Below are 54244 nucleotides of genomic sequence, written 5' to 3'. Positions count from 1 at the left end.
GCGTGGCCCCTTGTCCGGCGCAGGCTAGGAGCGACGCCGCCGTGGACTCGTGTCCACAAGAAGGAGCGACAACGCTTGCGCCGGATCCAGGGGCCACCCTTCGGGCCGAGCCGCGGGGGCGACAAGCGTCGTTGCCGGCTCCTGACGTAGCCCGCCACGCGGCGTCGCCAGCGCCTAGCCTGTCGCCCCCCGGGATCTCGGCGACGGCCTGGGCTTCTGCCGCGCAGACTCCTAGTCCTGCCGGGGGCGCGCCTTGCGCGACGGCTTGGCATTGGCCGCCACCAACGCGGCCTCCATGGCGCGACGCGCCCAGGGGCGCATGGCCTCGGCCGAGTCCAGCGCGTCTTCGGGCGCCGTCCAGTAGCCCATGGTCATCTCGCGTCCGTCCTTCATCGTGTAGCGGAACGGCTCGCAACCGGCGGCCTCGAACGCCGGCCGGTGCCGTGCATCGACCTTCAGGTACAGCCGGTCGTCGGCCAGCAGGGCGATGAACAGGTCGTCCAAGTACAGCCCCACGCCCCCAAACATGGCCTTGGCACGGGGGCGCCCGAGCGGGCTCAACAGCTCCAGGCAATGCCTGGTGAACGGGTCGGTGGCTTTGGTCATCACAATCCAGGGCTCATGAGCTCCGATTCTGCAAGCCCGGCCGACCCCCGACGCGCCCTGCGCGACGTGCTGATCGAGCTGCGCCAAGAACTGCCCAACCGACTGCAGCGCTCGGCGCAGTTGCAGGAGGTGCTGCGCGTCTGGTTGCTGCGCCGCCCCGAAAAGCGCATCGGCGCCTACTGGCCCATCAAGGGCGAGTTCGACCCGCTGCCGGCCCTCTATCGATGGGGCGAAGACCAGCCCCAGCGCCGCATCGGCTTGCCCGTCAAGCACAAAGACAGCGGCACGCTCAGCTACCACGTCTGGTACCCCGGCTGTCCCATGCAGGAGGACGCCTTCGGCATCCTGAAGCCCTTGGGCACCGAGGCCTTCGAACCCGAACTCATCCTCGTGCCCTGCCTGGGCTATGGCGACGGCGGCCTGCGCGTGGGCTACGGCGGCGGCTTCGTGGAGCGCACGCTGCGGCAGCGCGAGCCGCGCCCCATCACCGTGGGCTTGGCCTACAGCGTGAGCTGGGTGCCAGGCCTGCGCGCGCAGGTGGACGACAAGCCGCTGGACGCCATCCTGACCGACGCCGGCCCCGCCTGGGGTCAACTGGACTGAACCAATCGCCCCATGCACGACACCGCCATCCCCACCGCCTACTTGGCCCATGTCCAGGCCCTGCAGCAGCGCAGCGAAGTGCTGCTGGCGCAGCACGGCTTCGACGCGCTGGCCATCGCCAGCGGCATCGAGAAGTTTGCCTTCCTCGACGACCGGCCCTACGTCTTCCAGCCCAACCCGCACTTCGTGCATTGGGTGCCGCTGAACCAGCACCCCGGCAGTTGGCTGCTGGTGCGCCCCGGCGCCAAGCCCTTGCTCGTCTACCTGCAGCCCGAGGACTACTGGCACGCCGTGCCCGAGGCCCCGGCCGGCTACTGGGTGGACGCCTTCGAGATCGCCGTGGTGCGCACGCCCGAGGCGGCCGAGGCGCTGTTGACCCAGGCCACGCAGGGCCAGCGCTTGGCGGTGATCGGCGAGGCCGACGCGTCGCAAGGTGCCTTGGTGCCCAACAACCCGCAGGGCTTGATCGACGCGCTGCACTTCGCCCGCGCCTACAAATCGCCCTACGAGCTGGCGCAGATGCGCGGGGCCAGCCGCATCGCGGTGCGCGGCCACCGCGCGGCGCAGGCCGCCTTCGAGGCCGGCGCCTCGGAGGCCGGCATCCACGCCGCCTACCTGCAGGCCTGCGGCGTGGCCGAGCGCCAACTGCCCTACGGCAACATCGTGGGCCTGGGCGCGCACGCGGCCGTGCTGCACTGGCAGCACCAGGACCGCGAAGTGCCGGCCGAGCCCACGAGCTTTTTGATCGACGCCGGCGCCGGCTTCGGGGGCTACGCCGCCGACATCACCCGCACCTACCTCCACCCCCATGCCGCCGGTGCCGCGCGCGACGACTTCGCCGCCCTGCTGGCCGGCATGGAAGCCTTGGAACTGGCCCTGGTCGACCAGGTGCGCGACGGCACCGACTACGTGGCCATCCACCTGGACGCCCACCGCCGCATCGCTCAGTTGCTGCTGGACACCGGCCTGCTGCGCGGCCTGAGCGCCGAAGCCGCCGTGGCTGAAGGGCTGAGCCGCGTGTTCTTCCCCCACGGCATCGGGCACCTCTTGGGCTTGCAGGTGCACGACGTGGCCGGTTTGGCCATCGACGCCCAAGGCACCCGCCGCGAGCGCCCTGCAGGCCACCCCTACCTGCGCCTGACGCGCCCGCTGGCCGAGGGCATGGTGGTCACCATCGAGCCCGGCCTGTACTTCATCCCCCTGCTGCTCCAAGAGCTGGCCGCCGCGCCCGAAGCCGCGCACGTGGACTGGGCGCGCGTGGAGGCGCTGAAGCCTTACGGCGGCATCCGCATCGAAGACGACGTGGCCTGCCGCGCCGGTGGTGCCGCCCCTGAAAACCTCACCCGGGACGCCTTCGCGGGCGCGACTGCATGACCACGGTACTGCAAGCCGGCGACCGCGTCGCCTTCATCGGCCTGGGCGCCATGGGTGGCCCCATGGCCGGGCACTTGATCCGCACGGGCTTTGACGTGGCGGCCTACAACCGCGGGTCGGAGCGGGCGCAAGCCTGGTCGGCCGCCCACGGTCGCGCCACGGCCGCCAGCCCGGCCGAGGCGGCGCGAGGCGCGCGCTTGGTGGCCCTGTGCGTGGGCAAAGACGCCGACGTGCGCGAGGTCGTCACCGGTCCGCAGGGCGTGCTGCAAGCGCTGCAGCCGGGCGCCATCGTGGCCGACCACACCACCACCAGCGCCGAGCTGGCGCGCGAGCTGCACGCCGCCTGCGCGGCCCAGGGCGTGGCCTTCATCGACGCGCCGGTGTCGGGCGGCGAGGTGGGTGCGCAAAAGGGCCAGCTGACCGTCATGTGCGGCGGCGACGCCGAGGCCTTCGAGCGCGCCGCCCCGGCGCTGCGCGCCTACGCCAAGGCGGTGACCCTGCTGGGCGAGGCCGGAGCCGGGCAGCTGACCAAGATGGTCAACCAGATCTGCATCGCCGGCCTGGTGCAGGGCTTGAGCGAGGCCCTGGCCTTCGGCGAGAAGGCGGGCCTGGACATGCCCACGGTGCTCAAGGTGATCGGCGGCGGCGCGGCGCAAAGCTGGCAGCTCGACCAGCGCGGCCCCACCATGCTGGAAGACCGCTTCGACTTCGGCTTCGCCGTCGACTGGATGCGCAAGGACCTGGGCCTGGTGCTGGACGAGGCCCGCCGCAACGGCGCGCGCCTGCCCGTCACGGCCCTGGTGGACCAGTTTTACGCCGAGGTGCAGGCCCTGGGCGGCCGCCGCTGGGACACCAGCAGCTTGATCAAGCGCCTGCGTTGACCGCGGGCGCCCCGCTCACTTCGACTGCTCGGCGCTGGGGCGCGGCGGCACGCGGCGGGCCAGTTCTTCCTCGCTGATCACCTCCAGCACGCGCACCACCTTCTTCACGCCCGGGATGCCGCGGATGAGCTCGGTGGCGCGGTGCGCCTCGCGTTCGGTGACGAGGCCCATCAAATACACCTCGCCACGCTCGACGACCACGTCGAAGGCATTGCTTTGCAGGTCGCGGGCGTCAATCAAGGTGGCCTTGATCTTGCCAGCCAGCACCAGGTCGTTGGAGCGCGAGGTCAGCGAGCTGATGAAGCCCACCTCGATTTCGTTCACCACCCGGATCACGTTCTCGACACCTGCAGCGATGCGCTCGGCCTCGGCCTTGTCGGCATCGTTGCGCACCTCGCCCGTCAGCAGCAGCACCCGGTTGAAGGCTTGGGCGTTGATGTTCGTGCGGCTGCCCAGGGCCTGACGGATGCGGTAGGTGGCCTTGGTCTCGATGCCGGTGTCTTCCACCTGCGTGCCGGTGGTGCGGCGGTCGGTCGTCACCAGGGCCGTTCCCACCACGGCGCCGCCCACCACCAGGGGGGCGCAGGCGCTGAGGGAGGCGACGGCCAGGGCGGCCAGGGTCAGGGTGCGGATCGTGGTGAGCTTCATGGTGGGTGTCAGGCTTCCAAGCCGAGCAGTTGGGCGTCGATGGCGTCGCACAGCGCATGCAGCGCCACGCGTTGGGTTTCCAGGCGGCGCGGCAGGCGCGAGGCGCTCAGCCGCAGCAGCACGTCGGTGTCGGTCAGCGCCGCTTTCACGGCCGATGCTGCGTCGGTGCCCTCGGCGCACAGGGCGATGACCGCGATGTCCAGCTCACGGGCCGCACGCAGCAGCGGCGCGCCGGTGTTGCCGGCCACGGGGTCCAGCCACAGCAGCACATCGCCCGGGTGGCCCAGCACTTGCAGTTGCCGCACCAAGGCGTCTTGCCCCTGCAGGCTGCCCACCGAGCGCTGCAGCGGCAAGGCCGCCAAGCCCGGCCGCTCCTGCTCAAACTGGTGCTGCAGCAGCTCGCTCACGGCCAGCGCGTCGTTGTGGGCCACGCCCGCACCGGCGCACAGCAAGCGGCCCCCGCCGGTCACGCAGGCCACCGCCAACTGGGCGGCCACCGACAAGGGCCGGGTCAGCTGCTCGGCCGCTTGGTTCAGCAGGTCGGCGCTCTCGAAAAATTGGTGTTGAAGACGGGCTTCCAGCATGGCGAGCGGATTATCAAGCGGCCTCGAAGGCGCCCTGGATCCAATGCAAGGTTTCGCCGTCGATCGCCACCACGTCGAAGCGGCAGGCCGGCAGGCTGCTGAACTGCAGCAGGTAGTGCTGCGCCGCCCGCACCAAACGGCGTTGCTTGGCGGCATCCACCGTCGCGGCCGCCCCTCCATGGGCGCTGGAGCGGCGCGCGCGCACCTCGACGAACACCAGCGTGCCGTCGCGATCGCGCACGATGAGGTCGATCTCGCCCGCGGGCCGGCGGGGGCCGCCCCCGACTCGATAATTTCGCTCGACCAGCACCAGCCCTTGGCGCTGCAGATGGGCCAGCGCCCGCGCCTCGCCGGCGTCGCCCGTGTCCTTTTTGGAGCCCCACCCGAACATGTCTGCCGATCTCCTGGCCCAGGCCGCCGCGCAGGCGGCGGGCGCGCAGCAGTATCCCGCCGGGGCGCTGTATGTGGTGGCCACGCCCATCGGCAACCTGGCCGACTTGAGCCTGCGCGCCATCCATGTGCTGGGCCTGGTCGACGCCATCGCCTGCGAGGACACCCGCACCACCGCGCCCCTGCTGCGCCACCTGGGCCTGCACAAGCCCCTGCTGGCCGTGCACGAGCACAACGAGCGCGAGGCCGTGGACGGCATCGCCCAGCGCCTGCAGCGCGGCGAGCGCATCGCCTTGGTCAGCGACGCCGGCACCCCGGCCGTGAGCGACCCCGGCGCGCGCCTGGTGGCGGGCCTGCAGGCGGCGGGTTGCCGCTGCGTGCCCATCCCTGGCGCCAGCAGCAGCGTCACGGCCTTGAGCGTGGCCGGCGATGCATCAGCCCAGGGTTTTCGCTTCGTGGGCTTCGTGCCGCCCAAAGGCGAGGCCCGCCGCGCAGCGGTGCAGGCCCTGGTGGGCCAACCCGACAGCCAGGTGCTGTTCGAGGCCCCCCACCGCGTGGCCGACCTCCTCGGCCTCTTGGCCGAGGCCGCGCCGGCCCAGCGTCTGACCGTGGCACGCGAGCTCACCAAGCAGTTCGAGTCCATCCACACCGCCCCGTGCGCCGACTGGCCCGAACGCTTGAAGGCCGATGCGAATGCCGAGCGTGGCGAGTTCGTGCTGGTGCTGCACGCTGCGCCACCGGCGGGGGCCGAAGGCGAATTGCCAGCCGAGGCCTTGCGCGTGCTGAAGGCGTTGTTGGCCGAGTTGCCGCTCAAGCAGGCCGTCGGCCTGGCCGCGCAACTCAGCGGTGCACCGCGCAATGCGCTTTACCAGCAGGCCTTGGCCTGGCGCCAGGCGAAGGACAACGACGGCGAGGAATGACAAAGGCCCGCCAGGGCGGGCCGTGTCGGTGGGCGCGAAGGCTCAGCCGGCGTTGCGGCGGTTGTGCTTTTTGCGGCGGATGTCGCGCTTGGCTTCGTTCTGCGCGGCCGTGATCTTGGCGCGTTCCTTCTGGGTCACCTGGCCGTCGGCGGCGGCGCGGTCCTGCATCTTGTCGATGTGGGCTTGTTCCTTCTCCAAGCGCTGGGTTTCGCGCGCCGTCAACGTGCCGCTGGCCGCGCCCTGTTGAATGCGGTCTTCCTGGCGTTGCTCGCGCTTGTCGATGCGCGGCGTGGCGGTTTGGGCTTGGGCGGCAAAGGCGACCACCAGGGCGGCGAGGGTGAACAAGGCTTTCATGGAAGGGGTTCCTCGGGTTGAGCGACGCACGTTGCGCCGGTGGGTCTACAACGCCAGTGTCGATACGCTGCTGACGGTCCTGTGCAAAGCCCCGGTAAAGCTGTGTAAACCGGCCATGGTTTCGAGGCGCCCCACAATCGGGGGCATGAACGCTCCCGACCCGATGGTGCGCGCCCTCGCCGCGGCGCACGACAGCCTGCTCGCCCCCTTCGGCCTCGACGAGGCCGCCCTGGCCCGCGTGCTCAAGCTCATCACCGCCCACCGCGTGGACGACGCCGACCTCTACTTCCAAACCACCCGCGCCGAGGGCTGGAGTTTGGAAGAAGGCATCGTCAAAAGCGGCTCCTTCAGCATCGACCAAGGCGTGGGCGTGCGCGCCGTGGCGGGCGAAAAAACGGCCTTTGCTTACTCCGACGCCATCAGCGAGGCCGCGCTGGCCGACTGCGCCACTACCGTGCGCAGCATCGCCGCCGCCGGCCACAGCCGCCACGTGAAGGTGCAGCCGCGCCACGCCCATGGCTTGCAGTTGTACGGCGCCGACGACCCCATCGCCAGCCTGGACAGCGCCAGCAAGGTGGCCTTGCTGGAGCGTGTGGAAGGCATGGCCCGTGCCAAGGACCCCGCCGTCGTGCAGGTGATGGCTGGCTTGGCCGCCGAGCACGAAATCGTCCTCATCGCCCGCGCCGACGGCCTGCTGGCCGCCGACATCCGTCCGCTCGTGCGCCTGTCCATCACCGTGATTGCCGAGCGCAACGGTCGCCGTGAAGTGGGCAGCGGCGGCGGCGGCGGCCGTTTCGGGCTGGCCTACTTCAGCGACGAGGTGCTGCAAAGCTACGTCGACCAAGCCGTGCACGCCGCCCTCACCAACCTGGAAAGCCGCCCCGCGCCCGCCGGCGAAATGACCGTGGTGCTCGGCCCCGGCTGGCCCGGCGTGCTGCTGCACGAGGCCGTGGGCCACGGCCTGGAGGGCGATTTCAACCGCAAGGGCTCCAGCACCTTCGCCGGCCGTTTGGGCCAGCGCGTGGCCGCCAAGGGCGTCACCGTGCTCGACGACGGCACCCTGCCCGACCGCCGCGGCAGCCTCAACATCGACGACGAAGGCCACGCCACCCAGCGCAACGTGCTCATCGAAGACGGCATCTTGGTCAACTACATCCAAGACGCGATGAACGCCCGCCTGATGAAGCGAGCGCAAACCGGCAACGGCCGTCGCGAAAGCTACGCCCACGTGCCCATGCCGCGCATGACCAACACCTACATGCTGGGCGGCAAGCAAGACCCGAAAGAGATCGTGGCCAGCATCGAGCGCGGCCTGTACGCCACCAACTTCGGCGGCGGTCAGGTGGACATCACCAGCGGCAAGTTCGTCTTCAGCGCCAGCGAGGCCTACTGGGTCGAGAAAGGCAAGATCCTCTACCCCGTCAAAGGCGCCACGCTCATCGGCAACGGCCCCCAAGCCCTGACCCGCGTGAGCATGATCGGCAACGACATGGCGCTGGACAGCGGCGTGGGCGTGTGCGGCAAAGAGGGGCAGTCGGTGCCTGTTGGTGTGGGGCAACCGACGCTTCGCATCGAAGGGTTGACGGTGGGCGGGACGGCTTGATTGGTGCGGCGTTCTACGCTGCAGTAGCTGTTTGGCTGCTGCTGGATTGGCTGCTTGACGGGAGCCACTCGCGCAACTTGGCGGAAGCTGTTGGCACGTGGCTTCCGATTTCCGGCGTCAATCTTTTTGTTTTGACGTTGCTGAGCCTCTATGTGCTCAGGCTGACCTCGATACAACCGCTGTGCAGGTTGACCAAGCTGAGGTTTCCTTCGGTGACTGCCTCCAGTGCCATGCTTGGGGCCGGGGTGCTCTGGTTAATGCTCGCGGCAGGCCTTCTCCCAGTCCTGGCATCCGAGCCATTTCGCTCCGAGTTGCGCTGGGTTGCCTTGGTTCTGACGCCGGCTGTCTTTTCTCTCGCGCTTGCCGAGTTGTGTTCCAAGTCTCCTCAAGCACCGTCGCTTGCACACCAAGAAGCGCATGGTCCGTTCAAGAGTCGCTGGTGGGGTGGGTTCGGCAGACACACGGTATCGCAGGTCGCTGGGGCCATTGGCTCTCTGCCTTTGGTTGGCGTCTCTGCATTTGTGCTGCTGTCTCACTTGGCGCTAGATCAGTGGCACGCTTCTAGGGCAAGACTCAATTCAACGAGCGCGTCGGGTTTCCGCCTGGAGCTGCAGGGCTTTGACCGGCGCAGCGTTGAGCCCTTTTGGGAAGTCTGGTTCGGCTTGATCAACTATCGCTACGTGGACTTCGAGGGTGATCGCTACGAGGCGGGACCTTACATCTCTGTGATCGCGCGAAAGGGTGCAGCGCTTGCCAGCGAGCGTTGGGTCGTCCGCAAGACGCGGATCGGTGTGAGCCCACAAGGAGAGACCAGAGCGATTCGACTGACTCTGTTGGATCAGCAGTCGGGAGACGTTAGAGCCAGCCAGATCTTTGACGTCCGCGATCAGAAGCCGATGCTTAAGTTCCTGCCGGACCTATTCGGCACGCCTCGAGAAAAGACGCGTTGGAAGCGCATTGAAAAGAGTGAAGCGTTGCAGTTTGAGCGAGAGGTCTCTGCGGATTCGACGCTTGGCCGGTTGGCACTTGCGATTGATGGAAATGGCGATGGGTGTCGGTCCGTTCGTATGCGTCAGGCCCCCGCGCTGACTGTTTTGGAGATGGCGTCGTGGCAATTGAGGCCCAACGCCATCCTGTACCCTGACTTTGCTTGTGACGATCGGTTCGTGGTGTTCACCTCGTGGGCGCATGGCCTAGCGCTGGTCACGGTGTCGTCCCTGGACGGCAGCGAAGTCTTTGGCTTTGACCTGGAGACCTCGCGCAATTGGCGGAACCGGGGGGTGACACTCGGTCAAGTGAGCGTGGACTCGGAAGAGGTTCGGTTCGTTCTTCAGGAGTGGGACGCCGTCAAATCGGCCGACGGAAGTCAAGTTCGGGTGCCGACACGCCGACTGGCCTACCGAGTTCCGAGGGCGGCGATTCAGCCTCCCGTCGACTGAGTTCATGCAGCGCGATCGTTGGTGATTCACGTGGCCTGCGGAATGCCCCATCGCAACTGACGAAGTAACGTTCCCAGAGCTGGCTGCTACATTCAAACCCATGTCCCGCGCCGTCTACTTTCGCTTTTGGTTCTTTCCCCGCCCCGGCGGTGGAGAGTCTTGAGCGCACGCGCTGACCCAAGAACTCCGAAACCGCCGGGCCCCAAGCCCGGCGTTTTTTTTTCGCCTTCTGACTTCCTTTCGCAGAGTGCCCCGATGAGCCCGATCTACAGCCCCGACGACCGCACCAGCCGCACCGACGACGAGCGCATTGCCGACATCACGCCGCTGCCGCCCCCGGAGCACCTGATCCGCTTCTTCCCCATCAGTGGCACGCCCATGGAGAAGCTGGTGATGCAGACGCGCCAGTCCATCCGCCGCATCTTGGCCGGCGAGGACCCTCGGCCGCTGGTGATCGTGGGCCCGTGCTCCATCCACGACCCGGCCGCCGCGCTGGAGTACGCCCGCAAGCTCAAGCCGGTGCGCGACCAGTACGCCGACTCGCTGGAAATCGTGATGCGCGTGTACTTCGAGAAGCCGCGCACCACGGTGGGCTGGAAGGGCCTGATCAACGACCCCTACCTGGACGAGAGCTACCGCATCGACGAGGGCCTGCGCATCGCGCGCCAGCTGCTGCTGGAGATCAACAAGATCGGCGTGCCCGCGGGCAGCGAGTTCCTGGACGTGATCTCGCCGCAGTACATCGGCGACCTGATCGCCTGGGGTGCGATCGGTGCCCGCACGACGGAGAGCCAGGTGCACCGCGAGCTGTCCTCGGGCCTGTCGGCCCCCATCGGTTTCAAGAACGGCACCGACGGCAACATCAAGATCGCCACCGACGCGCTGATGGCCGCGGCCCGCCCGCACCACTTCCTGTCGGTGCACAAGAACGGCCAGGTGGCCATCGTGCAGACCAAGGGCAACCCGGACTGCCACGTCATCCTGCGCGGCGGCAAGGCGCCCAACTACGACGAGGCCAGCGTGGACGCCGCCTGCGCCGAGCTGGCCGCGGCCAAGCTGCCCACGCGCCTGATGGTCGACTGCAGCCACGCCAACAGCAGCAAACAGCACGAGCGCCAGCTGGTGGTGGCCGAAGAGATCGGCCGCCAGTGGCGCGCTGGCCGCCACCAGGTGTTCGGCGTGATGGTGGAAAGCCACCTGAACGGTGGCGCGCAAAAGTTCAGCCCCGGCAAGGACGACCCGGCGAACTTGGCCTACGGCCAAAGCATCACCGACGCCTGCTTGGACTGGCAGCAGACCCTGGACCTGCTGGCCGGCTTGGACGCGTCGGTGCGGGCGGGTTGATCCGCTGGGTTCGGCCCGGAGCGAAGCACCCATGAAAACGGCTCGCACAAGGCGAGCCGTTTTCACGAGCGGGCGACGCGCGTTGGTTCAGCGGCGGCTGGTGCGGCGGACGGCCGCCAAGCCCAACATCCCTAGGCCCAGAAAAGCCAGCCCGGCGGGTTCGGGCACTTGGTTGCTGGTGCGAACGAGGAAGGTTTCCGAATACGGCTGATTCCGGTGGCTTGGTTCGGCGAAGGGCGACTGCCAGATGGCGCCGACGGTGATATCGCCCGCATCGCAGTGGTTCCACACGGTGTTGAAGTAGGGCGAGGCGCACTTGCCCGAGAAGGCCGAAGCGATGTCAGCGATGGACACGAACGAGGTCGTCCATTGGCTGTCGGTGGCGAAGCCGAAGCCGTGGTGCAGGGCCACGACACCGCACGACGGGGCGAGGCCGGCACAGGGGCCGGCCCAAACCCACTCGAGGCCATTGCGGGTGACGATGAGGCTGTCAGGCGGCTCGGTGCCCAGCTCAACGCCGGCAGCGAATGCTTGGCTCGACAGGCTCAGGACGGCGACTGCGACGGCTTGCATGAAACGATGGGTCAAAGATGGCACGGAAGGCTCCTGCTGAGGGTGTGAGATCACTACTCCTGAGCATGAGACGTGCCATCGCCCGAATTCCTCTTGTTATCAGGGGTGGAAGCCCTGGGGATCGAGCCTGGGGTCGCGCAGCTTTGGGGGCGCTTCGACGGTGCTGTCAAGCGGGCCGACAGGGCGATGACCCAGATCGTGCCGCTCAGCCCGCCCTGGCGCTTTCAATCAGCGCCAAGATGCGCCGATTGGCGTTGACGGGCACCAGCTCCACCGCGCTGCCGCTTTGCGCGGGAAAGACCCGGAACAGCTCGTCGGCGAAGGCGTGGCCGATGTCGGACACGCCGTCGAAGTCGATCTCGGCGCGCTTGAAGCGCTCCAAGCGTGCGGCCACGCGGCGGGCTTGGGCGCGGCTGTCCAGCGCTTGGCCAGCGCCGGCCAGCATGCGCAGGGCGATGACGGTGCGGTCGAAGGCGATGCCGCTGCCGTCCACGCTCCAGGCGCCCAGCACCTGCTCGAGCGTGCGCGTGGTGTCCAGCGCGATGGCCAAGTAGATGCTGGTGCCCTGGCGCGGCAACGCCTTGCCCGGGCGCCAGCCGCTGGCATCCCAGGCGCGGCGCTGGAAGGCGGTGCCGTTGGCGTGCAGGTCGAACACGTCGGCCAATTGGCTGCTGAAGAACAGGCCCCGGCCGGTGTGGGCCTGGGGGGCCGTGGTCAGCCGGCCTTTGCTGAGCTCCAACATGGCCAAGGAGGCGTCCGGGATGTCGTAGGTGCCCTTGATCTTTTCGAACACGCCGCAGCCGTCGTCGCTGATCAGCATCTGCACGTGCGTGGGGGTTTGGCGCAGGCTGACGGTGACGCTCGTGCCCTCGCTGTGGTCGGCGGCGTTGTTCAGCAGCTCGGTGAAGGCGTGCTGGGTCATGCGCGCCACGTGGGGCGGCAGGGCGAAGTGGGGGGCGAAGTCCCGCTGCCAAGGAATATCTTCTTGCAGGCCGTGCAGCGGGTAGCTCTTGACCACTTGGCGCAGCGCGCCTGGGCTGTAGACCGGGCGGCTGAAACCGCCATCGCGCTGCAGCCATCCCGCCTGGACCAAGCGCTTGAGCATGCTCTGCACCGCTCGGCGGCTGGCGCCCGTCCGCTCCACGATGTGGTCGGTGAGCGCGTGCGAGTGCTCACGCGCGGCGGCGGTGATCCACTGGGTGAAGTGGTCGAAGTCGAGGCGGGCCATGGGTCAAGCGTAGGGCCAGGGGCTGCTGCCGTGCATCAAGGTTTACGGTAGTCCGGCGGCCTGGCGGCGGCGCTGCCGGGGCGGGCGGGTGGCGGCGGGCTGGGGCGCCAGAGCGCCCAAGTCGACGCAACGGCCCTGCGCCCACTCGGTGCGGCAGGCCTCGGCCAAGCGTTCCAACTCGGTCTCTTGGGCATCGAGGGCGTGGCGCAGCGCCTGAATCTCCGCCCGTCGCTGCGCCAGTGCGCGCAGCACGGCGTCGTGCGGCAGGCCCTCGGCATCGCGCGCCAGCAGCGGGCGCAAAGTGTCCAAGGAAAAACCCAAGCGTTGCGCCAGTTGGATCAAGCGAAGGCGCTCGACCGCCGCCTCGGTGTAGAGCCGATACCCGTTGGCACCGCGTGCCCCCGAGGGCAACAGCTCGCTGGCCTCGTAAAAGCGGATGGCCGACGGCTTGAGCCCCGCTCGTTGCGCCAAGTCACCGATCTTCATCATGGGCATCCCCTGGGGCTTGACCTTCTAGCTGACTTGAATCTTAAGGTTCGCGCCTTCGCCTTGAAACCCCGTCCGCCATGCCGCTGTTCGCTCCCCTCGTCCTGCCCAACGGCCAGGTTCTGAAAAACCGCCTCGCCAAAGCGGCCATGGAGGAATCGATGGCCGAACCCGGTCAGTTGCCGGGCGTTCCCCTTCAGCGCCTCTACCGCCGTTGGGCCGACGGCGGCGCGGGCTTGTTGATCACGGGCAACGTGATGGTCGCCCCCGATGCGATGACGGGCCCCGGCGGGCTGGTGCTGGAGGCCGGCACGCCCTTGGCCCCGTACCGAGCCTGGGCCGATGCGGCGCATGCCGGCGGCGCCCAGGTGTGGATGCAGATCAACCACCCCGGCCGCCAGGTGTTCGCCGCGCTGGGCAACCCCGGCTGGGCGCCCAGCGCGGTACCGCTGGCCCTGGGCAAGCACAGCAAGATGTTTGCGCCGGTGCAGGCGCTGAGCGCCGAGCAGATCGCCGCCATCGTGCAGCGCTTTGCCGACACCGCCCGCGCCGCCGAGGCCGCCGGCTTCGACGGCGTGCAGGTGCACGCCGCCCACGGCTACCTGATCAGCCAGTTCCTCAGCCCCTTGAGCAACCGCCGCACCGACGCCTGGGGCGGCTCGGTCGAAGGCCGCGCCAAGCTGCTCATCGACGTGCTGCGCGCCGTGCGCGCCGCCGTGCGGCCCGGTTTTGCGGTGGCCGTGAAGCTCAACAGCGCCGACTTCCAGCGCGGCGGCTTCAGCGAAGACGACGCCCGCGCCGTGGTGGGCCTGCTCAACGCCGAGGGCGTGGACCTGCTGGAGCTCAGCGGCGGCAGCTACGAGAGCCCCGCCATGCAGGGCCGCACCGCCGATGGCCGCACCCTGGCCCGCGAGGCCTACTTCCTGGATTTCGCCCGTGAACTGGCCAACGTCGCCACCCTGCCGGTGATGAAGACCGGCGGCATCGGCCGCCGCGCCGTGGCCGAGGCCGTGCTGGCCAGCGGCGTCGACGTGGTGGGCCTGGGCACCGCCCTGGCCATGCAGCCCGACCTGCCACGGCAGTGGGCCCAGGACGAGGCCGTGGCCCCGCGCCCCGTGGTGGCCTGGCGCGACAAAGCCATCGCCAGCCTGGCCACCATGGCCCTGGTCCGGCGGCAGTTGCACCGCCTGGGTGCCGGCAAGTCGCCCGCGCCGGGGACCTCGGCGCTGCTCACTCTGCTGATGGACCGGTGGACGATGAAGCGCTTGACTCAGCGTTACCGTGCATGGCGTGCGGCCACCGCCTGAAGGAGCATCTTGCCCATGATCGAACTCACCGTGAACGGCCGCGCGCAGCGGCTGGATGTGGAGCCCGAAACGCCCCTGCTGTGGGTGCTGCGGGACGAACTCGGCTTGACCGGCACCAAGTTCGGCTGCGGCGTGGCCGCCTGCGGGGCCTGCACCGTGGAGCTGGACGGCACGCCCACCCGCAGCTGTGTGCTGCCCGTGGCGGCCGTGGCCGGCCAGGCCGTGCGCACCATCGAGGGCCGCGACGACCGCGTGATGAAGGCCTTGCAGGCCGCCTGGCTGGCCGAGCAGGTGCCCCAGTGCGGCTACTGCCAAAGCGGCATGCTCATGGCCGCCGCCGGCCTGCTGGCCGCCCAGCCCCGCCCCACGGATGCCGACATCGACGCCGCCATGACCAACCTGTGTCGCTGCGGCACCTACCAGCGGGTTCGGGCCGCCATCCACAAGGCAGCGGGAGCATTGGCATGAAGCGCCGCGGCTTCCTCATCAGCGCCGGCGTGCTGGCCGGCGGCGGCCTGTTGGTCGGCGTGGGCTTGCGCCCGCCCACCGACCAAAGCCGCCTGGGCGCCCCCGACGCCTGGCCGCCCCAAGAAGGCGCCGTGGCCCTGAACGCCTGGGTGCAAATCGACGCCGAAGGCCATGTCAACGTGGCCCTGCCGCGCGCCGAGATGGGCCAGGGCGTGCACACCGCTCTGGCCATGCTGGTGGCCGACGAACTGGACGCCGACTGGGCCCAGGTGCGCGCCGTCAGCGCCCCGGTGCGCCCGGTGTACGCCAACGCCGCGCTGCTGCTCAACGTCGTGCCCGTGGGCATGGACGACGAGTCGGCCACCGCGCGCTTCGTGCGCGGCGCCGCGCAGCGCTTGGGGTACACGCTGGGCCTGCAGGTCACCGGCGGCAGCAGCAGCGTGCGCGACGCCTGGGGGCCCATGCGCCTGGCCGGCGTCACCGCCCGCCAGCTGCTGCTGCAAGCCGCCGCTGCGCGTTGGAAGGTGGCGGTGAGCGAGCTGCGCACCGAAGGCGGTGCCGTGCTGCGTGGCGACCAACGCCTCGCCTACCGCGAGCTGGTGGCCGAAGCTGCCCAGCTCACGCCGCCCCAGGACGTGCCGCTCAAGAAGCCCGAGCAATGGCGCTTCATCGGCAAGCCCATGCCCCGCGTGGACCTGCCCGCCAAGGTCAACGGCAGCGCCGTGTTCGGCATCGACATCCAGCAGCCCGGCATGGTCTACGCCGCGCTGCGCCAAGCCCCCGTGGTGGGCGGCAGCCTCACGCAGTGGGACACGGCGGCGGTCAAGGCCCAGCGTGGCGTGGTCGACGCCTTCGTGCTGAACGGCCACACTGCCGTGGTGGTGGCCGACCGCTGGTGGCGCGCCGAAGCCGCGTTGAAGGCCCACCCGCCCAGCTTCCATGGCGGCCCCAAGTCGAGCATGAACACCGCCGACATGCGCGCCACCCTGCACCGCGCGCTCGACCAGAAAGAAGGCTTTGCCTTCCGCGACCAAGGCGATGCCCGCGAGGCCTTGGCCCAGGCGCCCAACGTGCTTCGCGCCGAGTACGAAGTGCCCTTCCTGGCCCACGCCCCGCTGGAGCCCATGAACGCCACGGCACAGGTCAAAGACGGCAAGGTCACCATCTGGGCGCCCACCCAAGTGGCCAGCCTCGCGCGCTGGAAGGCCTCGCAAGTGGCCGACGTGGCCATGGACGCCGTCGAGGTGCACGTGCCCTACCTCGGCGGCGGCTTCGGCCGGCGCCTGGAAACCGACGTCGTCGAGCAGGCGGTGGCCATCGCCCTGCGCACCCAGGGCAAGCCCGTCAAGCTGCTGTGGACCCGCGAAGAAGACTTCACCCACGGCGTCTACCGCCCCATGGGCATCAGCCGCTTCGAAGCCGTCCTGGGCAGCGACGGCAAGCCGAGCGCCTGGCACCACCGCCTGGCCGGCCCCAGCTTGGGGCTAGACACCACCGACCGCCTGCTGCCCGGCATGGCGGCCGACACGCCCGACAAAAACCACCTGGAAGGCGCCTTCGAACTGCCCTACGCCATCCCCCACCTGCGCGCCGCGCAGCTTCGCGTGCCCCTGGGCTTGCCCGTGGGCAGCTGGCGCAGCGTGGGCCACAGCCTGAACGCCTACTTCACCGAGTGCTTCTTGGACGAGTTGGCCCAGGCCGCCAAGCAAGACCCCTTCCGCTACCGCGACGAGTTGCTGGCTCAGGCCCCCAAGCACCGCGCCGTGCTGCGCCTGGCCGCCGAAAAGGCCGGCTGGGGCACCACGCCCCTGCCCGCCGGCCGCGCCCGCGGCATCGCGTTGCACGAGAGCTTTGGCTCGGTGTGCGCGCAGGTGGCCGAGGTGTCGATCGTGGACGGTCAGCCCCAAGTGCACCGCGTGGTCTGCGCCATCGACTGCGGCACCGTGGTCAACCCCGACACCGTCGTGGCGCAGATGCAATCCGGCATCGTCTTCGGCCTGACGGCGGCGTTGTACGGCGAGATCACCGTGGAAGGCGGCGCCGTGCAGCAGCGCAACTTCCCCCAGCAGCCGCTGTTGTCGATGGCCGAGATGCCGGTCATCGAGGTGTACATCGTGCCCTCCGCCGCCCCGCCCGGCGGCGTGGGCGAGCCGGCCACGCCGCCCATCGCGCCGGCGGTGTGCAACGCTTTGCTGGCCTTGACGGGGCAGCCGGTGCGGCGACTGCCCATTCGCTTGGGAATCCAGCCGGGCTGAGTCGCTCGGCGCGTGTTCGAGGGGCCGAGCACCAGGGGCTGGACCCTCAATGCGCCGAGCTCGTGCGGTTCGGCTCATCACGTCGGATCGGCAGGCCATCCGTCGCGGACCCCCTTCCGTCGCTTGGAGGTCGGTTCACGCCTGGCCGGATTTCCATAATGGGGCATCCGTCCACCTTGGAGCCATCCTCATGCTCAGCATCCAGCAACTCAGCCACACCTATGGCAATGGCACCCGCGCGCTCAGCGGGATCACGCTCGACATTCCCAAAGGCATGTTCGGTTTGCTGGGGCCCAATGGGGCGGGCAAGTCCACGCTGATGCGTTCCATCGCCACGCTGCAGTCGCCCTCCGAGGGCCGCATCCAGTTTGGCGAGATCGACGTGCTGCGCGAGCCTGAGAAGCTGCGCGCCACCCTGGGCTACCTGCCGCAGGACTTCGGGGTGTACCCGCGCGTGTCGGCTTACGACCTGCTGGAGCACTTGGCGGTGCTCAAGGGCATTGCCGGCAAGGGGGAGCGCAAAGACACGGTGGAGACGCTGCTGACCCAAGTGAACCTGTGGGACGTGCGCAAGAAGGCGGTGGCCGGGTTTTCGGGCGGCATGCGCCAGCGCTTTGGCATTGCCCAGGCCCTCATCGGGCAACCGCAACTCATCATCGTGGACGAGCCCACCGCCGGGCTCGACCCCGAAGAGCGCAACCGCTTCAACAACCTGCTGGCCGCCATTGGTGAGAACGTGGTGGTGATTCTGTCCACGCACATCGTGGAGGACGTGAGTGACCTGTGCCCCCGCATGGCCATCATCAATCAGGGGCAGGTGGTGCTGGACGGCTCGCCGCAAGAGCTCACGCGCAGCCTGCAGGGCCGGGTGTGGCGGCGCAGCATCGAGACCCGCCAACTCAGCCGCTACCAGGCCGATCTGACCGTGATCGCCAACCGCCTGCGCGCGGGGCAGACCGTGATCCATGTGCTGAGCGATTCGGCCCCCGAGGCCGGTTTCGAGCCGATCGAGGGCAGCTTGGAAGACCTCTACTTCGCCACCCTGGTGCAGTCGCGCCAAGCCCACGCCGGCGCCCAGCGCGCCGCGGCCTGAGCCCGACGACCGCTCATCAGGAGCCCTGCCATGTCGATGTTTGCCAAGGTCGCCGCCTTCGAGGCGAAGTTTCAGCTGCGCTCACCCCTGTTCCTGGTGAGCTTCGCGCTCTTTTTCCTGCTCACTTTTGCCGCCGCCACGATCGACGAGATCCAGATTGGCAGCGCGGGGCAGGTGTTCAAGAACGCTCCCTTTGCCCTGCTGCAGACGGTGGGCATCATGAATCTGTTCGGCATTTTTGTGGTCACCGCGTTCGTGGCCAATGCCGTGATTCGCGATGACGAAACCGGCTTTGCGCCCATCTTGCGCGCCACCCGCATCACCAAGCCGGCCTACGTTCTGGGCCGCTTCAGCGGGGCCACGCTGGTGGCTTTTCTGGTGATGGTGTCGGTGCCGCTGGGGTTGTTGTTGGGCAGCGTCATGCCCTGGCAGGACCCCGAAAAGATCGGCCCCTTCGTGCTCAGCCACTACCTGTACGCGCTGTTCGTGGTGGGCCTGCCCACAGTGATGCTGATGGCGGGAGCCTTCTTTGCCTTGGCGACGGCCACCCGTTCGATGATGTGGAGCTACGTCGGGGTGATCGGCTTCTTGGTGCTCTACACCGTCTCGCGGGTGGTGTTGCGCGACCCGAGTCAAGAGCAGCTGGCCAGTTTGCTCGACCCCTTCGGTGTCGGGGCGTTGTTCCAGGTCACCAAGTACTGGACCGTGGCCGACCGCAACCAACTGCTGCCCCCGCTGGAGGGGGTGTGGCTCTACAACCGCCTGCTTTGGTTGGGCGTGAGCCTGGTGCTGCTGGGGCTGGCCTACCGCGTGTTCCGCATGGAAACCCGCTCCACGAGCGCCAAGCCCGAGAAGGCGACGGCAGCCAAACCCGCGCCGCAGCCCAAGGCGTTGGCCCAGCCGCGCAGCGGTGCGGGCTTGCAGGCCCTGTGGGCCTTGACGCGCTTTGACATGGCCTTTGTGTTCAAGAGCCCCGCCTTTGCCGTGCTGCTGGCGCTGGGCCTGTTCAACTCGTTCGGTGCGCTCAGCGGCGTCACCGAGATGCGGGGCATCCCCTACTTTCCGGTCACCCGCGCGGTGGTGGAGGCGCTGACGGGTGCTTTCTCGATCATTCCGATCATCATCGCCATTTACTACGGCGGCGAATTGGTCTGGCGCGACCGCGAGCGCCGCATCCACGAGATCGTGGATGCCAGCGCGGCCCCCAATTGGGCCTTCGTGGTGCCCAAGGTGCTGGCCATCGCGCTGGTGTTGCTGGCCACCTTGCTGGTGGCCGTCGTGGCGGGCGTGTTGTTCCAGCTCTACCACGGCTACACCCAGGTGCAATGGAGCAGCTACCTGTTGTGGTTCGTGCTGCCCACGCTGATCGGCACCCTGCAAGTGGGCATCCTGTCGGTGTTCGTGCAAGCCATCGTGCCCAGCAAACCCGCGGGCTGGGCGGCCATGTTGGTCTACCTGGTGGCCAGCGTCGCCTTGGCCACCACAGGGTTTGAGCACAAGCTTTACAACTTTGGCGATGCGCTGACGGTGCCCCTGTCCGACATGAACGGCCTCGGCCATTTCTGGATCGGCCGCGCCTGGCACCAGGTGTACTGGAGTGCCTTCGCCTTGATGCTGGTGGTCGGCGCGCACCTGCTGTGGCGCCGCGGCAGCGAGACCCGCCTGCGTCCGCGTCTGGCTTTGGCCCCGAAGCGCCTGCGCGGATCGGCCGGGGTTGTCCTGTCGGGCCTCATGGCCGTGTGGTTGGGCAGCGGCGCCTTCGTGTTCTACAACAGCAACGTGCTCAACCGCTACGTCACCGGCCCCGAGCTCGAGGAGAGGCGGGCCGAGGCCGAAAAAGCCCTGCTGCCGCTGGAAGCCACGCTGCAGCCCACCATCACCCATGTGAGCCTGGACGTGGCGCTGTACCCACGCGAGCGGCTGGCCGTGACCCAAGGCCACTACACCGTGGAAAACCGCCACGCGCAAGCCGTGAACGAGTTGCTGGTGCAAACCTCACCAGACCTGAAGCTCGAGCGGCTCGAGATGCCGGGCGCCACCCTCAAGAAGGAATACCGGGACTATGGCTTTCGCATCTATAGCCTGGCCAGTCCCATGCAGCCGGGCGAGAAGCGCGAGCTGCGCTTTGCCACCCGACTTCAGGAGGTGGGCTTTCCCAACAGCGGCGCACAAACCCGTTTGGTGGCCAATGGCAGCTTCGTGGACAACTTCGAGGTGGCCCCCACGCTCGGGGTCAGTCGTCAAGGCTTTCTGCAAGACCGCGCCAAGCGCCGCAAGCACGGCCTGCCGCCCGAGCTGCGCCCGGCCCCGTTGGAAGACGACGCCGCCCGCGCCCACCACTACCTGCGCCGCGACAGCGACTGGGTGACGGCCGACATTCGCTTGTCCACCGATGCCGACCAAACCCCGGTGGCCCCCGGCATGACCGTGAGCGACACGACAGCCAGCGGCCGCCGCACCTTGGTGACGCGCACGGAAGCGCCCATCCAGAACTTCTTCTCGCTGCAGTCGGCCCGCTACGCGGTGAAGACCGACACCTGGCAGAACCCCCAGGGTGAGCCCGTGCAACTGGCCCTCTACCACCACCCCGAGCACGCGCACAACGCGCAGCGCATGCTGGACGCGATGAAGGTGTCGCTGGAGGTGTTCAGCGAGCGCTTCTCGCCCTACCAGTTCAAGCAAGCGCGCATCTTGGAGTTCCCGGCCTACGCCACGTTTGCGCAGTCGTTTGCCAACACGGTGCCGTACTCCGAGGCCATCGGCTTCATCCAGAACTTCAACGACGAAGACCGCGAGGAAAAGATCGACCTGGTCACCTACGTCACCGCGCACGAAATCGCGCACCAGTGGTGGGCGCATCAGGTGATCGGCGCTGACAAGCAGGGCATGACGCTGTTGTCGGAAACCTTCTCGCAGTACTCGGCCCTGCTGGTGATGGAGAAGCTCTACGGCAAGGCGCAGATCCGCAAGTTCCTCAAGACGGAACTGGACAACTACCTGCGCTCGCGTGGCCGCGATGTGGTGGAGGAGCAGCCGCTGGCCCGCGTGGAAAACCAGGACTACATCCACTACAACAAAGGCGCCGTGGCCATGTACGGCCTCAAGGAGATCGTCGGCGAAGCGGCGGTCAATCGGGCCCTGCAGAAGTTGATCGCCGAGTTCGCCTTCAAGCCAGCGCCCTACCCCGACAGCCGCGATTTCCTGCGTCTGCTGCGGGCCGAACTGGGGCCGCAGCACGAGCAACTGGTGGTCGATCTGTTCGAGCGGATCACGCTCTACGACCTCAAGGCCCTCGAGCCCCGCACCAAGCCGCTTGCCGACGGCCGGTTCGAGACGCGGTTCACCGTGCAGGCCCGCAAGCTCTACGCCGACGGCAAGGGCCAGGAGACCGAGGCACCCTTGAATGAAGCCTTCGAGATCGGTGGATTCACCGCCGAGCCGGGCAAGAAAGGCTTCAAGTCGACCTCGATCCTGTCCTTGGAGCGTCGGCCCCTGCAGGGAGGCCGACAGGAGGTGGTGCTCGTCACGTCGCAGCGCCCGGCTTGGGTGGGCATCGACCCGTTCAACCTGCGCATCGACCGCAACAGCGACGACAACTTGGCGAAGGTGCCAGACTGACGGGATGGCCGGTGCGGCAACTGCCCATTCGATGGGGAGACCGCGCCGTGCCGCAGACTTCTAGGAAGCTCGGCCGATCGATCCGGCGTCGTCGCCATGGAAGATGACCCATCGGTTGCGACCGCTGCGCTTGGCGGCGTACATGGCCTGATCGGCTCGCAGCATCAGCGTGGCTGCATCTTGGCCGTGGTCTGGGTAGAGCGCGATGCCCAGGCTGCAACCCACTGCCAAGACCGGCGCCCCTGGCGCATCACCCAAGGTGCAGGGCTGGGCGACCTGCTCCAACACCTTGCGAGCCAGCAGCTCGACTTGCGCACGGTCCTCCAGCGCGGAAAGCAGCAGCACGAATTCGTCGCCGCCCAAGCGCGCAACCGTGTCGGAGGCTCGCAGCGTCTGAAGCAGACGCTCGGCCACTGCCTTCAAGAGGCGATCGCCCGCTTCATGGCCATGGGTGTCGTTGATGGCCTTGAAATGATCCAGGTCCAGGAAGGCCACGGCGAACTGTCCGCCCTGGCGGCTGTGGTTGGCGCACAGCCGCTCCAGCCGATCCTGGAGCAGCACTCTGTTGGGCAGGCCGGTCAGGGCATCGTGCTCGGCGAAGTGGCTGCGGGCGGTCAGCTTCTTTTTCTCCGTGACGTCTTCCACCACGGCCAGCAGCCGTCGCATGCGGCCTTCGTCATCGAGCTCCCAGATCGCGGACACCACGGCATCGATGACGCTCCCGTCGGCTTTCAGCATTTGGAGGTCCGCCAAGGTCGAACTGCCCGACCAGGGCTTGCCAGGGTCTGCCCAACGGGTGAAGGCGTGCCCGGACTCGGGCGTGAGGAAATCGGTGATCGGGCGGCCTTGCACTTGGCCCTCCGTGTACCCGAGGGTGCTCAGCCACAGCTCGCTGACATCGATGACACGCCCGCGTTCGTCCAGCGCCTGCAGCATGGCCGGCGTTTGTTGGTAGAGCGAGCGCAAGTGCGCCTCGCTGGTGCTCAGGCGAAGCATCGCGTCGCGTCGGCTGTCCACCGTGGCAGCCAGAAAGGTGCCGGGCAGCAGCGTCGACAGCACCGCACCGTAGTACAGGCTGTCGCTCCACCACCCCGACGCGGGGGGCAGCAGCAAGACGCCCGAGCCGATGAGCACGCCGATCAGCATGGCGACGAGCAAGGTGCCCACGGCGCACAGCAGCAGGCCGCTGACGGCCGCCAGCGCGCCCAGGGCCATGGCCATCACCACGAAGGGGTGGGGCAAGGTGGTGGCCGCCACCAGCGTGGCCGCTATCGTCAGCAGCAACAGCGCCTGGTTTTGGGGGGCGGCCAGGGTCCGCTGCAGCGGCCGGAGGCCCTGGAGCCACACCGAAAGGCTCAGCGGGAGCATCGCCACGCCGCCAATCAGACTGCCGGCCAGCCACGTGGCCCACACCCTGCCGAACTCGCCGGGTGCGGCGACCACGGCCGCACCGAACACGGCGCCGAACAGGGCCGGAATCACAGCACCCAAGACGAACAGCGTGAGCAGCCGGCTGGGGTTCTGAAGGTCCTGCACCCGCACGCCGGCGCCCGACAGGAGCATGGCCCCCAGCAGCATCTCCGCACAGTTGCCGGGGACGAAGGCTGCAGCGGCTTGCCAAACCGCCGCATCCAGGCCGTGGCTGGGCAGCTTGACCCCCGCATTGGCGAGCAGGTTGGCCAACCCCAGCGCGGCCAGCATCAAGGCCCAGCGCCGCCGCGGCAGGGCCAACAGGGCCACCACACCCATCGCGTTGGCGAACCAGAGCGTGGCGATTTGACCTGGACGGGCCGCGAGCAGGATCGAGATCACCGACAGCAAGCCGTAGACCAGGGCGAGGCCCGCGATCCAAGCCCCCGACCGCGAAGCGTTGGCCGAAGGCGTGGTGGTCATGGGGTGGCTTTGCGTCGTGCGCGCCAGGCCACGCCGCCGAGGACGCCGGCGGCCAGAAGGGCCAGCGCCAGACCCGACCAGCGCAGCACCCGCCGGCGTCGGTCTTCGTACTGCAGCGCCGAGGCATCGATCCAGCGGTTGATGATGCGCTGCCGGGTGCCGTCGTCCAGCTGCTGCAGTCCGACCTCCAACTGCCGGCCCAGTTGGGGCAGCGATTTGCGGTAAGCGAAGCCCAGCGGGTAGTCAAAGCCCACCGCTTCCGACACCTGCACGCCCTTGACCTGCTGCTGCCGCAGCAGGTGGCTCACGCTGGCGATGTCGGCCACCGCGGCCTGGTACTTGCCGGCCATCACGCCTTGCAGGGCGCTCAAGTCGTCGGGCACGGCCTGCCACTTCAACTCCGGGTAAGCCTGCCGCACGAAGGCTTCCACGGCGTACCCCTGGCCCACAGCCACAGGCTGACCTTTCAGGTCCTGGAGCTTGGCTGGGCTGATGCTTTGGCGCACCACCAACACGGCGGGTACCTGCACGTAGGGGGTGGTGAAGGCCAGGTAGACGGATCGCTCGGGTGTCGGCCGCAGGGAGGAAATCAGATCCACCTCACCACGCTGGGCCGCCGCCAGAATCTCCGCGAGCGGCTGGGCCGGCAGCGTGCGCACGGGCGAATCCAGCCCGGGCTTGAGCGCCTCCAGGATGTCGATCGACAAGCCCACCACTTGGCCTTGCGCGTCCTGGTAGACGAAGGGCCCGTAATCCTTCTCCGGGGCGAACCGGATTTCCGGTTGGGCCACCGCGGAGGCCATGCCGCCAAGCAAGGCAAGGGCGAGAAGGGTTTTCATGGGCTGGGCGAGGTGGTTGCGCTCGTCAGGAAGCAAGCCAGTCGGCCTGCTCATGCTAACGGGCGAGACCGTGCGTCCGCCAGCCCTGTGGCCGACGCCCTGGGGTCTGGGGCGTCGGCGCCCTGCTCAGCGCTGGGCGAGCAGCCGCTCCATCTCGTCCATGATGGCGTTCATGCGGCGGATCACCGCCTCGTACGGCGCGGGCGAGTCCATGTCCAGGCCAGCACGCTTCAGGGCGGCCACCGGAGCTTGGCTGCCACCGGCGCGCAGGACGTTCAGGTAAGTTTCGCGTGGTGTGGCGTCGCTGGCCGAGGCGATGCGGTCCGCAAAGAACTGCGCGGCGGCCATCGAGGTGGCGTACTGGTAGACGTAGAACCCGCGGTAGAAGTGCGGGATGAAGGCCCACTCTTGGCAGTACTGGGGGTCGATCTTCATCACGCCTTGGGCGTCACCGTGGTAGTCCTTCAGCAGGCCGCAGTAGATCTCGGTCAGGCGTTTGCCGCTCAAGGACTCGCCAGCCTGCACGGCGTCGTGGGTGCGCAGTTCGAACTCGGCAAACATGGTTTGGCGGAAGTAAGTGCCGCGCAGTCGCTCCAGCTCGTGTCCCAGCAGGTAGAGCTTCTCGTCGGGGCTCTTGGCCTGCGCCAACATGTGCTGAGACAGCAGCACTTCGTTGGTGATGGCTGCGATCTCCGCGATGAACAACGGGTAGCTGGCCTTCTCGAAAGGCTGCGACGCATTGGCCAGCGCCGTGTGCATGCCGTGACCCCACTCGTGGGCCAGGGTCGAGACGCTGTCGTAGTCGTTTTGGTGGTTGAGGAACACCAAGGGCGATTCCCCGTACACGCTGGTCTGGTAAGCCCCTCCACTCTTGCCCTCGGCAGGCAGCACGTGCATGGTGCGCTGACCCAACAGGCGCTGCAGCTGCTGCTGGTAGGGCGCGCCCAGCGGCTGCACGGCGGCCAGGGTCAGGCGCTTGGCTTCGTCCACGCCGTAGCTGACGTCGCGCTTCAACAGGGCGGGGTAGATGTCGTAGTAATGCAGGTCCGGCAGTTTCAGCATCTGCTGGCGCAGCCGGAAGTAGCGGTGCAGCGTGGGCAGGCCTTTGCGGGTCTCGGCCACCAGGGTGCGGTAGACGGACTCTGGCACTTCATCGGCCGCCAGCGACGCGGCCACGGCGCTGGGGTGCTTGCGCAGTTGGGCCATCACCACGTTGTCTTGCACCGCGGTGCCCAGGGTGATGCCAAAGGTGCTCTCGAACTGCCCGAGTTGGCCAAAGAAGGTGTCGAACACATGCTTGCGAACGGCCCGATCGGGGTGTTGGCGCCAGCGTCCGTAACTGGTGTCGTCGATCTTTTCCGGCTTGCCGTCGATGGTGATCGAGGGCCAGCGGATGTCCACGTCCACCAGCAACCCGCGCGCCTGGGCCGTGGCGCCACGGACGGGGGCCAGTGCGGCCACCACCGATTCGGCCTCGGCCCCCAGGGTGTGCGGCTGCAGGCGCAGCACGTGGTGCAGCCGGGTGGCGTGGCGTGCCAGGCCAGCGTCTTGCCGTTGGAACTGGGCCAGGCGCTGGGCACCGATCTGCTGGATTTCGGGCTCGACCCACGCCAAGGCCGCACCCAACTGGCCCGAGAGTTGGCCCATCAGGCCCACGCGCTCCTGATGGCGACGCTCTCGGTTGTCGGTGCTTTGGAGCGCGTAGGCGTAAACCCACAAGCGCTCCATTCGCTGATTGGCGGCCGAGATGCGGTCCAGCGCGGTGCGCAAACTGGCCGCGTCACGCCCCAGCGTCCCACGCAGGGCGCTCAGCGCGGGCAACTCGGCCAGGGCGGCTTGGCGCGCGGCGTCCCAGGCGTTGTCGCTGGCGTAGATGGGCGTCAAGTCCCACGTCAGGGCCGGATCGGCGGCTTGTGCGCCCGCGCTCAACGAGAGGCACAACCACAACGCCATCACGAGGGGGCGGCGGGGGGCGGTGGGCAGGGCAAAACGGGGCATGGTGGATCGTGCGGTGGAGTCCGCTGAAGCGTGGAAGTCCAGCATGCTGCCATCGCCCCGGACCGGATGCGAAGAGTCACGCCCTGGGTGCGCGCCGATGCGGGCCAGCGCTGCGACCGTTGCCGGCTGGCGCGGAGTGACGCAGCCCGGCTCGCGTGAAGCGTTTCGCGCCCTCGGCTCGAAAAAGCCCCCACGCGCTTTCCGTGCATCGCCGCGCCCCTGGGAGGGGCTCCCTAAACTCAAAAAGCCGGTCCAACTTCCCCTCATTCGGAGACATGCTCATGGTTCTCAGCAAGCCTCAGCATCCCATCGGACGCAAGCTGGCACTGATTCAGGGGCTCTTGTTGGCAGTGGTCGTCGGGATTTCCGCCTTGGCCTTCATCACCCTGGAGCGTTTGGCCGGCAGTGCCGAGCGCGTGGCGCAACGCTACGCGCCGCAGCTGGACTTGATCTCCGACGTGCAGATGCTGATGTTTCGTGTTTCTCTGGAAGCCCGGCACGCCATGCTGGTGGAGACCGACGCAGAGCGAGACGAAACCTTCCAACGGATCGGTGCCTTCCGGGAGGAGATGTTGGCGAAGCTGAAAACCTTCGAGGACAACATGTCCACGGCCCAGGGCAAGGCGAACTTCGAGAAGATCCGCGCGGCCGACACGGACTTCTGGCGCCTGGGGGGCGAGGTGCTCGGCAAGGTCAAGGCCGGGGATCGCAGCGCCGCCTTCGCGCAACTCAAGGCCGAACTGGTGCCGGCCCGCGATCGCATGGTGCAGCACATTGCCGATCAGCGCCAATGGCAGCAAGGCCTCGTCCTGTCGACGGTCCAGGAGGCCCAGCGACAAGCCAACCGGACCAAGCTCGTGGTGCTGGCCGTGGCAATGGCCGGCACGGGCATGGCGTGTTGGCTGGCCTGGTCGCTGACGCGCATGATGAGCGGCGCCTTCCGGCGCGCCCACCAGGTGACGCAGCGCATCGCGGGCGGGCATCTCAACGACGAGATCTATGTGCGGCAGGGTGACGAGTTCGGTCACCTGTTCGGCTCCATCGTGGAAATGCAGGACCGCTTGCTCGCCGTCGTGAGCCATGTGCGCGAGATCGCCGCCAAGATCGGCGCTTCCGCGGAACTGATCGACGCCGCCAACCGCGAATTGCTGCAGTTGACCGAGTCGCATGACGCCTTCGTGCGCGGAACGGCCGACTCCACGAGGCACATGACGGAAACGGTGCGCAGCAGCGCCGAGAACGTGGAAACCGCCAATCAACTGGCCAGCGAAGCCTCGAAGGTTGCCGTTCACGGAGGGCAGGTCGTGTCCGAAGTGGTGCAAACCATGCGCGGCATCGACGACGCGTCCAAACGCATCGGCGAAATCGTCAACGTCATCGACGGCATCGCCTTCCAGACCAACATCTTGGCCCTGAACGCGGCCGTGGAGGCGGCCCGCGCTGGCGAGCAGGGCCGGGGCTTTGCCGTGGTGGCCGGCGAGGTGCGCAACTTGGCGCAACGCTCGGCCGCTGCTGCCAAAGAGGTCAAGGCCTTGATCCAGGACTCGGTCGGACGGGTGGATTCGGGCTCGGCGATGGTGGATCAGGCGGGGCAGACCATGCAAAGCATCCTCGAGTCGGTGACGCGCGTGACGACGCTGATGCAGGACATCGCTGGGTCGACGCGCGAGCAGCGGCAGGGCTTCGAGGCAGTGGGGCAGGCCGTCGAGCAAATCGGCTCGTCGACGACCCACAGCGTTGCGGCGGTTCGTCGCTCCAACGAGGCGGCTGCGGCGCTGCGCGAGGACGCCCGCACCCTCGAGCGTGCGGTGGCGGCGTTCAACCTCAAAGCCACCGATTGAGCCCGTCGATCCACAGCGACCTGAGCCGGCGTCGTGCGGGACACTTCCCGCCATGGAACCGCACGACACCCTCACAGTGACCACCGACGCCCGCGGCGTCGCCACGGTCACCATGGCGCGCCCCGAGCGCCACAACGCCTTTGACGAGGCGCTGATCCAGCAGTTGCACGCCGCTTTCACGGCCCTGGCCGCCGACGACGCGGTGCGCGTGATCGCGCTGGCCGGCGCCGGCAAGTCCTTCAGCGCCGGGGCCGACATCGGCTGGATGCGCCGTGCCGCCGCGGCGTCGGAAGCCGACAACCTGCAGGACGCGCAGCGCTTCGCCGCCATGTTGGCGGCCATCGCGCAATGCCCCAAGCCCACCGTGGCCCGCGTGCAGGGCTTGGCCTTGGGCGGCGGCGTGGGCCTGGCCTGCGCCTGCGACATCGCCATCGCCGCCGAAGGCACGCAGTTCGCCGTGAGCGAGGCGCGCTTCGGCATCCTGCCCGCCGTCATCGGCCCCTACGTGATCCGTGCCGCCGGCGCTCGCCAAGCCCAGCGCCTGGCGCTGATGGCGCACCGTGTGAGTGCCACCGAAGCCCTGGCCCTGGGCCTGGTGCAGCAGGTGGTGCCGGCCGATGCACTGGACGCCGCCGTGGGCGCGACAGTGAACGAGTTGCTGGCCAGCGGCCCGCGCGCCCAGGCCGAGATCAAGGCCCTGTTCGCGCAGCTCACGCCGGGCGACCTGGGGCCCGACGCCCAGGCGCTGACCGCCGCCACCATCGCCCGCGTGCGCAGCACGCCCGAAGCGCGCGAGGGCTTTGCCGCCTTCGTCGACAAGCGCGCCCCCGCCTGGAGCCAGCCATGAGCCATCCGCTTCCCCCCATCGGCGTCGTGGGCGCTGGCGTCATGGGCATCGGCATCGCCCAAATTGCCGCCCTGGCCGGCCACCCCGTGCGCCTGCTCGACGCCCGCGAGGGCGCGGCCGAGACCGCCATCGCCAAGTTGGCCGACACCCTGGCCGGCCTGGTGGCCAAGGGCAAGCTCAGCAGCGACGCGCGCGAGCAGGCCCTGGCCCGCCTGGGCGTGGCGCGCAGCGTGGCCGACCTGGCCGATTGCGGCTGCGTGATCGAGGCCATCGTCGAGCTGCTGGAGCCCAAGCGCGCGCTGCTGCGCGAGCTGGACGCCGTGCTGGCGCCCGAGGCCATCTTGGCCAGCAACACCTCGTCCATCAGCATCACCGCACTGGCCAACGGCCTGGCCCGGCCCGAGCGCCTGGTGGGCATGCACTTCTTCAACCCCGTACCGCTGATGAAGCTGGTGGAGGTGGTGAGCGGCGCCGAAACGGCACCCGCCATCGCCCAGGCCACCGAGGCCCTGGCCCGCGCCTGGGGCAAAACGCCGGTGCACGCGGCCAGCACGCCGGGCTTCATCGTCAACCGCATCGCCCGCCCGTACTACGCCGAGACCCTGGCCCTGCTGCAAGAGCGCGCCGGCACGCCCGCCGAGCTGGATGCCTGCCTGCGCACGGTGGGCTTCCGCATGGGCCCGTGCGAGCTGATGGACCTGATCGGCCACGACACCAACAACCTGGTGACCCGCAGCGTGTGGGAGGCCAACTTCGGCGACCGCCGCTACCAGCCCAGCCTCGTGCAACAGGCGCTGGTGGACGGCGGCCGCCTGGGCCGCAAGGTGGGCAAAGGTTTTTACGAGGGCGAGCCCGCCAAGTTGCCCGCGCCGTCAGCACCGGCCCAAGTGCCCGCCCTGGTGCTGCGCGGCCGCGGGGCCACCGTGGACGCACTGGCCGCCCGCCTGCCCGGCGTGCGCCGCGACCCCGAGGCCGAGTGGGCTGGCCTGGCGGTGGGTGCGGGCGCCATCGATGTGGTCGTCACCGACGGCCGCACGGCCGCCGAGCTGGGCGCCAACCACGGCAACCCCTTGGCGGTGATCGACTGGCTGCTGCCCAGCCAAGCGCAGAGCTCGGCGCTGGCCATCGCCCACGGCCGCGGGGCTGGCGATCTGCAAGACGGCGCCCGCCGCGCCGCGGCCGACGCGCTGGCCGCTGCGGGCTTGCTGGCCGTGCCGCTGCGCGACACGCCCGGCCTGATCTTGGCCCGCACCCTGGCCATGCTGGTCAACGAGGCCAGCGACGCGGTGTGGCAGGGCGTCTGCGACGAAGCGGCGGCCGACACCGCCATGAAGCTGGGCGTGAACTACCCGGCCGGCCCCTTCGAGTGGCGCGCCGAGTTGGGCGAGGTGCCGATCGTGGCCCTGCTGGACCGACTGTGGGCCCACACCCGCAGCGAACGCTACCGCGTCAGCCCGCCGCTGCGCGCGGCGACCTACTGATCGACAGAAGCCGGCCAGCGCAAGAGCGCGCGGAAGTCGTTGACGTTGGTGCCGGTCGGGCCGGTGACCAGCGCCAAGCCCTGGCGAGCCCAGAAGCCGCCGGCATCGTGGCCAGTCAACGCCGCTTCGCGCGAGTCGCCCCGCTGGCGCGCCACGGCGAGGCTGTCGGGTCCGAAGGCCGCTCCCGCTGCCGGGCCGGTGCCATCGATGCCGTCGGTGTCGGCCATCAGCCCGCGCAGCCCGCGCCATTCAGCGGCCAGCGCCGCCGCAAGCAGGGTTTCGGCTGCCCGCCCGCCTTGACCGAGTTTGGCGTCACCCAAGGTGACGGTGGCCTCGCCGCCACTCAGGAACACGGTGGGTCGCCCCACCTCGCCGGCCAGGGCCTCGCGCGCCAACTGCGCGCCCAGGGCGCGGGCCTCGCCCTCCACCCGGTCGCTGCCCAAACGCACATCCCATCCCATGCGATGAGCCCGCTGCGCGGCCGCTGCCAGCGCTTGAGCCGGAGAGGCCACCACCACCGCGCGGTGCTGGGGCGGCAAGCGTTTGGGCGTCTCCCACGCGCCGCTTTGCAGCGCCACCCGCGCCGTATCAGGCAAGTCGATGCCCCAGCGCGCGGCCACCGCCATGGCGTCGGCGCAGCTGCTGGGGTCGGCCACCGAGGGGCCGGAGCCGATCAGGTCCAGCGCGTCGCCCGGCACGTCGGAAATCGCCAAGGTGATCACCGGCACGGCGGGTCCGCAAGCCAGCGCCAATCGCCCGCCTTTGATCCCGCACAGGTGCTTGCGCAAGGTGTTCATCGCGTCAATCGGCGCGCCGCTGGCCAGCAGGTGGCCGTTGAGGGCCGCCAAGTCCTCCAGCGTCAGACCGGGCAGGGGCAGGGTGGCCAGGCTGGAGGCGCCGCCGGACAGCAGCACCAGCACGAGGTCGTCGGCGCCCAAGCCGGCCGCAGCGCCCAACAGCGCTTGCGCGGCGGCCACGCTGTGCGCGTCCGGTCGCGGGTGCCGCGCGTGGCGCAGCGTCAGACGCCGCAGGCCAGGGTCGGGCGTGCCGTGGGGGGCCACCAGCACGCCGCGCAGCGGCGCCGCGGCGGGCCAGGCGGCTTCCACCGCCGCACCCATGCCGGCCGCCGCCTTGCCCAGGCCGAGCACCACGGTGGTGCCGCGCGGCGGCGGGGGCAGGTGGGCGGGCAGCGCGCGCGCCGGTTGCGCCGAGGCCACCGCGGCGTCGAACAGCGCGCGCAAGCCCTCGGCAGGGGTCATGCCATCACACCCGTTCGATCGCCAGGGCGATGCCTTGACCCACGCCCACGCACATCGTGCACAGCGCGCGCCGGCCGCCCGTGGCTTCGAGCTGCCGCAGCGCGGTCGTCACCAAGCGCGCGCCGCTCATGCCCAGCGGGTGGCCCAGCGCGATGGCGCCGCCGTTGGGGTTGACGCGGGCGTCGTCGTCGGCCACGCCCAGTTGGCGCAGCACGGCCAAGCCTTGGGCGGCGAAGGCCTCGTTGAGCTCGATCACGTCGAAGTCGGCCAGCGTCAGCCGCAGGCGCGCCAGCAGGCGTTGCACGGCGGGCACGGGGCCGATGCCCATCACCCGCGGCGGCACGCCGGCCGCGGCGAGGCCCAGCACGCGGGCGCGCGGCGTCAGGCCGTGGGCTTTGGTGGCGGATTCGCTGGCGAGCAACAGCGCGCAGGCGCCGTCGTTCACGCCCGAGGCATTGCCCGCCGTCACCGTGCCGCCCGGGCGCACGATGGGCTTGAGCTTGGCCAAGGCTTCCAGCGAGGTGGCGCGCGGGTGCTCGTCGTGCCGCACCACCAGGGCCTCGCCCTTCTTTTGCGGGATCGTCACGGGGTCGATCTCGCCGTCGAAGAAGCCGCGTTCGCGCGCCGCCAGGGTCTTGGTTTGGCTGGCCAGGGCGAAGCGGTCTTGGTCCTCGCGGGAAATGCCGAAGTCGCTCACCACGTTCTCGGCCGTTTCCGGCATCGAGTCGGTGCCGTAGGCGGCGTGCATGGCCGGGTTGACGAAGCGCCAGCCGATGGTGGTGTCGAACACCGCATTGCTGCGCGAGAAGGCCTCGGTGGCCTTGGGCATCACGAAAGGGGCGCGGCTCATGCTTTCCACGCCGCCGGCCAGCATCAACTCGGCGTCGCCCGCGGCGATGGCGCGCGCCGCCTGGCCAACGGCATCGAGCCCCGATCCGCAGAGACGATTCAAGGTGGTGCCGGGCACGTCCACGGGCAGGCCGGCGAGCAGCGCGGCCATCCGGGCCACGTTGCGGTTGTCTTCGCCCGCTTGGTTGGCGCAACCCAGCATCACGTCATCGATCGCTGCGGGGTCCAACGAGGCCTGGCGGGCCAGCAGCGCCCGCAGCACGCCGGCCGCCAGGTCGTCCGGACGGACGCTGGCCAACGAGCCGGCGTAACGGCCGATGGGGGTGCGCAGGACGTCACAAAGAAAGGCAGCGGGCATGGGGGCATTGGGGATGTTGTGGTGTTGGGCATTGTCCCGGCGGCGGGCATACTCACCCGACCGCCAACCCAACCTTGAGCGCATGGCCGCAGAAGAACGCATCGACGTTGCCGACCTCCGCGTGGGCATGTTCATCCACCTGGACCTGGGCTGGATGCGACATCCCTTCCCTCTGTCCAGCTTCCGCATCGGCTCCGAAGACCAACTCGTGGTGCTGCGCCAGCTGGGACTGAAGCAGGTCCGTTGGTCCCCCGAGTTGAGCGAACTGCAGCCAACCACGGGTCCGGCGGCCGATCCCCAAGGCATCGAGGCGGTGCCCCCAGGCGCCACCGACCCGGCTGAGCAGATCGCCCAGGCCCACCGCGAGGCCTTGCGACTGCAGCGTGAGGCCCTCAGCCTCTGCGAGGCGCAGTACAGAGAGGCCGCTCAGGCGGCGTGCGACATGCTGGAGGGCGCGGTGCGCCAACCCCTGTCCACCGGAGAACAAGCCAAGAGCTTGGCTTCGAGCTTGGTTGCCAAGATGCTGGGCATGGGCGACATGAACCTGCGCCTGCTGACCGAAGCCGCTGGCGACCGCGCTGGCGCGCATTCGCTCAACGTCACCTTGATCTCGCTGCTGCTGGGCAGCGCCATCGGACTGGGGCAGGACGAACTCACCGAGCTCGGCGCCGGGGCCCTGCTGCACGACGTCGGCAAGCTGGAGCTCGAAGCGCGCTTCCGGTCACGCCTGGACAGCCTGACGCCACCCGAGGTCGCGGTCTACCAGCTGCACGTGAACAAAGGCGCGGCCTTGGCCCAGCCCATGGGCCTGAGTGCGGCGTCATTGGCGGTCATCGCCCAGCACCATGAACATGCCGATGGCACGGGCTTTCCGAACCGCATCCTGGGCGAACAGATGCACCCGTTCGCCCGTATCGTGGCCCTGGTGAACCGATTCGACGGCCTGTGCAATCCACCGCTGGGTGGGCGCCTGCACACCCCGCATGAGGCCCTGTCGCTGATGTTTGCCCAGGGGCGCAGCCGCTACGACGCCACCTTGCTCAATGCCTTCATCCGCATGATGGGGGTGTACCCGCCGGGCTCCGCCGTTCAGCTCACCGACGATCGCTACGCATTGGTGGTTGCCGTCAACCCGGTCCGGCCGCTCAAGCCGCGCGTGCTCGTTCACGAGCCCCAAGTGCCGGCGTCCGAAGCCTTGCTGCTCAACTTGGAAGACGAGCCCACGTTGGGGATCCGGCGCAGCTTGAGGCCCGCCGACCTGCCCAGCGCTGCAGCCCACTACCTCAAACCCCGCACGCGCCTGGCCTACTTCATCCAGCCAGCCGCCCTGGGTGCCGAGCCCCCCGCGTGCTGATCGCCTTCAAGAGCAAGGCCGGGGCCGATGTGCTCATGCTCTGGCCCCATGCCGAACCGGTGCTGCGAGCCCTGGGTCGAGACCCAGCGCCGCAAGGCGTTTTTCGGGGTGCGCAACTCAACGACGCGCTGACCGCTTGGCAAGCGCACATGGCCGCTGCCGAAGGCTCCACCGATGCCCAGGAGACGATCGACGACGAAGCCCAGCCGACCGCTTTGCGCCAACGCGCCTGGCCCGTGCTGGACTTGCTGACCCAAGCGGCCCGGCTGGGGCACGACGTGACTTGGCAGCCTCTTTGACGGCAATGTTGCGAATTAGCATCGACCCGCCCAGCGCGCCAAGCCCCCTGCCTATACTCGTTCGACATTAACCCGGTGGTGCCCGCGTCAGCGGCCCGCCTCCCGTGTAACCAAACCAAGAAGGCCAACGATGAAGAAATTCACCCTGTCTGCCCTCGCCCTCGTGGCCGCTGCTGTCGCGGCCCCGGCGTTCGCCCAAAGTTCGGTCACCCTCTACGGTCGGTTGAACACCACCGTCGAGACCCAAAAGGAAAACGGCGGCGCCCGCAAGTGGGTTGTGGCCAACAACGCCTCGCGTCTGGGCTTCAAGGGCTTGGAAGACATCGGCGGCGGCCTGAAGGCCAGCTTCAACCTGGAGCACGGTTTCAATTCGGACACAGGCGTTTCCACCGCGGGCACGACCTTCTGGGGCCGTGAAGCGTGGGTGCAACTGGCGGGCTCGTTCGGCGCGGTGCGCTTGGGCAGCTTCACGCCCGAATCGTATTTCGCCACGGCGGACTACATCAGCATGCACAACCACGACACCGGTAGCTCCGAAGACGCTTTGTACGCTTTCGGCCCCTTGGTCAAGAACAATAAAGTCGGGTATTTCACTCCCACAGTGGGCGGCTTCAACGCCAGCATGTCAGTGTCCGTGAGCGAAGGTGCCCCGGGTGGCCGCGCCTACGATTTCGCAGGTAACTATGACTCCGGGCCTTTGCATCTCGGGTTTGGTATGGCCGATCAGGGTAGCAGTACTCAATGGGCCGTCCGTGGGCTGTATGAATTGGGTGCGTTTACCCTTGGCGCTTATTACAACCAAGGCAAGAACTACACCGCGGGCGTGGCGCCTGTGTCAGGGAAGTACAAGGCTGCACGTGTTGCGTTGATGTACTCGCTCGGCGCTTCAGAGTTCCACTTCAATTTGGGCCGCGCCAGCAACGGTGAGCAAATGACTTTGGGTTACAACTACAACTTGAGCAAACGCACCAAGGTTTACGGCTACTACACGGACCGTGACTTGAATCGCGACAACACCGGCGTGACCTCTAATCCAGCGACTTTCAACAAGCGCGGGGACTTCTCCGCGCTGGCTTTCGGCGTGCGCCACAACTTCTGATCGAACGTCGACCAGAACACACAAAGCGGCCCGCGGGCCGCTTTGTTTTTGGGGATTTCAAAAAGAACGAGCGCTCTGGGCGATGGGGCTCAAGCGTCGCCGAACAACGCTCCGTCGCGCTGCGGCGCGGCGAGCCCCAGGTGGCGGTAGCTGGCCAGGGTGGCTTGGCGACCGCGGGGCGTGCGGTGCAGGAAGCCCTGCTGGATCAAGTAGGGCTCGATGACATCTTCGATGGTGTCGCTGGCCTCGCCGATGGCGGCGGCCAGGTTGTCCAGGCCGACGGGGCCACCGTCGAAGCGGTGGATGAGCGCGTCCAGCAGCTTGCGGTCCATCAGATCGAAGCCCATGGGGTCGACGTCCAACAGCGTCAGGGCTTGGGCGGCTGCCTCGCGGTGGATGCGGCCGTCGCCTTTGAATTCGGCCCAGTCACGCTCCCGCCTCAGCAGGCGGTTGGCGATGCGCTGTGTGCCGCTAGCGCGACGGGCGATTTCCAGCGCGCCGTCGTGGTCGATGGGCACGCCCAGCAATTCGGCCGAGCGGTGCACGATGCGTTGCAGGTCTTCGGCGCTGTAGAACTCCAGCCGCGCGCTGATGCCGAAGCGGTCGCGCAGCGGGTTGGTGAGCATGCCCGCGCGGGTGGTGGCGCCGACGAGGGTGAACGGCTGCAGGTCCAGCTTGATGGAGCGTGCGGCCGGGCCTTCGCCAATCAGGATGTCGATCTGGAAGTCTTCCAGCGCCGGGTACAGGATTTCTTCGACGACGGGCGACAGCCGGTGGATTTCGTCGATGAAGAGGACGTCGTTCTTCTCCAAACTGGTCAAAATGGCCGCCAGGTCGCGCGGCTTTTCCAGCACGGGGCCCGAGGTCTGGTGCAGGCGCACCCCGAGTTCGGCCGCGATGATGTGCGACAGGGTGGTCTTGCCCAGACCTGGCGGGCCGAAGAGCAGCACGTGGTCCAGGGCCTCGGCGCGGCGGCGCGCGGCGTCAACGAAGATCGCCAGCTGTTCGCGCACCTTGGGTTGGCCCACGTAGTCGTCCAGGCGCTTGGGGCGCAGGGCGCGCTCCAGGGCTTCTTCTTTGGGCGAGGCGGGAGCGGCAGACACCAGGCGCTGCGGGGCGGTGAAGTCGTCGGTTTGGATGGGCATGTCGGGGGCGCTGGCGTCAGCGCGACAGGGCCTTGAGGGCCAGCTTGATGCCGTCGCTCACCGACACGTCGGCGGGCAGGGTTTTGAGGGCGGCATCGGCTTCGCGCTCGTTGTAGCCCAGGGCCAGCAGGGCTTGTTGGATGTCGCCGCGGGCGCTGGGTGTGGAGCTGGGCGCGGCCAGGGCTTCGCCCAGCTTGCCCTTGAGTTCCAACAACAGGCGTTCGGCGGTTTTCTTGCCAATGCCGGGCACCTTGACGAGGCGGGAGGCGTCTTGTTGCGCCACGGCCGCCTGCAGGTCGGCCACGCTCAAGCCCGACAGCAGAGACAGCGCCGTGCGCGGCCCCACGCCGGAGATCTTGATGAGTTGCCGGAACGCCTCGCGTTCGTCGCCGCCCAGAAAGCCGAACAACACCTGGGCGTCCTCGCGGACCACGAAATGCGTGAGCAGGCTCACGGGCTCGCCCAGGGCAGGCAGGGCGCAGAAGGTGCTCATGGGCACGTCCACCTCGTAGCCCACGCCTTGCACGTCGATCAGCACCTGCGGCGGGGCCTTGCCCGCCAAACGGCCTTGCAGTCGTCCGATCATCGGCGCGCCGCTCAGTTGCGGCCGAAGAGGCCCAGGCGCTGGGCCTCCAGCGCCGCTTCAGCGCGGGAGCTCACGTTGAGCTTTCGGTAAATCTGCTTGACGTAATCGGCGATGGTGTGCCGAGACAGCCCGAGTTGGACGCCGATCTCCGGCAGGGTGAAGCCTTTGGCCACGCGCAGCAGCACTTCGCTTTCGCGCTCGGTCAGTTGCACGTCGGGCATGGCGTTGGCCGATGGCGTGCGACGCGACTGCTGCGCGAAGTGCGCGATGACCTTGCGGGCGATGGAGGGGGACAGCGGGGGTTCCCCCTGGCTGATGCGCTGCAGTTGGTCGACGAACAACTCGCGGGCCTGCTCCTTCAGCACGTAGCCAAAGGCCCCTGCCTGCAGGGCGGGAAACAGGTGCTCGTCGTCGTCGTGGATGGTGACGATGACCGACTGGGCCTCGGGCTGCTGGTTGCGTAAGGCCTCCACCACGGTGACGCCCGAGCCGTCGGGCAAGCCGAGGTCCACCAGGGCGAGGTCGAAGCGCTGGCGCGGGATGGCGCTCAGCGCATCCTGCACACGGGCGCATTCGGTGATGTGCGCCTGGGCGAACACCTGGGTGACGAGTTGGCGCAGCCAAGCGCGAATCTCGGCCAGGTCTTCCAGCAGCAGGATGTGGTTCATGGCGGTGCTCCTCGCAGGGGGTCAGGGCATCACAAAGGAAGGGTCAGTCGGATCACGGTGCCCCAGCCCGGACTCGATTCGACCAGGCATTGGCCCAGCATTTGTTTGGCGCGGGATTTCATGCTGGCCATGCCATGACCGCGGTCCAGCCGCCCATCGGCGCTGGGAATGCCGCGACCATTGTCCTGGATGATGATCTGAAAGTGGCCCTCGCCCACCGCGCAGCGCACCACGCATCGGCTGGCTTCGCTGTGCTTGATGATGTTGGACACCGCTTCGCGCAGGATGCGGGTGGTTTGCACATAGGTGCGCGATGGCAAGGTGTGCTCGAGGTCGTCGTCCAGCGGCAGCCAGTCGGCTTCGATGTTGGCCTGCCCCAGCCGCAACACGGCTTCGGCGCGCCAGTCTCCGATGGCGTCCATCAGGTGCACGGGCTTGCCGGTGAGCCCCCGCACGGAGAGGCGCATTTCCTCCAGGGCCTCGCGCGCCAGCGTGGAGATGCGCTCGCTCTCGCTGGTGTGCACGATGGTCAGCAGCTTGGCACCCAGGTCGTCGTGCAGGTCACCGGCGATGCGCTTGCGTTCGCGCTCGGTCACTTGGTCCAGTCGCTGCTCCGCCAGTTGCTGGTGGTGCCGTTCGACGTCGGCGATCCGCTCCCGCAGATGGCGTTCTTGCCGCACCAGTTCTTGCTCCAATTGGTTGCGGGTTTGGGCATAGGTGAGCAGCAGCGATAGCCCCTGGACGAGCATCAAGAGACTGGTCAGGCCGGCGGCGTGGGCCCAGAACGGCGACGACTGCGGCCATGCCCCATGCAGCACGTCCAGGCCCAGGCTCAAGCACAACAGCGCGGGCAAGCCGACTTGACGGCCGTGCATCCACCAGGCCGCCCATCCGGCATCGACCGGGCGTGGGCGCAGCCAAAGCAAGCCGGCGGCCACCCCGCACAACTGCATCGCCAGCAGGCACCAAGGCGCCATCTGGACAACGGGACCGCTCCAGCCCAGCAAGGGCGGCAAGGGCAACAGGAGGGCCTGCCCCATGAGCAGGGCCTCCAACCCGGGTTGCCGCTGCCCGGCCTCGCGCAAACCCAACAGGGCCACGGCGCTGGCGGTGAGGCTCAGCATCAGCCCCTGCAGCGCCGAGGCTTGGCTCGGGCTCAGCCGGCCGAGGGGGAGCTCCAGGCTCAGCAGATGCCAGAGCACTATGGCCAGGGCGGACAAGAGCAAGCGCCGCTCCCAGCGATGCGCCAAAGCCAGCAGGGCCAGAGCCAAAGCCATGCCCGGCAAGACGTCGATGAGGGCCGCCGGCGCGCTGCTGGCCGAGCCCGCCGCCCACACCGGGCTCAGCCCCAGCCCCAGACCGCCCCCCCAAAGCCACGACGCTTGGCGCGGACAGGCGGGCGGGGGAGGGCGATCGGCCATGGCCGCTGATTGTGCAGGAGGGGGTGACAATGCCCAGGCCTTTTCCGCTGCTGCGCAGCGCCCTCGCCGCCCCTCGCGTGCGGCTCTCCGTGCCGTGATCCTGACCCACCGTTTTGACGACATCGACAACCGCGCGCTGGCCCACTTGTGTGGTGAGCTGGACGCCCATTTGCATGCCCTGGCCCGACGCCTGGGGGTGGTGGTGTCGCGCCGCGGCGCGCAGTTCCGCATCGACGGCCCGGCGGCCGCCGCGCGCCGGGCCGCTGCCGCCCTGGACCAGTTGCGCGCCCTGGCCGATCGCCCGCTGAGCCCTGAGGCGGTGGACCTCATCCTGACCCAGGCGGTGAGTGGCTTGGGGGTTGGTCCTGCGGTGGCCTCTCTGGCCGAGCCCAGCGCGCCGGCCGATGTCGAGCCCAAGCTGCACACCCGTCGCCACGACTTGGCTGCGCGCACCAGCAACCAACAGCGCTACCTGCGGCAGATCCTGGGCCACGACCTGACGTTCGGGGTGGGGCCGGCCGGCACGGGCAAGACCTACCTGGCCGTGGCGTGTGCCGTCGATGCCTTGGAGCGCCATCAGGTGCAGCGCATCGTGCTGACGCGCCCGGCGGTCGAGGCCGGCGAACGCTTGGGCTTCTTGCCGGGCGACTTGGCGCAGAAGGTGGACCCCTACCTGCGCCCTTTGTTCGACGCGCTGTTCGACCTGATGGGCTTCGACAAAGTGGCACGCGCTCAAGAGAAGGGCCTGCTGGAAGTGGCACCTTTGGCGTTCATGCGCGGTCGCACCCTCAACCATGCGTTTGTCATCCTCGACGAGGCCCAGAACACCACGCCCGAGCAGATGAAGATGTTCCTCACCCGCATCGGCTTTGGGTCGCGCGCGGTGGTGACGGGTGATACCAGCCAGATTGACCTGCCGCGCGGCACGTCCAGTGGGCTGATCGATGCTTTGCAGGTGCTCGATGGGGTGGAGGGCATTGCCACCACGCGCTTCACGCGCGCTGACGTGGTGCGCCACCCGCTGGTGGGCCGCATCGTGGAGGCCTACGACGAGCGCGATGCACGCACTGGGGGGCGCCGATGAGTCCTCGGCTCAGCCTGTCCTTGCAGTGGGCCGACCCTCGCCACCGCGCCTTGGTGCCCCGCCACAAGGTGGCGCGCTGGATTCGTCGCGCCCTGGATTGCGACGCTGAAATCACCGTGCGGGTGGTGGACGAAGAGGAGGGACGTGCGCTGAACCGAAGCTTTCGGGCCAAGGATTACGCCACCAACGTGCTGACCTTCGACTACAGCGATGCCCCCGTGGTGGTGGCTGATTTGGTGCTGTGCGCCGCGGTGGTGGAGCGGGAGGCTCAAGCCCAGGGCAAAGACCTCGTGGCGCACTACGCCCACCTGCTGGTGCATGGCACTTTGCATGCCCAGGGCTGGGACCATGAAGACACCACCGAAGCCGAAGCCATGGAGGCCCGTGAGACCGCCTTGCTGCGCGAACTGGGGTTCTCCGACCCTTACGGCGACGGCGGCCCGGACGCCCGTCCTAGCGTGAACTGATGTAGCGCTTGCGCCGCAGCCACCAGCCCAGCCCGAGGCCGATGGCGGTCATCAGGCCCAGGGTCACCCAAGCGCCGGTGGCGCTGTGGATCAGAGGCAGGTTGTCGAAATTCATGCCGAAGAAGCCGGTGATCAGGTTCAACGGCAGGAAGACGGCCGTGAGGGCCGTCAGCACGCGCATGATGTTGTTGGTGCGGTGGCCCAGGGCGGCGTAGTGCATTTGCACGGCACCCTCGGTGGCCAGCCCCAGCCGATGCGCGTGGCCGAGCACGCGCTCGATGTGCTCGATCACGTCCCGCGCACGCACGCGCAAGCTGTCGCGCTCGTCCCGAGCGTCGCGCCCCGGGTCTTGGGCGTCGGTCAGCGCATCGAGCCATTCCTGCACGGCCGCGCGTTGGTCTTCGCAAAGGTCTTCCAGTTTGTGCAGGTTGCCGCGCGCCGCCAGCAGACTGGACCAGTCTTGGTAGGGGTGGCGGGTGTCCAGCAGGGCCTGCTGCAAGTCGCCATGGTGCCGGGTGAGTTGGCGGCGAAGGTCCAGGTAGCCGTCCACCATGTGATTGAGCATGCGGAGCATCAACTCATCGGGGCTGGCCGGCAGGCGGCGGGGGCCGGCATCGGGCGATGCCCATTGCGCCAAGCGTTGCGCGAAGTGCTCTCGCACCGCGCAGTCCGCCGGGTGGACGCTGAGCAGCACCCGGCCCCACACGGCGAAACCGACGGCCTGCGTGTCCAGGCGCAGCACGTCCGCTGTGGGCGCCAAGCGGCGCAGCACCAGCAGGTCGTAGGCGCGCGTGTCGTCAAAGTGCGAGGGCAGTTCCTCGTTCAGCAGGTCGCTGACGTGCAGTTCCAGCAACGGCGTGCCGGTCCAATGCGCCAGCCGCGCTTGGACTTCGGCAAACTGGTCGCGCAGCAAGGCCCGGTCCACCGCCAGCCACACGAAGCCTCCGTCGGGCAGGTCCAGGGGCAGCGGCTCCAGGGTTTGAAGCCGCTCATGCACGTGCCAGGCCTGCATGGCCGGCTCAGCCTTTGAGCAGTCGCGCGGCTTCCAGCGCGTGGTAGGTCAGGATGGCGTCGGCCCCGGCGCGCTTGAAGCCGAGCAGCGTTTCCATCATCACGGCGTCGTGGTCCAGCCAGCCCTGGGCGGCGGCGGCCTTGAGCATGGCGTATTCGCCGCTCACTTGGTAGGCGAAGGTGGGCCGCCGGAAGGCCTGCTTCACGCGGTAGACGATGTCCAGGTAGGCGACGCCGGGCTTCACCATCACCATGTCAGCGCCTTCGGCGATGTCCAGCGCCACCTCGTGCAGCGCTTCATCGCCGTTGCCGGGGTCCATCTGGTAGGTCTTCTTGTCGGCCTTGCCCAGGCTGGTGGCCGAGCCAACCGCGTCGCGGAACGGCCCGTAGTAGGCGCTCGCGTATTTGGCGCTGTAGGCGAGGATGCGGGTGTGGATGTGGCCCGCGGCCTCGAGCGCTTGGCGCACTGCGCCGACACGCCCGTCCATCATGTCGCTTGGCGCCACGATGTCGGCGCCGGCTTGGGCTTGCACCACCGCTTGTTGGGCCAGCAGCGCGACGGTTTCGTCGTTCAGGATGCGCCCCTGCCCGTCAATCACGCCGTCCTGCCCGTGCGAGGTGTAGGGGTCGAGGGCCACGTCGGTGATGAGGGCCAACTCAGGCACTGCCGCCTTGAGGGCTCGCAGCGCACGCGGCACCAAACCCTCGGGGTTGTGGGCTTCGCGGCCTTCGAGGTCTTTGAGGCTGGCGTCGATGACGGGAAACAGCGCCAGCGCCCGGATGCCCAGGCCCTGGGCTTCTTCGGCCAAGGCCAAGACGCGGTCCAGGCTCAGGCGGGCCACACCCGGCATGGAGGGCACCGCGGTGGATACCTGGTGTCCCTCTTGCACGAACACCGGCAGGATCAGGTCGTGGGCGTGCAAGCGGTGCTCTCGCACCAAGTCCCGGGTGGCGCCGTCGCGCCGCAGGCGGCGGGGGCGAGCCGCAGGGAAGGAGGCGAACAAAGTCATTCAAGACCCGATCAATCGTCAATGAATTCCGGCGTGGGCTTGTCAGCCTTCGGCGGGCGCCGCTAGACTCGACGCCGAATGGTAGCCGCGAGGCTGCCGTTCCCTGCTTTTCCTCCCTGAGCAGGAGCCTTGTGTGATGACAGCATCAAGGCTTTCCACCCCGACCTTTGGTCGGGGTTTTTTTTGGGGTGCCGCCCAACGCCCGGGGGGTCGACGTCGGCTCCCATAATTCGCGCATGTTTCTCTGGCTCAAAGCCTTTCACATCGTTTTCGTGGCCGCTTGGTTTGCCGGCCTGTTCTACCTGCCCCGGCTGTTCGTCAACTTGGCCATGGTGCCGGCCAGCAGCCACGCCGAGCGGGAGCGCTTGCTGCTGATGGCTCGGAAGTTGTACCGCTTCAGCACCTTGCTCATGGTCCCCGCCGTGGTGTTGGGCGGTGTGATGCTGGGCATGAACGCACCGGCCTACCTGAGCGGGCTGGGTTGGATGTGGCTGAAGCTGTTGCTGGTGGCGGGCGTGCTCGGCTATCACCATGCGTGTGGCCGTCTGCTGTCGCGCTTTGAGCACCTGGGCAACCGGCGCAGCCACCGATGGTTCCGCGTGTTCAACGAGGTGTCGGTCTTGCTGTTCGCGGGCATCGTGGTCTTGGTGGTGGTCAAGCCGTTTTGAGCGCCAGGCCACGCTCTTCCACGCTGTGGCTGTGGGCGGCCTACGTGGCCTTGGTGCTTTACGCCAGCCTGCATCCTTTCGGGCCCTGGACTTGGCCAGCCGGCTCGTCATGGACCGAATTGCTGGCGTTGCCCTGGCCTCGCTACTGGCCCGCGCTCGACCTGTGGGCAAATGCCCTGGGCTACGTTCCTCTGGGCTTCCTGACGGTCGTGGTGGTGTGGCGCCAGGGCGCCGGTTGGGTCAGGGCGGGTGTCGTCGGCTGCGTGTTCCCCTCGGCGCTGGCGTATGGCTTGGAGCTGGCACAGCATGGGCTGGCGTCCCGCGTGCCTTCGCTCGCAGACTGGGCCCTCAACACCCTGGGCACGACCTTGGGGGTGGCCTTGGCGATTGCGCTCGGTCTCAGTGGCCAATTGACCCGTGCGACCCGCTGGCGGGAGCGTTGGTTCGTGCCGCACGCGGCCGGCGCCTTGACCCTGTGGGCGCTGTGGCCGCTGGGGCTGCTGTTTCCGGCACCCCTGCCCCTGGCCCAGGGCCAGTTCTTGCCCGAAGTGGTGTCTTTGGCCAATGCCGTGCTGACGGACCGCGGCTGGCCGCTTTTGCCCACGTGGGCGCTGGCTCAGGCGCCGCCGAGTTGGGCCCTGGCGGTCACCGCGCTGGGCCTGCTCGCGCCCTGTGGGCTGGTGCTGGCCGCGTCAAAGTCCGGCTGGCATCGGGTTCTGTGCGTCACCCTGACCCTTGCCGTGGGCATGGGTGCCAGTTGCTTGGCGGCCGCGTGGGTGCATGGGCCAGACAAGGCCTGGAGTTGGCTGACGCCAGCGACCGTGCCGGCCGTGGCGGCCGCTTGGGTCGCTGCGCTGTGCCTGAGTCTGCTGCCGGCGCGTTGGAACGCGCTGTTGGGGGTCTTGTGGCTGGCGCTGCTGCTGGGACTGGTCAACCGATTGGCGGGCGATCCCTTTCTGGAGGCCAGCCTTCGAGCTTGGCTGGGGGGCGCGCAGGTTCGGCTGTATGGCGTGGTGCAGTGGGTGGGGCGTCTGTGGCCGCTGTTCGCCTTGGCTTGGCTGCTGGCCAGCCTGACCCGGCGCCAGGATCGGGCAGTACGCGCTCCCTAGAATCCAGGGTTTTTCCCGGGGGGTGGCCCATGAGCTATTACCAGCGACACGTCTTCTTCTGCCTCAATGAGCGCAGCGGCGGCGAGGCGTGCTGTGCCCACCATGGGGCCGAGGCGGCGTTCAACCACTGCAAGCAACGGGTCAAGGCCGAAGGGCTTGCCGGCGCTGGAGGGGTGCGCGTCAACCGTGCCGGCTGTTTGGACCGCTGCGCGGGCGGGCCGGTGGCGGTGGTCTACCCGGAGGCGGTTTGGTACACCTTCGTGGATGCTGCCGACATCGACGAGATCGTCGAGCGCCACCTGAAGGGGGGCGAGGTGGTGGAACGCTTGCGCCTTGGGCCCGAGGTCGGGCGGTGAACGCCCACACCCGCCGTTGGACGCTGGCGGGCCCTGCCGGCCCGCTGGAGGTAGCCGTCGACGAACCTGCAGGACCGCCTCGTGGGGTGGTGCTCGTCTGCCACCCGCTGCCCACGCACGGCGGCACCATGGACAACAAGGTCGTGCAGACCTTGGGCCGAGCGAGCGTGTCGCTGGGCCTGCGCGCCGTGCGTTTCAACTTCCGCGGCGTGGGTGCGTCGGCTGGGACCTTCGATGGCGGCCCGGGCGAAATCGCCGACGCCTTGGCCGTGCTGCACGCCGTGCGTGAGCCTGGTTTGCCGATGGCGCTGGCCGGTTTCTCGTTCGGCGGTTTCGTGGCCACCCGAGTGGCTGAGCACGAAGCCCAGGCCGATCGCCCCGTTGACCACCTGGCCTTGGTCGGCTTGGCGGCAAGTCGCTTTCCCGCCACGACCGTGCCGGCTGACACCCTCGTGGTGCACGGCGAGAACGACGACGTGGTGCCGCTCGGTGCCGTGCTCGATTGGGCGCGGCCTCAGGGGCTGCCTGTCACCGTGGTTCCGGGTGCGGGCCACTTCTTCCACGGCCAACTCGGCCTGATCAAAAACCTCCTCGTCCGGGCTTGGGGCCCGGCGTTTCTTGCTGCCCATCCCGCATGACCGCTGTTGCTTTGTTTCGCACCCTTGCCCTGCCTCTCTTGGCTGCCCTGACGCTGGTCGCACCGGTGGCCCGCGCCCAGGTTCCTCAGCCCCCGGAGATCGCAGCCCGGCAGTACCTTTTGCTGGATGTCACCAGCCAGCAGGTGCTGGCCGAACGCGATGCCGACGCCCGTGTCGACCCCGCCTCGCTCACCAAGCTGATGACCGCCTACGTGGTGTTCAACGCACTCAAGGACAAGCGCTTGTCGCTGGAGCAGGCCCTGCCCGTGAGCCAGCGCGCTTGGGACGAGCGCAAAGGTGGGGCTTCGGTCATGTTCATCGACACCACCATGACGCCCAAGGTGGAAGAGTTGCTGCGCGGCATGATCATCCAGTCGGGCAACGACGCCTCGGTCGCGCTGGCCGAGGGCGTCTCGGGCTCGGTAGAGCAGTTTGTTGACCAGATGAACCGCCAGGTGCAAGCCTGGGGCCTGAAGAACACCCAGTTCAAGAACCCCACCGGCATGAGCGAGCCCGGCCACTACAGCAGCGCCCGCGACTTGGCCGTCATCGCCACCCGCGTGCTGCAAGACCACCCCGCCTTCTACGCGTTCTACAAGGAGCGCGACTTCACCTACAACAAGATCCGCCAAGAGAACCGCAACATGCTGCTCGCCCGCGACGCCAGCGTGGATGGCATGAAGACGGGCTACACCGAGGCGGCGGGTTACTGCCTGGTCAGCAGCGCCCAACGCAGCTTCCCCAACGGCAATCGCCGCTTGCTGAGCGTGGTGTTGGGCACCGCCAGCAAGGTGGCGCGCGCCAACGAGAGCCAAAAGCTGCTGAACTGGGGCTTTTCGGCCTGGGACGGCGTGCGCCTGTACGCCGACGGTCAATCGGTCGTCGAGGTGCCCGTCTGGAAGGGCAAGGCCAAGACCGCGCAACTCGGCGCGGGTCGGGCCCTGTTCGTCACGGTGCCCCGCGGCGAGGGCGGCCAGTTGCAGAGCCAAGTCGAGCGCACCAACCCTCTCGTGGCCCCCTTGGCCAAAGGGCAACGGGTGGGCACCCTCAAGGTGCGCAGTGCCAGCGGCGCGCCGCTGACCGAAGTGCCCCTGGTCGTGCAGGCCGAGGTCCCCGAGGCCGGCGTGTTCGGCCGCCTGTGGGACGGCTTGCGCCTGTGGATTCAGTGACGACCCGGAGCACGCAATGCCCGCCGACGACAGCCTGATCGAGTACCCCTCGCGATTTCCCATCAAGGTGATGGGCGCGCACGTGGAAGGCTTCGTCGAGGCCATCGCCTTCGTGGCGCAGCGCTTCGACCCCGAATTCGACCCCCTCACCATCGAGCAGCGCCCCAGCAAAGCGGGCAACTACCTGGGTCTGACCATCACCGTCACCGCCACCAGCCGCGAACAACTGGACGAGCTCTACCGCACCCTGACCACGCACCCCATGGTCAAGGTCGTGCTCTGAGCGCCCAAGCGCATGCCATGGCAAGTGCGCGAACTCGGCCGGGTGGACTACGCCTCCACGGCCGCCGCCATGCAGGCCTTCACCGGCGAGCGGACGGCCGATACGCCCGATGAGCTTTGGCTGTGCGAGCACCCCCCGGTGTTCACCCAGGGGCAAGCCGGACGCGCCGAGCACGTGCTGGGGGCCGGTGACATTCCCATCGTGCAGAGCAACCGTGGGGGCCAAGTCACGTACCACGGCCCCGGCCAGATCGTGGCCTACCCCCTGGTGAACCTTCAGCGCCTTGGCATCTACGTCAAGGAGTACGTGTTCCGCCTGGAGACGGCGCTTATTCAGACCTTGGCGACCTTCGGCATCGTCGGACACCGCGTCAGTGGTGCTCCCGGCATCTACGTGCGCTTGAGCGCGCCGGGGGCGAACGAGCGTTTGCAAGGGCCCGCGACCGACCCCTTCGAGGGCCTGGGCAAGGTGGCCGCCTTGGGCATCAAAGTCAGCCGGCACTGCAGTTACCACGGCTTGGCCCTGAACGTGGCCATGGACTTGGAGCCCTTCTCCCGCATCAACCCCTGTGGTTATCCCGGATTGCGAACGGTCGACCTCACTACACTGGGCGGCCCCGGCGACTTGGTCGCCGTGCGCGCCGTGCTGAGCGAGCGCCTGCAGGCCCAACTGAGCTGAGCCCCCGAGAACCCCGACACCATGAGCACCCCCCCGGTTTACGACCCCACCCAGAAGCAAAAGGGCGATGCCAAGACCAAACGCATCCCCATCAAGGTCGCGCCGGCCGAGGTGCTGAAAAAGCCCGAATGGATCCGTGTGAAAGCGGGCTCGCCCAACACCCGCTTTTACGAAATCAAGCAGATCCTGCGCGAGCACAAGCTGCACACCGTCTGCGAAGAGGCCAGTTGCCCCAACATCGGCGAATGCTTCGGGGGCGGCACGGCCACCTTCATGATCATGGGCGACAAGTGCACCCGCCGTTGCCCTTTTTGCGATGTTGGCCACGGTCGCCCTGACCCCTTGGACCCCGAGGAGCCGAAGAATCTGGCCAAGACCATTGGGGCGCTGAAGCTCAACTACGTCGTCATCACCAGCGTTGACCGCGACGACCTGAAGGATGGCGGCGCGCAGCACTTCGTGGACTGCATCCGCGAAACCCGGGTGGCTTCGCCCCAGACCAAGATCGAGGTGCTGGTGCCTGACTTCCGGGGGCGCGACGACCGCGCGCTGGACATCTTGAAGGCGGCCCCGCCCGACGTGATGAACCACAACCTCGAGACGGTGCCGCGCCTCTACAAAGAAGCCCGGCCCGGCTCCGACTACGCCTTCAGCCTGAATTTGCTCAAGAAGTTCAAAGCCGCTGTGCCCGGCGTGCCCACCAAGAGCGGCTTGATGGTCGGCTTGGGTGAAACGGACGAGGAAATCTTGGCGGTGATGCGAGATCTGCGCGAGCACGGTGTGGACATGCTGACCATCGGCCAGTACCTTGCCCCCAGCGGGCACCACCTGCCGGTGCGCCGTTACGTCCATCCCGACACGTTCAAGATGTTCGAGCGCGAAGCCGCTGCCATGGGCTTCAGCCACGCCGCCGTGGGCGCCTTGGTGCGATCCAGCTACCACGCCGACCGCCAAGCCGAGCAGGCTGGGGCAGTCTGACCCCCAAAGGGCTTACAGCAGGGACTCGATCAGCTCGTGCAACTGGGCGAACTGGGGTTCGCCCAGGATGCGCTTGACGATTTGCCCTCGGCGGTCGATCAGGATGGTGGTGGGCGTCATGCGCACCGGCCCAAACGCGTTCGCGATCGCGCCCGTGTTGTCGATGGCCACCCCAAAAGGCAGCTGGCGGGTTTGCGCGAACTGGACCACGTAGTCCGGCGGGTCGTACTGCATGGCCACCGCCAACGTGTCGAACGACCGGCCCGCAAAGCGCCGGTGCGTGGAGACGATGTCCGGCATCTCTTTCACACACGTGGCGCAGCTGGTGGCCCAAAAATTCACCAGCACCACCTTGTTGCGCCATGCTGCAACGCTGTCGTGGGTGCTGCCGTCCAGCAGGGTGAACCGCACTGCGGGGGCCAGCGGCAGCGCCTGCGCCTGCCACCACCAAGCGCCAAAGCCTGCGGCCCCGAGGCCCAACGCGGCCAAAGCCGCTCGACGTTGCATGGGAGTCATGGCCGGCATTGTGCCGAGCCGGGCTTCACAGCCGCAAGGTCAGGGCTTGTTCGCCCGGCTCCAAGGCCGCACGCAGCAACACGGGGAGGTCTTGGCTCAAGCGCTCACGCTGGCACCGCTGCAGGCCGCGCGTGCGTGCAAAGGGCAGCGCAGCCGAGTCTGCCGACACCACCTCGACAAAGCACAGCGAGGGCGCCTCGGCCATCACATGGGTGCACCACTGGTCGAGATCCGGACCGCGCAACACGGCATCGGTCACCACCGCTTGCGGCAGGCCGTCTAGGCACAGTTGGAAGGCTTCGTCCACCGACGCCACCGTGTCCACCGTCCATCCCAACCGCTCCAGGATGGGCAAGATTTCGCCCACCAAGCCAGGATCGGCGCTCAACAACAAGGCATGCATGCCGGCAAAGGGCTGGGTGTTCAGGCCCGGATCGATGTCGGTGCGGCTCAAGTCGATTTGAGCCACCCATTCCTTGAGCTGCGGCACCGGGAAGTCGATCCGCGTGACCGACACCCCGCCCTCGTCCAGGCGCTGGCATTCCAAGCCCAAGACTTCGCACAGCTGCTGCACCAGCCGCCACCGCAGGTCGTCGAGCTTGGGCAGTTGAACTGGGGCGTCGAACTGATCGAGGTCACGGAAGGCAAACCGACACTCCAGTCGCGATCGGACCGGCCAAGGCGTCAAGACCAAGGACAACTCGATGGAACTGCGGGTGTGCCACAGCGCCCAATCCAACAGAGCGTGCAGCAGGCTGTTCACCAGGGCTTGATCGGCCTCCGCTTCGGCGGCCAGCAACTGGGTGCGGATCTGCAGGCCCCGCGCCATGGCCTCCCGCCGGCGTTGCTCCGCTACTTGGTGCACCGAGGCGTGCAGGGCCACGGGGTCGCGTGCTGGGCGGACCCGCCCACTGGCCAAGCGGCCGATCTGACTGGCCAGCAGCACAGCATCTCGCGCCCGGCGCATGGGTTCGCGAATCATGCTCAGACGGGCAGCGCTGCCGGCATCCACCGTGCGCAGCAGCGACTGCATGCGGTCCAGGGCTTCGGTCAGGGGCTGGGCTGCTTCGTGCGACAGTTGCGTCAGCAGCAAGGCCAATTCCGTGCTCAACGCGCCGTCAGGCGCATCCGGCGGATCGAAAGTGGGCTTGCGGGCAGGCAGTGTCACGATGGGGCCACAAAAGAAGGCCAGAGAGTGTGATGCTTCCGCAGTCTTCCGTCCACCCCAGGAGCAAGGGGTTTGAATCGTCTGTCTATGAGCGCGCCGCCGTCCTTGTTTCGATTGCTCACAATTGGGCTCGCCGGGTTCGGTGTCGTCATCCTGTCCGCCTGCCGGCCGCCTGACGATTGGCGCGAGCTCCGTTGGCCCGAGGCGAATGTGCTGGCTCGCTTCCCTTGCAAACCCGAGCAGCAGCGCGCCCCGCCGGGCCGGGCGGGCTTGCTCGCCCAGTGCGAGTCCGAAGGCCGCCTCTACGCCTTGGCCTGGCAAGTCTTCGACACGCCGGAGGCGGCGCGCGACGGCTTGGCCGCCATCCCACAGCGGTGGTCAGGGCAAGCCAAGTCGCTGCCCGGTGCCGTGCCCGCCGCTGCTTTGGCGTGGCCCGGCAGTGGTCGCTGGTCGGGGGGTGACGGCCAGCGTCGCGTGCAGCTCATGGCGTGGGCTTGGGGCTTGACCGTTTACCAGGCCACCGTGGTGGAGGGCGCGGCACTCCCAGAACCGCAGGGCCGCGCTGCCGCATTTTTCGACCAGGTCCAGCGACTGCCATGAAGCCAGTGCGTCTCCTGATCGTCGCTCATGCACCACTGGCGTCGGCCCTGAAGCAGGTGGCTCAGCACGTCTTTGCCGATGCGGCGGACGAGGTGCAGGCCCTGGATGTCCCGGCTGCGGCCGGATTGGACGAGGCCACCGAAGCACTCGGTCGGTTGCGCCAAGCGCACCGCGATGCCGGGGTGGATACCTTGGTGCTGGTCGACGTTGCTGGAGCCACCCCGAGCAATGCCTGCGTCCGCGCACTGGCGGGCGATGCCGGGGCCTTGGTGCTGCAGGGCGTGAACGTGCCCATGGTTTGGCGTGCTCTGGCCTACCGACGACAAGGCTTGTCGGCCATGGCCGACAAGGCCAGAGAGGGCGCGTTTTCAGGCATCCGTCCCCTGGGCGCCACGGATTAAGCTCCCGCCATGCTCACGTCTGTTTTGACCATCTCCAACCGACTCGGCCTGCATGCGCGCGCGTCGGCCAAACTCACCAAGCTTGCGGGCTCATTCGCCAGCGAAATCCACCTCAGCCGCAATGGTCGCCGGGTGAATGCCAAGAGCATCATGGGCGTCATGATGTTGGCCGCAGGCATGGGCACCCAAGTCGAACTGGAAGCCGACGGCCCCGACGAAGCGGCCGCGCTGGACGCGATTGCGGCGTTGGTCAACGACCGCTTTGGAGAAGGGGAGTGAGCGCCCGACCCTCCAAGCCCACTGGCTCGGGGGCGGCACCTTGAGCTTTCAGGTCTTCGGCATCGCCGTCTCACAGGGCGTCGCCATCGGCCGGGCGGTCCTCGTCGGGGCGGGACGGGTCGATGTGGCCCACTACTTCGTGGAGCCCGATCGGGTTGCGCAAGAGGTGGCGCGTTGCGAAGGCGCTTGTGCCCAGGTCGCCGAAGAACTGGTTGCCCTGCGAGACGAACTGCCCGCCGATGCGCCGCCGGAACTGGCGGCGCTGCTGGACGTGCACCTGATGATGGCGCGGGACGAGGCCTTCGTGGGTGGCGCCCGGGAGTGGATCACCGAGCGCCGCTACAACGCCGAGTGGGCGCTTTCGGCGCAGATGGAAGCCTTAGGGCGTCAGTTTGACGAGATGGAAGACGACTACCTGCGGGAGCGCAAGGTCGATCTCGAGCAGGTGGTTGAGCGCATCCTGGCGGTGCTGAGCCGGCAAGCGAAGGGCGGCGGCGAGTCGCTTCCCGCCGCCTTGCCCCGCGACTTCGGCGGTGACGATCCGCTGCTGCTGGTGGCCTCCGACATCGCGCCGGCCGACCTGATCGGGTTTCGTCAAGGCGTGTTCCGAGGCTTCATCACCGACGTCGGTGGTCGCACCTCGCACACGGCGATCGTCGCGCGCAGCATGAACATCCCGGCCGTGGTGGGAGCGCGGGAGGCCAGCCGACTCATTCGCCAAGACGATTGGGTCATCATCGACGGGGACGCCGGCATCGCCATCGTCGACCCCTCGCCCGTGGTCCTGGCGGAGTACCGATTCCGTCAACGCCAGGCGGAACTGGAACAAGAGCGGCTCAGCCTTTGGCGCCACCGGCCGGCGGTCACCTTGGATGGCCACCCCGTCGAGATGCTGGCCAACATCGAATTGCCAGCCGACGCCGAAGCCGCCCTCGCCGCCGGTGCCGAAGGCGTTGGCCTCTTCCGGACCGAGTTTCTCTTCATGAATCGCGGCGGGAAACTGCCCACGGAAGACGAGCAGTACCTGGCGTACCGCGCGGCGCTGGAAAACTTGCAAGGCCGCCCCTTGACCATCCGGACCGTGGACGTCGGCGCCGACAAGCCGCTCGACCGCAGCCATGGCAGCGACCACCAACTCAACCCAGCGCTCGGGCTGCGCGCCATCCGCTGGAGCTTGGCAGAGCCGGTCATGTTTCGCCAGCAACTGCGCGCCATCCTGCGTGCTGCCCAGCACGGGCCGGTGCGCTTGCTCATTCCGATGCTGGCCCACCAGTCGGAGTTGATGGAAGTGCGCAGCACGCTGGACCGAGTGCGCGCACAGTGGTCCACGCACAGCGATCAACCCTGCCCCAGGGTCGATCTGGGCATCATGGTGGAGGTCCCAGCCGCAGCGCTGATCCTCGATCGCGTGCTGCCTTGGGTCGACTTTGTGTCCATCGGCACCAATGACCTGATTCAGTACACGCTGGCGATCGACCGCGCCGACGAGGCGGTGGCTCACCTGTACGACCCCTGGCACCCCGCTGTTCTTCAACTCATTGCCAGCGTCATTCGGCAGGCGCGATCGGCAGGCAAAGCCGTCAGCGTTTGCGGCGAGATGGCGGGCGACCTGGCTTTCACGGCGCTCCTGCTCGGGCTGGGCTTGCGTTCATTCAGCATGAACCCGCCGCAGATCACCCTGGTCAAGCAACGCATCCTCCGCGCCGATGCCGCCAAGCTCCAAGAGATGGCCGCCGATGTGCTGGCGCACGAACAGCCTCAAGAGCGGGCGAGGCAACTGGGTTTGGCTTGACGAGGGGGCAATGGCGAAAGCCTGAGTCCCTGTCCCGCCGCCCCACGCATCGCCCGTTGCAAGTTTTCATCGACGCTTGCAAGACTCCTCCAAACTGTTCTATGATGGCGGGCTTCGCTGCTGACGAACTTGCCCAGAGGGCGGGGGCGCTGGTAGCGGAGGCGAGACGGTTCGGCTCTAGGAGCTTGACTGGCCTGCAGAAGAAAGAGGGTGGGGGAGGCGGCAGAGGCCGGCGACTTCAAAAAATTTCTTCGAAGGTGTTGACAGTCGCATCAAAACGCTGCAATAATCTCGTTTCTGCGCTGAACAAACAAACAGCGCGCCGC

General features: G+C 68.2%; 54 protein-coding genes. 33 read left to right on the top strand and 21 right to left on the bottom strand.

Annotated elements, in window-relative coordinates; translation table 11 throughout:
• Positions 1-231 precede the first annotated feature (231 nt).
• Positions 232-606, bottom strand: coding sequence for a TfoX/Sxy family protein (locus O9335_RS08750; RefSeq protein ID WP_298386647.1), 375 nt, complete (start codon positions 604-606; stop codon positions 232-234).
• 15 nt (positions 607-621) lie between these two features.
• On the opposite strand from O9335_RS08750, the gene O9335_RS08745 reads away from it, so the two are divergent.
• The 3 genes from O9335_RS08745 to O9335_RS08735 are packed head-to-tail and all read left to right on the top strand — an operon-like array spanning position 622 to position 3464.
• On the top strand, positions 622-1209 hold the full coding sequence (locus tag O9335_RS08745; protein WP_298386644.1) for a 5-formyltetrahydrofolate cyclo-ligase: 588 nt from the start codon (positions 622-624) through the stop codon (positions 1207-1209).
• A gap of 12 nt (positions 1210-1221) precedes the next feature.
• Positions 1222-2583 (top strand): Xaa-Pro dipeptidase, encoded by a 1362-nt coding sequence (gene pepQ, locus O9335_RS08740; RefSeq protein WP_298386641.1) that lies wholly within the window; start codon positions 1222-1224, stop codon positions 2581-2583.
• Positions 2580-3464, top strand: coding sequence for an NAD(P)-dependent oxidoreductase (locus O9335_RS08735; protein ID WP_298386637.1), 885 nt, complete (start codon positions 2580-2582; stop codon positions 3462-3464). Before pepQ ends, O9335_RS08735 begins: the two co-directional genes overlap by 4 nt.
• Before the next feature lie 15 nt (positions 3465-3479).
• Here O9335_RS08735 and O9335_RS08730 read toward each other — a convergent pair whose 3' ends face one another.
• Genes O9335_RS08730 through O9335_RS08720 form a run of 3 tightly spaced genes read right to left on the bottom strand, consistent with a single transcriptional unit; the run spans position 3480 to position 5087 of the window.
• Positions 3480-4112 (bottom strand): BON domain-containing protein, encoded by a 633-nt coding sequence (locus tag O9335_RS08730; RefSeq protein ID WP_298386634.1) that lies wholly within the window; start codon positions 4110-4112, stop codon positions 3480-3482.
• 8 nt (positions 4113-4120) lie between these two features.
• Positions 4121-4696 carry an SIS domain-containing protein gene (locus O9335_RS08725; RefSeq protein ID WP_298386632.1) on the bottom strand — a complete coding sequence of 192 codons (576 nt, stop codon included), beginning with the start codon at positions 4694-4696 and terminating at the stop codon, positions 4121-4123.
• Positions 4697-4709: 13 nt separating this feature from the next.
• A complete protein-coding gene (locus tag O9335_RS08720; protein ID WP_298386629.1) occupies positions 4710-5087 on the bottom strand; it encodes a YraN family protein in 378 nt (125 codons plus the stop codon).
• Here O9335_RS08720 and rsmI point away from each other — a divergent pair.
• On the top strand, positions 5086-6006 hold the full coding sequence (gene rsmI / locus O9335_RS08715) for a 16S rRNA (cytidine(1402)-2'-O)-methyltransferase (protein WP_298386626.1): 921 nt from the start codon (positions 5086-5088) through the stop codon (positions 6004-6006). The two genes, O9335_RS08720 and rsmI, sit on opposite strands and share 2 nt — an antisense overlap.
• A gap of 42 nt (positions 6007-6048) precedes the next feature.
• On the opposite strand, the gene O9335_RS08710 is transcribed toward rsmI, so the two are convergent.
• The gene (locus tag O9335_RS08710) at positions 6049-6360 is read right to left on the bottom strand and encodes a hypothetical protein (RefSeq protein WP_298386623.1); all 312 of its coding nucleotides are present in this window, start codon (positions 6358-6360) and stop codon (positions 6049-6051) included.
• Positions 6361-6505: 145 nt separating this feature from the next.
• Here O9335_RS08710 and tldD point away from each other — a divergent pair, with 145 nt between their 5' ends.
• The 3 genes from tldD (at position 6506) to O9335_RS08695 (ending at position 10746) form a co-directional block, all read left to right on the top strand.
• Positions 6506-7963: a metalloprotease TldD gene (gene tldD, locus O9335_RS08705; RefSeq protein WP_298386620.1), complete on the top strand. Its 1458-nt coding sequence runs from the start codon at positions 6506-6508 to the stop codon at positions 7961-7963.
• A gap of 77 nt (positions 7964-8040) precedes the next feature.
• The gene (locus tag O9335_RS08700) at positions 8041-9402 is read left to right on the top strand and encodes a hypothetical protein (protein WP_298386617.1); all 1362 of its coding nucleotides are present in this window, start codon (positions 8041-8043) and stop codon (positions 9400-9402) included.
• Between the two features lie 255 nt (positions 9403-9657).
• A complete protein-coding gene (locus O9335_RS08695; protein ID WP_298386615.1) occupies positions 9658-10746 on the top strand; it encodes a 3-deoxy-7-phosphoheptulonate synthase in 1089 nt (362 codons plus the stop codon).
• A gap of 87 nt (positions 10747-10833) precedes the next feature.
• Here O9335_RS08695 and O9335_RS08690 read toward each other — a convergent pair whose 3' ends face one another.
• The 3 genes from O9335_RS08690 to O9335_RS08680 form a co-directional block, all read right to left on the bottom strand.
• A complete protein-coding gene (locus O9335_RS08690; RefSeq protein WP_298386612.1) occupies positions 10834-11319 on the bottom strand; it encodes a PEP-CTERM sorting domain-containing protein in 486 nt (161 codons plus the stop codon).
• 205 nt (positions 11320-11524) lie between these two features.
• Positions 11525-12547, bottom strand: coding sequence for a DUF4325 domain-containing protein (locus O9335_RS08685; protein WP_298386607.1), 1023 nt, complete (start codon positions 12545-12547; stop codon positions 11525-11527).
• A gap of 42 nt (positions 12548-12589) precedes the next feature.
• Positions 12590-13036: a MerR family transcriptional regulator gene (locus O9335_RS08680; protein ID WP_298386604.1), complete on the bottom strand. Its 447-nt coding sequence runs from the start codon at positions 13034-13036 to the stop codon at positions 12590-12592.
• Between the two features lie 77 nt (positions 13037-13113).
• Here O9335_RS08680 and O9335_RS08675 point away from each other — a divergent pair, with 77 nt between their 5' ends.
• The 5 genes from O9335_RS08675 (at position 13114) to O9335_RS08655 (ending at position 21774) form a co-directional block, all read left to right on the top strand.
• Complete coding sequence (locus O9335_RS08675) at positions 13114-14340, top strand: NADH:flavin oxidoreductase/NADH oxidase family protein (RefSeq protein WP_298386601.1); 1227 nt, start codon at positions 13114-13116, stop codon at positions 14338-14340.
• Between the two features lie 18 nt (positions 14341-14358).
• Entirely contained in the window at positions 14359-14808 is a 450-nt protein-coding gene (locus O9335_RS08670) for a (2Fe-2S)-binding protein (protein ID WP_298386686.1), read from the top strand.
• A complete protein-coding gene (locus tag O9335_RS08665; RefSeq protein WP_298386598.1) occupies positions 14805-17063 on the top strand; it encodes a molybdopterin cofactor-binding domain-containing protein in 2259 nt (752 codons plus the stop codon). Before O9335_RS08670 ends, O9335_RS08665 begins: the two co-directional genes overlap by 4 nt.
• Before the next feature lie 190 nt (positions 17064-17253).
• Complete coding sequence (locus tag O9335_RS08660) at positions 17254-18156, top strand: ABC transporter ATP-binding protein (RefSeq protein WP_298386595.1); 903 nt, start codon at positions 17254-17256, stop codon at positions 18154-18156.
• Positions 18157-18186: 30 nt separating this feature from the next.
• Positions 18187-21774 carry a M1 family aminopeptidase gene (locus O9335_RS08655; protein WP_298386592.1) on the top strand — a complete coding sequence of 1196 codons (3588 nt, stop codon included), beginning with the start codon at positions 18187-18189 and terminating at the stop codon, positions 21772-21774.
• A gap of 60 nt (positions 21775-21834) precedes the next feature.
• On the opposite strand, the gene O9335_RS08650 is transcribed toward O9335_RS08655, so the two are convergent.
• From O9335_RS08650 to O9335_RS08640, 3 genes are all read right to left on the bottom strand, one after another.
• A complete protein-coding gene (locus O9335_RS08650; protein ID WP_298386589.1) occupies positions 21835-23667 on the bottom strand; it encodes a diguanylate cyclase in 1833 nt (610 codons plus the stop codon).
• Positions 23664-24506, bottom strand: a complete 843-nt coding sequence (locus O9335_RS08645) for a transporter substrate-binding domain-containing protein (RefSeq protein WP_298386586.1) — start codon at positions 24504-24506, stop codon at positions 23664-23666. Before O9335_RS08645 ends, O9335_RS08650 begins: the two co-directional genes overlap by 4 nt.
• Before the next feature lie 126 nt (positions 24507-24632).
• Positions 24633-26504: a M3 family oligoendopeptidase gene (locus tag O9335_RS08640; protein WP_298386584.1), complete on the bottom strand. Its 1872-nt coding sequence runs from the start codon at positions 26502-26504 to the stop codon at positions 24633-24635.
• A gap of 281 nt (positions 26505-26785) precedes the next feature.
• Here O9335_RS08640 and O9335_RS08635 point away from each other — a divergent pair, with 281 nt between their 5' ends.
• Genes O9335_RS08635 through O9335_RS08625 form a run of 3 tightly spaced genes read left to right on the top strand, consistent with a single transcriptional unit; the run spans position 26786 to position 30673 of the window.
• Positions 26786-28345 (top strand): methyl-accepting chemotaxis protein, encoded by a 1560-nt coding sequence (locus O9335_RS08635; RefSeq protein ID WP_298386581.1) that lies wholly within the window; start codon positions 26786-26788, stop codon positions 28343-28345.
• 52 nt (positions 28346-28397) lie between these two features.
• On the top strand, positions 28398-29192 hold the full coding sequence (locus O9335_RS08630) for an enoyl-CoA hydratase-related protein (RefSeq protein WP_298386578.1): 795 nt from the start codon (positions 28398-28400) through the stop codon (positions 29190-29192).
• Positions 29189-30673 (top strand): 3-hydroxyacyl-CoA dehydrogenase, encoded by a 1485-nt coding sequence (locus O9335_RS08625; RefSeq protein WP_298386575.1) that lies wholly within the window; start codon positions 29189-29191, stop codon positions 30671-30673. Before O9335_RS08630 ends, O9335_RS08625 begins: the two co-directional genes overlap by 4 nt.
• On the opposite strand, the gene O9335_RS08620 is transcribed toward O9335_RS08625, so the two are convergent.
• A complete protein-coding gene (locus tag O9335_RS08620; RefSeq protein ID WP_298386572.1) occupies positions 30667-31932 on the bottom strand; it encodes a DUF4147 domain-containing protein in 1266 nt (421 codons plus the stop codon). The genes O9335_RS08625 and O9335_RS08620 overlap by 7 nt on opposite strands.
• Positions 31933-31936: 4 nt before the next feature.
• A complete protein-coding gene (gene pcaF, locus O9335_RS08615) occupies positions 31937-33139 on the bottom strand; it encodes a 3-oxoadipyl-CoA thiolase (RefSeq protein ID WP_298386569.1) in 1203 nt (400 codons plus the stop codon).
• Positions 33140-33221: 82 nt separating this feature from the next.
• Here pcaF and O9335_RS08610 point away from each other — a divergent pair, with 82 nt between their 5' ends.
• From O9335_RS08610 to O9335_RS08600, 3 genes are all read left to right on the top strand, one after another.
• On the top strand, positions 33222-34493 hold the full coding sequence (locus tag O9335_RS08610) for an HD-GYP domain-containing protein (RefSeq protein ID WP_298386564.1): 1272 nt from the start codon (positions 33222-33224) through the stop codon (positions 34491-34493).
• Positions 34487-34792 carry a DUF1840 domain-containing protein gene (locus tag O9335_RS08605; protein WP_298386561.1) on the top strand — a complete coding sequence of 102 codons (306 nt, stop codon included), beginning with the start codon at positions 34487-34489 and terminating at the stop codon, positions 34790-34792. The genes O9335_RS08610 and O9335_RS08605 overlap by 7 nt, the downstream gene beginning before the upstream one ends.
• 130 nt (positions 34793-34922) lie before the next feature.
• On the top strand, positions 34923-35891 hold the full coding sequence (locus tag O9335_RS08600) for a porin (protein ID WP_298386558.1): 969 nt from the start codon (positions 34923-34925) through the stop codon (positions 35889-35891).
• Positions 35892-35980: 89 nt separating this feature from the next.
• On the opposite strand, the gene ruvB is transcribed toward O9335_RS08600, so the two are convergent.
• From ruvB to O9335_RS08580, 4 genes are read right to left on the bottom strand one after another with little or no spacing between them, the layout of a single operon-like run.
• Positions 35981-37036, bottom strand: coding sequence for a Holliday junction branch migration DNA helicase RuvB (gene ruvB / locus O9335_RS08595; RefSeq protein ID WP_298386555.1), 1056 nt, complete (start codon positions 37034-37036; stop codon positions 35981-35983).
• Positions 37037-37052: 16 nt separating this feature from the next.
• Positions 37053-37622 (bottom strand): Holliday junction branch migration protein RuvA, encoded by a 570-nt coding sequence (ruvA, locus tag O9335_RS08590; RefSeq protein WP_298386552.1) that lies wholly within the window; start codon positions 37620-37622, stop codon positions 37053-37055.
• Positions 37623-37633: 11 nt separating this feature from the next.
• Positions 37634-38290, bottom strand: coding sequence for a response regulator transcription factor (locus tag O9335_RS08585; RefSeq protein WP_298386549.1), 657 nt, complete (start codon positions 38288-38290; stop codon positions 37634-37636).
• 29 nt (positions 38291-38319) lie between these two features.
• On the bottom strand, positions 38320-39711 hold the full coding sequence (locus tag O9335_RS08580) for an ATP-binding protein (protein ID WP_298386546.1): 1392 nt from the start codon (positions 39709-39711) through the stop codon (positions 38320-38322).
• A 94-nt stretch (positions 39712-39805) separates the two neighbouring features.
• On the opposite strand from O9335_RS08580, the gene O9335_RS08575 reads away from it, so the two are divergent.
• Both O9335_RS08575 and ybeY read left to right on the top strand, forming a co-directional pair.
• Positions 39806-40795, top strand: coding sequence for a PhoH family protein (locus tag O9335_RS08575; RefSeq protein WP_298386542.1), 990 nt, complete (start codon positions 39806-39808; stop codon positions 40793-40795).
• Positions 40792-41262, top strand: a complete 471-nt coding sequence (gene ybeY / locus O9335_RS08570) for an rRNA maturation RNase YbeY (RefSeq protein WP_298386539.1) — start codon at positions 40792-40794, stop codon at positions 41260-41262. Before O9335_RS08575 ends, ybeY begins: the two co-directional genes overlap by 4 nt.
• Here the strand turns inward: ybeY and O9335_RS08565 are convergent.
• The gene (locus O9335_RS08565) at positions 41249-42274 is read right to left on the bottom strand and encodes a magnesium transporter CorA family protein (protein WP_298386536.1); all 1026 of its coding nucleotides are present in this window, start codon (positions 42272-42274) and stop codon (positions 41249-41251) included. The genes ybeY and O9335_RS08565 overlap by 14 nt on opposite strands.
• Positions 42275-42281: 7 nt before the next feature.
• A complete protein-coding gene (hemB, locus tag O9335_RS08560) occupies positions 42282-43283 on the bottom strand; it encodes a porphobilinogen synthase (protein ID WP_298386534.1) in 1002 nt (333 codons plus the stop codon).
• A gap of 236 nt (positions 43284-43519) precedes the next feature.
• Between hemB and O9335_RS08555 the strand changes: the two genes are divergently transcribed.
• The 8 genes from O9335_RS08555 to lipA are packed head-to-tail and all read left to right on the top strand — an operon-like array spanning position 43520 to position 49162.
• The gene (locus O9335_RS08555) at positions 43520-43951 is read left to right on the top strand and encodes a CopD family protein (protein WP_298386531.1); all 432 of its coding nucleotides are present in this window, start codon (positions 43520-43522) and stop codon (positions 43949-43951) included.
• Complete coding sequence (locus tag O9335_RS08550; protein ID WP_298386529.1) at positions 43948-45060, top strand: VanZ family protein; 1113 nt, start codon at positions 43948-43950, stop codon at positions 45058-45060. The genes O9335_RS08555 and O9335_RS08550 overlap by 4 nt, the downstream gene beginning before the upstream one ends.
• A 29-nt stretch (positions 45061-45089) precedes the next feature.
• Positions 45090-45416, top strand: coding sequence for a (2Fe-2S) ferredoxin domain-containing protein (locus O9335_RS08545; protein WP_298386527.1), 327 nt, complete (start codon positions 45090-45092; stop codon positions 45414-45416).
• Positions 45413-46054: an alpha/beta hydrolase gene (locus O9335_RS08540; protein ID WP_298386525.1), complete on the top strand. Its 642-nt coding sequence runs from the start codon at positions 45413-45415 to the stop codon at positions 46052-46054. Before O9335_RS08545 ends, O9335_RS08540 begins: the two co-directional genes overlap by 4 nt.
• Entirely contained in the window at positions 46051-47223 is a 1173-nt protein-coding gene (locus O9335_RS08535; protein WP_298386523.1) for a D-alanyl-D-alanine carboxypeptidase family protein, read from the top strand. The genes O9335_RS08540 and O9335_RS08535 overlap by 4 nt, the downstream gene beginning before the upstream one ends.
• Before the next feature lie 16 nt (positions 47224-47239).
• Positions 47240-47506 carry a DUF493 family protein gene (locus O9335_RS08530; RefSeq protein WP_298386521.1) on the top strand — a complete coding sequence of 89 codons (267 nt, stop codon included), beginning with the start codon at positions 47240-47242 and terminating at the stop codon, positions 47504-47506.
• A gap of 12 nt (positions 47507-47518) precedes the next feature.
• On the top strand, positions 47519-48184 hold the full coding sequence (gene lipB, locus O9335_RS08525; protein WP_298386518.1) for a lipoyl(octanoyl) transferase LipB: 666 nt from the start codon (positions 47519-47521) through the stop codon (positions 48182-48184).
• A 21-nt stretch (positions 48185-48205) separates the two neighbouring features.
• The gene (lipA, locus tag O9335_RS08520; RefSeq protein WP_298386517.1) at positions 48206-49162 is read left to right on the top strand and encodes a lipoyl synthase; all 957 of its coding nucleotides are present in this window, start codon (positions 48206-48208) and stop codon (positions 49160-49162) included.
• Between the two features lie 12 nt (positions 49163-49174).
• On the opposite strand, the gene O9335_RS08515 is transcribed toward lipA, so the two are convergent.
• A complete protein-coding gene (locus O9335_RS08515) occupies positions 49175-49678 on the bottom strand; it encodes a TlpA disulfide reductase family protein (RefSeq protein WP_298386514.1) in 504 nt (167 codons plus the stop codon).
• Positions 49679-49703: 25 nt separating this feature from the next.
• A complete protein-coding gene (locus O9335_RS08510; RefSeq protein ID WP_298386512.1) occupies positions 49704-50846 on the bottom strand; it encodes a hypothetical protein in 1143 nt (380 codons plus the stop codon).
• 210 nt (positions 50847-51056) lie between these two features.
• Between O9335_RS08510 and O9335_RS08505 the strand changes: the two genes are divergently transcribed.
• The 5 genes from O9335_RS08505 to O9335_RS08485 form a co-directional block, all read left to right on the top strand.
• Complete coding sequence (locus tag O9335_RS08505) at positions 51057-51446, top strand: hypothetical protein (protein ID WP_298386510.1); 390 nt, start codon at positions 51057-51059, stop codon at positions 51444-51446.
• A complete protein-coding gene (locus O9335_RS08500) occupies positions 51443-51847 on the top strand; it encodes a PTS fructose transporter subunit IIA (protein ID WP_298386497.1) in 405 nt (134 codons plus the stop codon). The genes O9335_RS08505 and O9335_RS08500 overlap by 4 nt, the downstream gene beginning before the upstream one ends.
• 9 nt (positions 51848-51856) lie before the next feature.
• Positions 51857-52126: an HPr family phosphocarrier protein gene (locus O9335_RS08495; protein WP_298386494.1), complete on the top strand. Its 270-nt coding sequence runs from the start codon at positions 51857-51859 to the stop codon at positions 52124-52126.
• Positions 52127-52166: 40 nt separating this feature from the next.
• Positions 52167-53918 carry a phosphoenolpyruvate--protein phosphotransferase gene (gene ptsP, locus O9335_RS08490; RefSeq protein WP_298386490.1) on the top strand — a complete coding sequence of 584 codons (1752 nt, stop codon included), beginning with the start codon at positions 52167-52169 and terminating at the stop codon, positions 53916-53918.
• Between the two features lie 56 nt (positions 53919-53974).
• On the top strand, positions 53975-54244 hold a 270-nt coding region (locus O9335_RS08485; RefSeq protein WP_298386487.1), incomplete at its 3' end, for a hypothetical protein.

Source organism: Inhella sp., from assembly GCF_027532025.1.
In the GTDB taxonomy this organism is placed as follows: domain Bacteria; phylum Pseudomonadota; class Gammaproteobacteria; order Burkholderiales; family Burkholderiaceae_C; genus Inhella.
This window is presented reverse-complemented; position numbering and strand designations above follow the sequence as displayed.

Excerpts from the sequence above, each read along its gene's own strand:
- O9335_RS08630 (WP_298386578.1), top strand. The coding sequence starts at position 28,398 with ATGGAACCGCACGACACCCTCACAGTGACCACCGACGCCCGCGGCGTC.
- O9335_RS08620 (WP_298386572.1), bottom strand. The coding sequence starts at position 31,932 with ATGACCCCTGCCGAGGGCTTGCGCGCGCTGTTCGACGCCGCGGTGGCC.
- O9335_RS08565 (WP_298386536.1), bottom strand. The coding sequence starts at position 42,274 with ATGCAGGCCTGGCACGTGCATGAGCGGCTTCAAACCCTGGAGCCGCTG.
- O9335_RS08600 (WP_298386558.1), top strand. The coding sequence starts at position 34,923 with ATGAAGAAATTCACCCTGTCTGCCCTCGCCCTCGTGGCCGCTGCTGTC.
- O9335_RS08535 (WP_298386523.1), top strand. The coding sequence starts at position 46,051 with ATGACCGCTGTTGCTTTGTTTCGCACCCTTGCCCTGCCTCTCTTGGCT.
- O9335_RS08640 (WP_298386584.1), bottom strand. The coding sequence starts at position 26,504 with ATGCCCCGTTTTGCCCTGCCCACCGCCCCCCGCCGCCCCCTCGTGATG.
- O9335_RS08610 (WP_298386564.1), top strand. The coding sequence starts at position 33,222 with ATGGCCGCAGAAGAACGCATCGACGTTGCCGACCTCCGCGTGGGCATG.
- O9335_RS08710 (WP_298386623.1), bottom strand. The coding sequence starts at position 6,360 with ATGAAAGCCTTGTTCACCCTCGCCGCCCTGGTGGTCGCCTTTGCCGCC.
- O9335_RS08500 (WP_298386497.1), top strand. The coding sequence starts at position 51,443 with ATGAAGCCAGTGCGTCTCCTGATCGTCGCTCATGCACCACTGGCGTCG.
- ybeY (WP_298386539.1), top strand. The coding sequence starts at position 40,792 with ATGAGTCCTCGGCTCAGCCTGTCCTTGCAGTGGGCCGACCCTCGCCAC.
- O9335_RS08515 (WP_298386514.1), bottom strand. The coding sequence starts at position 49,678 with ATGACTCCCATGCAACGTCGAGCGGCTTTGGCCGCGTTGGGCCTCGGG.
- O9335_RS08675 (WP_298386601.1), top strand. The coding sequence starts at position 13,114 with ATGCCGCTGTTCGCTCCCCTCGTCCTGCCCAACGGCCAGGTTCTGAAA.
- O9335_RS08545 (WP_298386527.1), top strand. The coding sequence starts at position 45,090 with ATGAGCTATTACCAGCGACACGTCTTCTTCTGCCTCAATGAGCGCAGC.
- O9335_RS08735 (WP_298386637.1), top strand. The coding sequence starts at position 2,580 with ATGACCACGGTACTGCAAGCCGGCGACCGCGTCGCCTTCATCGGCCTG.
- hemB (WP_298386534.1), bottom strand. The coding sequence starts at position 43,283 with ATGACTTTGTTCGCCTCCTTCCCTGCGGCTCGCCCCCGCCGCCTGCGG.
- lipA (WP_298386517.1), top strand. The coding sequence starts at position 48,206 with ATGAGCACCCCCCCGGTTTACGACCCCACCCAGAAGCAAAAGGGCGAT.
- O9335_RS08695 (WP_298386615.1), top strand. The coding sequence starts at position 9,658 with ATGAGCCCGATCTACAGCCCCGACGACCGCACCAGCCGCACCGACGAC.
- O9335_RS08650 (WP_298386589.1), bottom strand. The coding sequence starts at position 23,667 with ATGACCACCACGCCTTCGGCCAACGCTTCGCGGTCGGGGGCTTGGATC.
- rsmI (WP_298386626.1), top strand. The coding sequence starts at position 5,086 with ATGTCTGCCGATCTCCTGGCCCAGGCCGCCGCGCAGGCGGCGGGCGCG.
- O9335_RS08685 (WP_298386607.1), bottom strand. The coding sequence starts at position 12,547 with ATGGCCCGCCTCGACTTCGACCACTTCACCCAGTGGATCACCGCCGCC.
- O9335_RS08750 (WP_298386647.1), bottom strand. The coding sequence starts at position 606 with ATGACCAAAGCCACCGACCCGTTCACCAGGCATTGCCTGGAGCTGTTG.
- O9335_RS08495 (WP_298386494.1), top strand. The coding sequence starts at position 51,857 with ATGCTCACGTCTGTTTTGACCATCTCCAACCGACTCGGCCTGCATGCG.
- lipB (WP_298386518.1), top strand. The coding sequence starts at position 47,519 with ATGCCATGGCAAGTGCGCGAACTCGGCCGGGTGGACTACGCCTCCACG.
- O9335_RS08585 (WP_298386549.1), bottom strand. The coding sequence starts at position 38,290 with ATGAACCACATCCTGCTGCTGGAAGACCTGGCCGAGATTCGCGCTTGG.
- O9335_RS08635 (WP_298386581.1), top strand. The coding sequence starts at position 26,786 with ATGGTTCTCAGCAAGCCTCAGCATCCCATCGGACGCAAGCTGGCACTG.
- O9335_RS08555 (WP_298386531.1), top strand. The coding sequence starts at position 43,520 with ATGTTTCTCTGGCTCAAAGCCTTTCACATCGTTTTCGTGGCCGCTTGG.
- O9335_RS08665 (WP_298386598.1), top strand. The coding sequence starts at position 14,805 with ATGAAGCGCCGCGGCTTCCTCATCAGCGCCGGCGTGCTGGCCGGCGGC.
- O9335_RS08660 (WP_298386595.1), top strand. The coding sequence starts at position 17,254 with ATGCTCAGCATCCAGCAACTCAGCCACACCTATGGCAATGGCACCCGC.
- O9335_RS08530 (WP_298386521.1), top strand. The coding sequence starts at position 47,240 with ATGCCCGCCGACGACAGCCTGATCGAGTACCCCTCGCGATTTCCCATC.
- O9335_RS08725 (WP_298386632.1), bottom strand. The coding sequence starts at position 4,696 with ATGCTGGAAGCCCGTCTTCAACACCAATTTTTCGAGAGCGCCGACCTG.
- O9335_RS08730 (WP_298386634.1), bottom strand. The coding sequence starts at position 4,112 with ATGAAGCTCACCACGATCCGCACCCTGACCCTGGCCGCCCTGGCCGTC.
- O9335_RS08580 (WP_298386546.1), bottom strand. The coding sequence starts at position 39,711 with ATGGCCGATCGCCCTCCCCCGCCCGCCTGTCCGCGCCAAGCGTCGTGG.
- pcaF (WP_298386569.1), bottom strand. The coding sequence starts at position 33,139 with ATGCCCGCTGCCTTTCTTTGTGACGTCCTGCGCACCCCCATCGGCCGT.
- pepQ (WP_298386641.1), top strand. The coding sequence starts at position 1,222 with ATGCACGACACCGCCATCCCCACCGCCTACTTGGCCCATGTCCAGGCC.
- tldD (WP_298386620.1), top strand. The coding sequence starts at position 6,506 with ATGAACGCTCCCGACCCGATGGTGCGCGCCCTCGCCGCGGCGCACGAC.
- O9335_RS08720 (WP_298386629.1), bottom strand. The coding sequence starts at position 5,087 with ATGTTCGGGTGGGGCTCCAAAAAGGACACGGGCGACGCCGGCGAGGCG.
- O9335_RS08680 (WP_298386604.1), bottom strand. The coding sequence starts at position 13,036 with ATGATGAAGATCGGTGACTTGGCGCAACGAGCGGGGCTCAAGCCGTCG.
- ruvB (WP_298386555.1), bottom strand. The coding sequence starts at position 37,036 with ATGCCCATCCAAACCGACGACTTCACCGCCCCGCAGCGCCTGGTGTCT.
- O9335_RS08745 (WP_298386644.1), top strand. The coding sequence starts at position 622 with ATGAGCTCCGATTCTGCAAGCCCGGCCGACCCCCGACGCGCCCTGCGC.
- O9335_RS08625 (WP_298386575.1), top strand. The coding sequence starts at position 29,189 with ATGAGCCATCCGCTTCCCCCCATCGGCGTCGTGGGCGCTGGCGTCATG.
- O9335_RS08655 (WP_298386592.1), top strand. The coding sequence starts at position 18,187 with ATGTCGATGTTTGCCAAGGTCGCCGCCTTCGAGGCGAAGTTTCAGCTG.
- ruvA (WP_298386552.1), bottom strand. The coding sequence starts at position 37,622 with ATGATCGGACGACTGCAAGGCCGTTTGGCGGGCAAGGCCCCGCCGCAG.
- O9335_RS08645 (WP_298386586.1), bottom strand. The coding sequence starts at position 24,506 with ATGAAAACCCTTCTCGCCCTTGCCTTGCTTGGCGGCATGGCCTCCGCG.
- O9335_RS08690 (WP_298386612.1), bottom strand. The coding sequence starts at position 11,319 with ATGCAAGCCGTCGCAGTCGCCGTCCTGAGCCTGTCGAGCCAAGCATTC.